This is a genomic window from Pseudomonas caspiana (genome assembly GCF_002158995.1).
GTDB lineage: Bacteria > Pseudomonadota > Gammaproteobacteria > Pseudomonadales > Pseudomonadaceae > Aquipseudomonas > Aquipseudomonas caspiana.
Genome location: NZ_LOHF01000002.1, coordinates 115,344 through 164,091 on the forward strand (window position 1 = coordinate 115,344; position 48,748 = coordinate 164,091).

46 protein-coding genes and 3 pseudogenes are annotated in these 48,748 nt (G+C 56.2%); 23 read left to right on the forward strand and 26 right to left on the reverse strand.

The features are described from left to right. Nucleotides 1–74: 74 nt before the first annotated feature. Nucleotides 75–473, forward strand: coding sequence for a hypothetical protein (locus AUC60_RS02900; RefSeq protein ID WP_144443220.1), 399 nt, complete (start codon nt 75–77; stop codon nt 471–473). Between the two features lie 293 nt (nt 474–766). Here the strand turns inward: AUC60_RS02900 and AUC60_RS02905 are convergent, their stop codons facing one another. Next, nucleotides 767–1,453 (reverse strand): glutathione S-transferase family protein, encoded by a 687-nt coding sequence (locus tag AUC60_RS02905; RefSeq protein WP_238599507.1) that lies wholly within the window; start codon nt 1,451–1,453, stop codon nt 767–769. 68 nt (nt 1,454–1,521) lie between these two features. Beyond that, complete coding sequence (locus AUC60_RS02910) at nt 1,522–2,268, reverse strand: SDR family oxidoreductase (protein ID WP_087264597.1); 747 nt, start codon at nt 2,266–2,268, stop codon at nt 1,522–1,524. A 131-nt stretch (nt 2,269–2,399) separates the two neighbouring features. Between AUC60_RS02910 and AUC60_RS02915 the strand changes: the two genes are divergently transcribed. Continuing rightward, the gene (locus AUC60_RS02915) at nt 2,400–3,287 is read left to right on the forward strand and encodes a LysR family transcriptional regulator (RefSeq protein WP_087264598.1); all 888 of its coding nucleotides are present in this window, start codon (nt 2,400–2,402) and stop codon (nt 3,285–3,287) included. Between the two features lie 780 nt (nt 3,288–4,067). Then, entirely contained in the window at nt 4,068–4,310 is a 243-nt protein-coding gene (locus AUC60_RS02925) for a hypothetical protein (protein ID WP_238599508.1), read from the forward strand. Nucleotides 4,311–4,529: 219 nt separating this feature from the next. Here AUC60_RS02925 and AUC60_RS28410 read toward each other — a convergent pair whose 3' ends face one another. The 3 genes and pseudogenes from AUC60_RS28410 to AUC60_RS27810 form a co-directional block, all read right to left on the reverse strand. Beyond that, complete coding sequence (locus AUC60_RS28410) at nt 4,530–4,985, reverse strand: methyl-accepting chemotaxis protein (protein ID WP_372489459.1); 456 nt, start codon at nt 4,983–4,985, stop codon at nt 4,530–4,532. 84 nt (nt 4,986–5,069) lie between these two features. Next, a pseudogene (locus tag AUC60_RS28415) lies at nt 5,070–5,849 on the reverse strand (PAS domain-containing protein); the annotation flags it as partial. Between the two features lie 303 nt (nt 5,850–6,152). Then, complete coding sequence (locus tag AUC60_RS27810) at nt 6,153–6,323, reverse strand: hypothetical protein (RefSeq protein ID WP_158099094.1); 171 nt, start codon at nt 6,321–6,323, stop codon at nt 6,153–6,155. A gap of 265 nt (nt 6,324–6,588) precedes the next feature. Between AUC60_RS27810 and AUC60_RS02935 the strand changes: the two genes are divergently transcribed. After that, the gene (locus tag AUC60_RS02935) at nt 6,589–7,473 is read left to right on the forward strand and encodes a manganese catalase family protein (RefSeq protein ID WP_087264600.1); all 885 of its coding nucleotides are present in this window, start codon (nt 6,589–6,591) and stop codon (nt 7,471–7,473) included. Nucleotides 7,474–7,523: 50 nt separating this feature from the next. Beyond that, nucleotides 7,524–7,763, forward strand: a complete 240-nt coding sequence (locus AUC60_RS27550) for a hypothetical protein (protein ID WP_144443222.1) — start codon at nt 7,524–7,526, stop codon at nt 7,761–7,763. A gap of 78 nt (nt 7,764–7,841) precedes the next feature. Here AUC60_RS27550 and AUC60_RS02940 read toward each other — a convergent pair whose 3' ends face one another. Further along, on the reverse strand, nt 7,842–8,456 hold the full coding sequence (locus AUC60_RS02940; protein ID WP_087264601.1) for a YitT family protein: 615 nt from the start codon (nt 8,454–8,456) through the stop codon (nt 7,842–7,844). A gap of 326 nt (nt 8,457–8,782) precedes the next feature. On the opposite strand from AUC60_RS02940, the gene AUC60_RS02945 reads away from it, so the two are divergent. From AUC60_RS02945 to AUC60_RS28425, 4 genes and pseudogenes are all read left to right on the forward strand, one after another. Next, nucleotides 8,783–9,571 carry a transporter substrate-binding domain-containing protein gene (locus AUC60_RS02945; RefSeq protein ID WP_087264602.1) on the forward strand — a complete coding sequence of 263 codons (789 nt, stop codon included), beginning with the start codon at nt 8,783–8,785 and terminating at the stop codon, nt 9,569–9,571. 189 nt (nt 9,572–9,760) lie between these two features. Continuing rightward, nucleotides 9,761–10,549: a transporter substrate-binding domain-containing protein gene (locus AUC60_RS02950; protein WP_087264603.1), complete on the forward strand. Its 789-nt coding sequence runs from the start codon at nt 9,761–9,763 to the stop codon at nt 10,547–10,549. A 158-nt stretch (nt 10,550–10,707) separates the two neighbouring features. After that, a pseudogene (locus AUC60_RS28420) lies at nt 10,708–11,098 on the forward strand (ATPase); the annotation flags it as partial. A gap of 92 nt (nt 11,099–11,190) precedes the next feature. Then, nucleotides 11,191–11,685 (forward strand): annotated as a pseudogene (locus tag AUC60_RS28425) (ATPase); the annotation flags it as partial. Between the two features lie 90 nt (nt 11,686–11,775). Here the strand turns inward: AUC60_RS28425 and AUC60_RS02960 are convergent. Together AUC60_RS02960 and AUC60_RS02965 are read right to left on the reverse strand one after the other, a co-directional pair. After that, on the reverse strand, nt 11,776–12,795 hold the full coding sequence (locus tag AUC60_RS02960) for a branched-chain amino acid aminotransferase (protein WP_087264605.1): 1,020 nt from the start codon (nt 12,793–12,795) through the stop codon (nt 11,776–11,778). 109 nt (nt 12,796–12,904) lie between these two features. After that, nucleotides 12,905–13,789: a LysR family transcriptional regulator gene (locus tag AUC60_RS02965; protein WP_087264606.1), complete on the reverse strand. Its 885-nt coding sequence runs from the start codon at nt 13,787–13,789 to the stop codon at nt 12,905–12,907. Nucleotides 13,790–13,914: 125 nt separating this feature from the next. On the opposite strand from AUC60_RS02965, the gene AUC60_RS02970 reads away from it, so the two are divergent. Together AUC60_RS02970 and AUC60_RS02975 are read left to right on the forward strand one after the other, a co-directional pair. Next, complete coding sequence (locus AUC60_RS02970; RefSeq protein ID WP_087264607.1) at nt 13,915–14,340, forward strand: VOC family protein; 426 nt, start codon at nt 13,915–13,917, stop codon at nt 14,338–14,340. A gap of 200 nt (nt 14,341–14,540) precedes the next feature. Next, entirely contained in the window at nt 14,541–16,046 is a 1,506-nt protein-coding gene (locus AUC60_RS02975) for a hypothetical protein (RefSeq protein ID WP_087264608.1), read from the forward strand. An 84-nt stretch (nt 16,047–16,130) separates the two neighbouring features. On the opposite strand, the gene cyoE is transcribed toward AUC60_RS02975, so the two are convergent. From cyoE to hmpA, 7 genes are all read right to left on the reverse strand, one after another. Continuing rightward, a complete protein-coding gene (cyoE, locus tag AUC60_RS02980; protein ID WP_087264609.1) occupies nt 16,131–17,018 on the reverse strand; it encodes a heme o synthase in 888 nt (295 codons plus the stop codon). An 11-nt stretch (nt 17,019–17,029) separates the two neighbouring features. Continuing rightward, nucleotides 17,030–17,365: a cytochrome o ubiquinol oxidase subunit IV gene (gene cyoD / locus AUC60_RS02985; RefSeq protein ID WP_087264610.1), complete on the reverse strand. Its 336-nt coding sequence runs from the start codon at nt 17,363–17,365 to the stop codon at nt 17,030–17,032. Then, nucleotides 17,366–17,989 carry a cytochrome o ubiquinol oxidase subunit III gene (locus AUC60_RS02990; RefSeq protein WP_087264611.1) on the reverse strand — a complete coding sequence of 208 codons (624 nt, stop codon included), beginning with the start codon at nt 17,987–17,989 and terminating at the stop codon, nt 17,366–17,368. It lies immediately after the preceding gene. A 2-nt stretch (nt 17,990–17,991) separates the two neighbouring features. Then, nucleotides 17,992–20,010 (reverse strand): cytochrome o ubiquinol oxidase subunit I, encoded by a 2,019-nt coding sequence (cyoB, locus tag AUC60_RS02995; RefSeq protein WP_087264612.1) that lies wholly within the window; start codon nt 20,008–20,010, stop codon nt 17,992–17,994. Nucleotides 20,011–20,013: 3 nt separating this feature from the next. Continuing rightward, entirely contained in the window at nt 20,014–20,973 is a 960-nt protein-coding gene (gene cyoA, locus AUC60_RS03000) for a ubiquinol oxidase subunit II (protein ID WP_087264948.1), read from the reverse strand. Nucleotides 20,974–21,427: 454 nt separating this feature from the next. Then, nucleotides 21,428–21,952, reverse strand: a complete 525-nt coding sequence (locus AUC60_RS03005) for a disulfide bond formation protein B (RefSeq protein ID WP_087264613.1) — start codon at nt 21,950–21,952, stop codon at nt 21,428–21,430. Nucleotides 21,953–22,369: 417 nt separating this feature from the next. Continuing rightward, nucleotides 22,370–23,551: an NO-inducible flavohemoprotein gene (gene hmpA / locus AUC60_RS03010; protein WP_087264614.1), complete on the reverse strand. Its 1,182-nt coding sequence runs from the start codon at nt 23,549–23,551 to the stop codon at nt 22,370–22,372. A 324-nt stretch (nt 23,552–23,875) separates the two neighbouring features. On the opposite strand from hmpA, the gene AUC60_RS03015 reads away from it, so the two are divergent. The 4 genes from AUC60_RS03015 to AUC60_RS03030 all read left to right on the forward strand — a co-directional run bounded on the left by AUC60_RS03015 (nt 23,876) and on the right by AUC60_RS03030 (nt 26,501). Then, nucleotides 23,876–24,775 (forward strand): chemotaxis protein, encoded by a 900-nt coding sequence (locus AUC60_RS03015; protein ID WP_087264615.1) that lies wholly within the window; start codon nt 23,876–23,878, stop codon nt 24,773–24,775. After that, complete coding sequence (locus AUC60_RS03020) at nt 24,772–25,278, forward strand: GNAT family N-acetyltransferase (RefSeq protein ID WP_238599509.1); 507 nt, start codon at nt 24,772–24,774, stop codon at nt 25,276–25,278. Before AUC60_RS03015 ends, AUC60_RS03020 begins: the two co-directional genes overlap by 4 nt. A 43-nt stretch (nt 25,279–25,321) precedes the next feature. Further along, entirely contained in the window at nt 25,322–25,642 is a 321-nt protein-coding gene (locus AUC60_RS03025; protein WP_087264616.1) for a hypothetical protein, read from the forward strand. Between the two features lie 106 nt (nt 25,643–25,748). Next, nucleotides 25,749–26,501, forward strand: coding sequence for a YkgJ family cysteine cluster protein (locus AUC60_RS03030; protein WP_087264617.1), 753 nt, complete (start codon nt 25,749–25,751; stop codon nt 26,499–26,501). A 114-nt stretch (nt 26,502–26,615) separates the two neighbouring features. On the opposite strand, the gene AUC60_RS03035 is transcribed toward AUC60_RS03030, so the two are convergent. The 7 genes from AUC60_RS03035 to AUC60_RS03065 form a co-directional block, all read right to left on the reverse strand. After that, nucleotides 26,616–26,840, reverse strand: a complete 225-nt coding sequence (locus AUC60_RS03035) for a hypothetical protein (protein WP_087264950.1) — start codon at nt 26,838–26,840, stop codon at nt 26,616–26,618. Nucleotides 26,841–26,942: 102 nt separating this feature from the next. After that, nucleotides 26,943–27,899, reverse strand: coding sequence for a fimbrial protein (locus AUC60_RS03040; RefSeq protein ID WP_087264618.1), 957 nt, complete (start codon nt 27,897–27,899; stop codon nt 26,943–26,945). Between the two features lie 108 nt (nt 27,900–28,007). Further along, nucleotides 28,008–28,739, reverse strand: coding sequence for a fimbrial biogenesis chaperone (locus tag AUC60_RS03045; RefSeq protein ID WP_087264619.1), 732 nt, complete (start codon nt 28,737–28,739; stop codon nt 28,008–28,010). Beyond that, nucleotides 28,736–31,291 carry a fimbria/pilus outer membrane usher protein gene (locus tag AUC60_RS03050; RefSeq protein ID WP_087264951.1) on the reverse strand — a complete coding sequence of 852 codons (2,556 nt, stop codon included), beginning with the start codon at nt 31,289–31,291 and terminating at the stop codon, nt 28,736–28,738. The genes AUC60_RS03045 and AUC60_RS03050 overlap by 4 nt, the downstream gene beginning before the upstream one ends. A 133-nt stretch (nt 31,292–31,424) precedes the next feature. Then, nucleotides 31,425–32,174, reverse strand: a complete 750-nt coding sequence (locus AUC60_RS03055; RefSeq protein WP_087264620.1) for a fimbrial biogenesis chaperone — start codon at nt 32,172–32,174, stop codon at nt 31,425–31,427. Nucleotides 32,175–32,352: 178 nt separating this feature from the next. After that, complete coding sequence (locus AUC60_RS03060) at nt 32,353–32,937, reverse strand: fimbrial protein (RefSeq protein ID WP_087264621.1); 585 nt, start codon at nt 32,935–32,937, stop codon at nt 32,353–32,355. Nucleotides 32,938–33,361: 424 nt separating this feature from the next. After that, on the reverse strand, nt 33,362–33,901 hold the full coding sequence (locus AUC60_RS03065) for a type 1 fimbrial protein (RefSeq protein ID WP_087264622.1): 540 nt from the start codon (nt 33,899–33,901) through the stop codon (nt 33,362–33,364). Between the two features lie 81 nt (nt 33,902–33,982). Here AUC60_RS03065 and AUC60_RS03070 point away from each other — a divergent pair, with 81 nt between their 5' ends. From AUC60_RS03070 to AUC60_RS03090, 5 genes are all read left to right on the forward strand, one after another. Next, on the forward strand, nt 33,983–35,143 hold the full coding sequence (locus AUC60_RS03070; protein WP_087264623.1) for an efflux RND transporter periplasmic adaptor subunit: 1,161 nt from the start codon (nt 33,983–33,985) through the stop codon (nt 35,141–35,143). After that, nucleotides 35,140–38,274, forward strand: coding sequence for a multidrug efflux RND transporter permease subunit (locus tag AUC60_RS03075; protein WP_238599510.1), 3,135 nt, complete (start codon nt 35,140–35,142; stop codon nt 38,272–38,274). Before AUC60_RS03070 ends, AUC60_RS03075 begins: the two co-directional genes overlap by 4 nt. Nucleotides 38,275–38,382: 108 nt before the next feature. Further along, nucleotides 38,383–39,072, forward strand: coding sequence for a heavy metal response regulator transcription factor (locus tag AUC60_RS03080; protein WP_087264624.1), 690 nt, complete (start codon nt 38,383–38,385; stop codon nt 39,070–39,072). Then, entirely contained in the window at nt 39,062–40,426 is a 1,365-nt protein-coding gene (locus AUC60_RS03085) for a heavy metal sensor histidine kinase (protein ID WP_087264625.1), read from the forward strand. The genes AUC60_RS03080 and AUC60_RS03085 overlap by 11 nt, the downstream gene beginning before the upstream one ends. 373 nt (nt 40,427–40,799) lie before the next feature. Continuing rightward, nucleotides 40,800–42,302 carry a GGDEF domain-containing protein gene (locus tag AUC60_RS03090; RefSeq protein WP_087264626.1) on the forward strand — a complete coding sequence of 501 codons (1,503 nt, stop codon included), beginning with the start codon at nt 40,800–40,802 and terminating at the stop codon, nt 42,300–42,302. Nucleotides 42,303–42,383: 81 nt separating this feature from the next. On the opposite strand, the gene AUC60_RS03095 is transcribed toward AUC60_RS03090, so the two are convergent. Next, the gene (locus AUC60_RS03095) at nt 42,384–42,863 is read right to left on the reverse strand and encodes a PA2169 family four-helix-bundle protein (RefSeq protein WP_087264627.1); all 480 of its coding nucleotides are present in this window, start codon (nt 42,861–42,863) and stop codon (nt 42,384–42,386) included. Nucleotides 42,864–43,082: 219 nt separating this feature from the next. On the opposite strand from AUC60_RS03095, the gene AUC60_RS03100 reads away from it, so the two are divergent. Together AUC60_RS03100 and AUC60_RS03105 are read left to right on the forward strand one after the other, a co-directional pair. Further along, complete coding sequence (locus tag AUC60_RS03100; protein WP_087264628.1) at nt 43,083–43,319, forward strand: DUF3820 family protein; 237 nt, start codon at nt 43,083–43,085, stop codon at nt 43,317–43,319. A 177-nt stretch (nt 43,320–43,496) separates the two neighbouring features. Further along, nucleotides 43,497–44,672 carry an aminotransferase class V-fold PLP-dependent enzyme gene (locus AUC60_RS03105; protein ID WP_087264629.1) on the forward strand — a complete coding sequence of 392 codons (1,176 nt, stop codon included), beginning with the start codon at nt 43,497–43,499 and terminating at the stop codon, nt 44,670–44,672. Nucleotides 44,673–44,778: 106 nt separating this feature from the next. Here the strand turns inward: AUC60_RS03105 and AUC60_RS03110 are convergent, their stop codons facing one another. From AUC60_RS03110 to zwf, 3 genes are read right to left on the reverse strand one after another with little or no spacing between them, the layout of a single operon-like run. Next, the gene (locus AUC60_RS03110; RefSeq protein ID WP_087264630.1) at nt 44,779–45,453 is read right to left on the reverse strand and encodes a bifunctional 4-hydroxy-2-oxoglutarate aldolase/2-dehydro-3-deoxy-phosphogluconate aldolase; all 675 of its coding nucleotides are present in this window, start codon (nt 45,451–45,453) and stop codon (nt 44,779–44,781) included. 17 nt (nt 45,454–45,470) lie between these two features. Further along, nucleotides 45,471–46,184, reverse strand: a complete 714-nt coding sequence (gene pgl / locus AUC60_RS03115) for a 6-phosphogluconolactonase (protein ID WP_087264631.1) — start codon at nt 46,182–46,184, stop codon at nt 45,471–45,473. Continuing rightward, nucleotides 46,171–47,640: a glucose-6-phosphate dehydrogenase gene (gene zwf / locus AUC60_RS03120; RefSeq protein ID WP_087264632.1), complete on the reverse strand. Its 1,470-nt coding sequence runs from the start codon at nt 47,638–47,640 to the stop codon at nt 46,171–46,173. The genes pgl and zwf overlap by 14 nt, the downstream gene beginning before the upstream one ends. A gap of 218 nt (nt 47,641–47,858) precedes the next feature. Here zwf and AUC60_RS03125 point away from each other — a divergent pair, with 218 nt between their 5' ends. After that, nucleotides 47,859–48,725, forward strand: a complete 867-nt coding sequence (locus AUC60_RS03125) for a MurR/RpiR family transcriptional regulator (protein ID WP_087264633.1) — start codon at nt 47,859–47,861, stop codon at nt 48,723–48,725. Nucleotides 48,726–48,748 lie beyond the last annotated feature (23 nt).

Here is a 48,748-nt window from a genome sequence, read left to right on the forward strand (position 1 = left end):
GCTGCGGATCCATAGCGAATGTCAGATCCTTTTCAACGCCCTACAGCCTGCCAGCGAGTGATCAGACAGCACGCTTGCGAGTCTTCAGCGACGGCATGGTCAGGGCCATACCCAAATCCGCTTGTATCGATTTCCGCCTGCCCGGCGCCGGGGTGCTAGTGGCGCCGCGCAAAGGCTACGCTGACCGCAATAACGAAAGCGTGGACATGCCAGTCATCGACGCGCAGCCACCTGGCACAGTCAAGAGCGAATTCAAGATACCCGCAGGCGAACCCGTGGCTTTTGTCTACAACCGCGATGGTTGCTACAACAGGTTCACCTTCGTACCCAAGCCGGGGGCAGACTACGAACTTAACGCGTCGGGGAGTTCCGATTGTACGGTGTCGGCCAGGCAACTTTCGCACGGGTCGGAGCCGAGCAAACCTGTGCCTTTGGGCGAAAGCGAAATGTGTCGATTCGCCGACAATTACTAGTCGGCGTTCCGGACAGGTCAAGGTATGTGGGAACTCAGCGCCATAATATCCGGGCAGTTTGAGCGGACCGGCTTTTTCAACATAATCGGTCGAATACAGTCATTCGCGCATGTCCGCCATCGACCACCAGCTGACATAGAGCACTAACGAAAGCTCAGATCACTATCCGTTGTATTGGCACGTTCCTGCACAACAGGAAAGCGGGCCTACTGCAAATTCGCAAAGGAGACCCGGCTCCACTGTCGCACCAGGCTCAGTCACGCCATACTAAATACTGGACTGATATTTATGACTCATCTGACTAAAATGGCCCTCCCCTCCAGCAGATGTTTGCGGAACCGGTCTACATAATCCTCGGCGACAGCAGCCTGAACGCTGGCGCGATTAGCCAGTGCATGACGCCACTCGGCAATACGACCAAGTCCATCAAACAATGAATGACTTGGTTCGAACCCCAGTATGTCGAAGTAGCGAAAAACCGGGGCGACAGCAATATCCACCATACTGAACGTTTCGCCAGCGAAGTACGGTCCCTCCATCTTTTCACCGCCCAGTCGCTCTAGCTTTCCCCTCAGCGTTGAAGACTTACCAAGCGCTGTCTGCTGATCCGTTGCGTTCAAATATCCCCACGCATCAGCGAGCATACCCGTCGCGAACTCAATCCAGGCACGGTGTTGAGCGCAGGAAATTGCATCTTTCGGGTGCAAAGCGGGCTCCGGATACACCTGTTCAATGTACTCGCAGATAGCCACGCTTTCGAAGAGTACGGTCGCTTCCTCATCGCCCTTTTGCACCATTAGAAGCGGGACTTTGCCCGTTGGCGACATGACCTGAAACCAGTCGGGCCCGTCCTTCAAATCCACATCGACCCGTTGAAATGGAACCTCTTTTTCGAGGAGTAAAATGGCCACTCGCTGAACAAACGGACAAAGCCCGTGGCTAACAAGCGTGAGCCTTGATTGCGACATTTGAATACCCACTGTGGTTTCAACAACTCCGCCTCCAGACAGGAAGCGGGATGTACTGACTCGCAGGCGCGACTACCTCGTTAAAGCGAGCGACCACCATCAACAATGATTTCCGTTCCCACCGTCCAACGAGACTCGTCCGACGCAAGGTACAACACTGCCTTAGCGACTTCTTCAGGCGTGCCAAAACGGCCAAATGGGATGGTCGCCGCAATCTCTTTATTGACCTGTTCGCGGTAGGCGTCGGGTATACCCGCCTTGTCGTACAGCGGCGTGTCGACCGGACCAGGGCTGACCGCATTTACTCGAACACCACGCGGTAGAAGCTCGCTGGAGAGCGTTTTCGACATGTTCAGAAAGGCAGCCTTTGTCGCGGCATAAATGGATGAACGCGCGGAGCCCAGGTGGGCACTTACCGAGGTGTTAAGCACCACCGATGCAGGATTAGAGAAGACCGGCAATAGTGCTTGCAGAAGGAAGTAAGGGCCTTTGACATTGATGTCGAAGGAGCGATCAAACATCTCCTCGTTCCAGTCTTCGATTGGCTTCCATACGGATACGCCAGCATTGAGGAAGGCAACATCGAGATGCCCGTAATGAGACTGAACAGCCTGCGCCAGCTCCTTCTGGGCTGCGACACTGGCTGAATCGGCTCGCAGCACAAGGACTTCGCTACCTAAAATAGCTTGAGCATTTGCCATGGACTCAGGATTAACGCCTGTGACGATCACGCGTGCGCCTTCGGCGAGAAATTGCTTGGCGGTTTCCAGACCGATGCCGCTCGTACCGCCAGTGATGAGGGTACGCTTGCCTTGCAAACGGGACATGTAAATTTCCTCTCTTTGGGCGGCCAGCCGGACGACTGACCATCTGAGAGCAACTATGTATTCATGTCAGCGCGCTGATAAGATGGGCAAATAGAATAGATCTCATGCTGAATCCGCATGAATGAGGCGCGATGGACCGGTTGTTACTGATGAGCTGTTTTGTACGCGCTGTCGAGACAGGTAGTTTTTCTGCTGCGGGGCGTGATTTAGGACTAGGGCAACCAAACGTCAGTCGTTACGTTGCTGCCCTTGAAAACCATTTGCAAACCAGGCTCCTGCACCGATCCACGCGAAAGCTGATGCTCACGCCCGAGGGTGAACGGTACTACGCAGATGCGCGGCGTATTCTGGACTCAGTGGAACAGTCAGAGTCCTCACTGAGAGGGAACGTAACGCCGTCCGGGTTACTGCGCGTCGCGTGCCCGACTGCATTGGCCCACACCTTCATCGTACCGCACGTCGCGAGCTTTCTGGGCCGCTATCCCGAACTGTCGCTCGATCTTCAAATCAATGATCGCTACGTCAATTTAGTCGACGAGGGCGCAGAACTCGCGATTCGTATTGGGCATCTGGAGGACAGTGCAATGCGAGCCCGACCACTGGCGTGGTTCGAGCGTGTCTGCGTTGCCAGCCGTGCATACCTGGAAAAACGTGGCGCTCCCTCTTCGCCTGATGACCTGAAGGAACACGACTGCCTCATTTATACCCTCCTATCCACTGGACCCAACTGGCGGTTTAAGGATACTGATGTCCCGATCTCCGGACGACTGCGTGTCAACTCGCCTGAGGCGATACGTGAGTACGTCAATGCAGGATTGGGAATCGCGCAGGGGCCTCAATGGCTTTATGAGGACGGGCTGAAAAGTGGCAATCTGCAATTGCTGCTTGGCGAATATGTGGCGCCACCCGTCCCGATCCAAATCGTATATTTGGCGAATCGGCTGCTGCCCCAGCGAGCCATCGTCTTCATGGATTTTATGGCGGATATTTTTGCTGCATTCCATGAGCGCCCTAAATAGCCTCCTTGCCAATGGCCAGGGTGCGAACGGAAAACCACAGCATGTCGGCCCCTTGGAAAAAAATCGCTATTCACGCCATTCTTGCTCGTCAACGTGGCTCAACTTAAGTAGTCATCCCGGATGCGGGGCCTGACTCTCAAAGGTTTCCTGATTTACTGCCTGAGCCGTTTTGATACATCTCTAAATCAAGGTGCAACGCTCACCTGATGCGGTTACGAAAACGGGCCTGGTTTATTCATTTGGATCATCGTCAAGAAGTGCTCGAAGCTGCGAGCGCGGAGTACGGGATAGTTCCAGGAGATTGGTGGGACTTTCAGGAGATGAAATCAGCGAAATCGGAGCGCAGATTCGTTGAGGCCTCAGTCTCGCTTTGATTGGAAGAATGCAAATTAGCTTTTCCCGACTGTAAAACCTTGTCCTTGCTCACCTGCATATTCATCTGATCCGTATTTTTCTCTCGCATCTGAATCTGTATTGCAAACACCCTCCCCCCGATAATAAAGCCACCCCGACAGCCGTAAGTCTTCAACTGATCGGGTCGTTCCCAGTGTGATTCTGGACGTGGTACATCACCCATCCTCGGGAGGCTTTATGGGCAAGCTTACGATTTACATGGCGATCTTTTTAGTGGCAGCAATCGGCGTCGGTTTGCTGGGTACTATTCCTCCGGGTTGAGGCAGCCTTGGGGTCAGCTGAAAAGCCTGGACACACAGTAGCCGTTTGATCTGCCTGACTCCTTTGAGGTCCCATCTACACTTTCCTTTTTATGGAGGAAAGACCATGTCAGTGCCTGATGACCCAACCCCTGCCTTGCTTGCCAGCCTCGACCAAAATATCAACGCGCTGCGTGCGGCCATGGAAGAGGTTCGAATCTGGCTCGATGAGCGCGGTGCAGTAGACGCCGCCGATAGCATCGCCAGCCATTTACAGATCATCGAAGACAACACCGATGGCATTACCGCCGGGATGGCTGATCTGGTGGCACGCTGGAAGCCGGAGAGTGAGGTTGATCCTGAGGATTGATTGAGAGCGATGCGACCCGTGCGTTTGCATGAGACTCGCTTTAGCCGAAAGGAAACTGCTGTGTTGCCATTGAGGCCGCTCTCCCGGCTAAAGCCAGTCCTACAAGTTCTGCTCAACCTGTAGGAGCGAATTCATTCGCGAAAGCGGTTTTCCAACCTACGGATGTGCAATAGGGTCACCGGACCTGTGGCTTTACTGCGCAGCTAAGAGCTCAACGCCTCACCCCGAAACCTGATTCGCAAACTGCCCCACTGCGCTCACCACCTGCTTGGCCCCGTCCTGAATTTCGACGATGACTTTGCCGGCCTGACCTGACAGTTCCAGGCCTTGTTCGGCCTGTTTTTTACCGTGCTCGATAACGCCCACGGCTTGCTCTGCAAGCTTCTGGTTTTTCTGCACAACATCGATGATTTCGGCGGTGGCGGCGCTGGTGCGGGAGGCGAGTTGGCGGACTTCGTCAGCAACGACGGCGAAGCCTCGGCCTTGCTCACCGGCGCGGGCGGCTTCGATGGCGGCGTTGAGGGCCAGCAGATTGGTTTGATCGGCAATGCTGCTGATGGCGGTGATGATCGAGCCGATGATTTGCGATTGCTTGTCGAGTGCGCCGATACCTTCTACCGCCAACTCCATTTGCGACGCCAGGGCGCGCATGACGTCGACGGTTTCCTGGACCACGACGCTGCCTTTGCGCGCAGTTTCGTCGGTGTGTTTCGAAATCGTGAAGGCAATTTTTGCTGCTTCGGAAACAGCTTCTTCGCGCTCAACTTGCTCGGTAATGACCGTCGCGAACTTCACGACTTTATAGAGACGATTGTGCGCGTCCGAAATCGGGTTGTAGGACGCTTCCAGCCAGACGGAATGACCACGGCTGTCGATACGTTTGAAGCGATTGACGACGAACTCGCCACGGCGCAGCTTTTCCCAGAACGCCTGGTACTCGGAGGAGTTCGCCTCGTGCGGTTCACAGAACATGCTGTGGTGCTTGCCAGCAACCTGCGCCAGCGTGTAACCCATGGAGTCGAGAAAGCGTTTGTTGGCAGCCAGCACGTGGCCACTCAGATCAAATTCGATAACGGCAGTGGAGCGTTGCAGCGCTTCGATCAGGTTTTCGTGCTCGCGGGACGCCTCGATGGTACGAGTCAGATCACTCGCGTAGAGAGAGAACTGTTTGAGCTTGCCGCCGTTGTTAGTCACGGGCTGAATAATCACCCGCAACCACGCTTCTTTCTGATCGCCACGAAAAATCTGCAGCGCGCCTGCCCAGTGTTTTCCTTGCTGGATGGCTTTGCTCATGCGCGCAAAGTGGTCAGTACTCTGAGCATATTTGGGTACGAGCTCGACCAGCGAGCGGCCGACCAACTCTTTGCTGGTATAGCCCATTTCCTGTTCGAACTTACCATTGACCGACTCGATTTTGCCGCGCTCATCAAGGTTGATGGACAGCATTTCAATTTCAAGACTATCGCGTACCTGTTCCATGGACGAAAGCTTTTCGCTTATCGTTAATAACTCCTGCCTCAATCGTTTATTGAAAATCATAAAGCAGTTACTCCGCACACATTTTTGTCAGAGACAGGCAAGCGCAATCAAAACTGATAGTTCGCCGCATCTACGTTTGATAGCGGCCGCAACGTCAAAGACTTGAGGCTCTAGAACAACGTTTTGCAGAGCAATGAGATAACTCGCGGATAACCACTGGCCATACAGTTGAACGAATTAAAAAATTAAAATTGGATCCAGAAATGCCAGTTTTTTTCTAATGAACCCTCATGGCACCTTTCTATACCTGATTATTGAAAAGGCTAATACCGAAGAAGCCTCAAACAAGCAAAGTGCGCGCAGTCATTGGCGAGTCATGCCCAACACTTTGCGCCACCAGGGATGCTCCCACGCCTGAGGCGCGGGCATGACGTCAGGCATGTCGCGCAGTTTGATCCATTGTTCGCTTTGCCATTGCAGCAGGCACAGACTTTTGCCGGGCCACTGCATCACGCTGAGGCGGGGGCTGCTCATTTTGTGGGGCTTCACGCAGAACGGGCATAACCCCGTGGGTCAGTCAGCGACGCAAGGCAATAGCTGGCATCACGCCAGCAATTCAAAAGGATCCACCGCCCCTCCCCTGTACATCCACACGAATGCAAATACCCGCCGTTTAACGAATTCCCATGCCGCTGGTCAACTTTCCGGAACGGCGCTTCTCCTCGATTGCTCTCTTTTCTGTGATCACGCAGATGACCACATAGCCGTTTTGGCCAAGATAAAGTTGAGGATTGAAATCATGTTTATGCATAACCGACGTTTGCAATACACCGTGCGTGTAGCAAGACCGGATCCGGGGTTGGCTAATCTTCTGCTTGAGCAATTTGGTGGGGCTCAAGGTGAACTGGCAGCAGCCGCGCGCTATTTCACGCAAGCCCTGGCCGAGGAAGATGCAGGCCGTAAAGACCTGTTGATGGACATCGCAACGGAAGAGCTGAGCCATCTGGAAATCATCGGCTCGATTATCTGCATGCTCAACCGTGGCGGTAAAGGCCAACTGGCCGAAGGCGTGCAGGAAGAAGGCGAACTGTATCGGGCAATCAACGGCGCCGGTAACGATTCGCACATCACCAGCCTGCTGTACGGAGGCGGCGCGCCGCTGACCAACTCGGCTGGCGTGCCATGGACTGCCGCTTACGTTGACACCATTGGCGAACCAACAGCCGATTTTCGCTCCAACATCGCTGCAGAGGCACGGGCCAAGATCGTCTACGAACGCTTGATGAACGTCACTGATGATCCAGGTATCAAAGAAGCGCTGGGCTTCTTGATGACCCGGGAAATTGCCCACCAGAAGTCGTTCGAAAAAGCGCTGCAATCCATTCAACCCAACTTCCCACAGGGCAAGCTCCCGGGCATGCCGGAATTCACCAACGTCTACTTCAACATGTCCAATGGCGGCCCTGACCTGCGCGGCCCTTGGAACGAAGGTGAAGAGTGGGAATACGTCGAGTCGCCAGAGCCAGCTGTAGACGGCGGCGATGGTAGTGCCTCGGTGGTGCTGTCATCTGACGACGAAGAAGTGCTGCTCAACCTGAAAAACCGAACCATGTCCGACCCGGACTCGAACCCGATCACCGCCGCCGATCTGGGCTCCGGTTTCGTCCAGGGCAGAGACGCTTGATCACAGCATCAACGCGATGCCCCCTTAATCAAACGTGAACGGAGGTAGCCATGGATTTATCTGAACACTCGCACCAACAGGATCTCGAATCGCTGGAGATTACACCTGCGGTATTTGATTCAACGCTCAAGCGTTTCGATCAGCAGGCGGTTGATCTCAAGCGAGGCTTTCGGGTGAATCAGGCCCTTAAAAGCCTGCGCACACTCGGGCAGTTGACCCGAGAGCTCCACTCAGGATCCGACAGTAGTTATGCGGCAATCAGCTATCGGTCAGGCCCACCGCCAGAGTAAAGACCAGTGACCCACTGCATGAACAAGAGCAGCCCCTTGACCGGAGCTGCTCTTTTTATTCGGGCATCGTTAAAAGGCTCAAGCGGTGTAGCGATGCGGCCGGTGGTTCATGGCAATAATCAGATTGAGAACTACGGCACCGGCGATGGACGCCAGCAGTATCGGCAAGCTGACAAGGTATAGCGAACCCAGTACGACGAGGACGTCTACCACCATCTGTAACTTGCCTGCACGCAGACCGAAGCGGTCCTGCAGATACAAGGCCAGAATATTGATCCCGCCAAGGCTCGCCTTGTGCCGGAACAAAACGATGAACCCCAGGCCCATCATCAAGTTGCCCAGCAAAGCCGCATAGATCGGTTGCAGTTGGTCGATGTGGATGAAGCGTGCGTGCAGCTCGGAAAATACCGATACCAGCGCGACCGCACAGAAGGTCTTGAGGGTGAACGCCCAGCCCATGCGGCGGATGGCCAGGTAATAGAACGGCAGGTTGATCAGGAAGAACGCCACGCCGAATGACAGGTGGGTTGCATAACTGATCAGGAACGCGATCCCGGCGCTGCTGCCGGTCACACCGCCCACCTGACGCAGCATCATTACGCCGAAGGACACCATCAACGTACCGATGACTATCGCGAATACGTCTTCGAAAACGGAATGCTTGACGGTTTGCGTGGCGGCGATCTGGGTCATGACGAACTCTTGGAAGGTGTACGGACGAATAGTTGGCAGGCTGAGCATCGCCAGCCAAATCGCGCATAGATTACCCAATAAAAGATCGATGTGCGCGTTAAATAGATAAATATGCGCATATCACGCGCCCGCTAGCAAAATACGCACTATTTATGCGCCGGATCGCACTGCCATGGTGCGTCACGAGACGTAAAACCGGAACCTCCGCGTTAAACGCTCTCGGCAACAAGGTACCTCCTGCCCGGCAACGCGAACGATGGAATCGCTGAACATTGTCAGGCAGGATTATCGCCGTCTCATCTCTTAACTTTCGAGTTCTGCCCGTCATGAATAATAAGAAACGTTGCATCACCGCTACCCTGCTGCTCGGCTTCTCCGGCTTAGCCATGGCGCAAGATTCAGGTTCGCATCTGGACAAGGTTTTGCAGTCAGGCGAGCTGGCCGTCTGCACCACGGGTGATTACAAGCCCTATACCTTCCTGCGTGAGGACGGTGAATATGAAGGCATCGACATCGAAATGGCGCGCACTCTGGCACAAAGCCTTGGGGTGAAAATCCAGTGGGTGCCGACCACCTGGAAAACCCTGATGCCGGACATGCTGGCCGGTAAATGCGACGTGACCATGGGCGGCGTTTCGGTGACGCTGGAGCGTCAGAAGAAGGCCTTCTTCAGTAACACGCTGGACGTGGATGGCAAGATCCCTTTGACCCGCTGTGAAGATCAGGCGCTGTATCAAACCATCGAGCAGATCAACAAGCCTTCCGTGCGCTTGATCGAGCCAGCCGGGGGTACCAATGAAGCCTTTGTGCGCGCCCACCTGCCTGCAGCGCAACTGGCCTTCCACGACAACAAGACGATTTTCCAGCAACTGCTGGATAAGAAAGCTGACGTGATGATTACCGATGCGTCCGAGGCGCTGTATCAGCAGAAGCGCATGCCGGGGCTCTGTGCGATCAACCCGACGCGTTACATGCAGTACGGCGAAAAGGCCTATCTGCTGCCGCGGGACGACACCACATGGAAGGCTTATGTCGATCAATGGCTGCACCTGAGCAAGGCGACCGGGGCGTATCAGACCGTGGTCAGTCATTGGCTGGCCGTGCCGGGGCAGTAATTTCCGCGTTTTTTTGTAGGAGCTCACGAGCACCGCGAGGCAGCGATGGCGGCGTATCAGGTAAACCGCTATCGCTGCCTCGCGGTGCTCGTTAGCTCCTACAGGGTCTGGACTTGTAAGCGTTAGCATGAACTGGCGCCGTTCTTGCTTCGTCCGCAGCATCACTCCAACCATCGAGCTTCCACTCCTATGAAAAACATGAAACACAGCGCTACTGCCGCCCTGCTTTTCGGGCTGTCGGGTTTTGCCCAGGCACAGGAACTGCCGTCGCATCTGGACAAGGTGTTGCAAGAGGGACAACTGGCAGTGTGCACCACCGGCGATTACAAGCCGTATTCATTCCTGCGCGAGGACGGTGAATACGAAGGCATTGATATCGAACTGGCCCGCTCGCTGGCGCGAAGCCTTGGGGTGAAAGTGCAATGGGTGCCGAGCACCTGGAAAACCCTGGTGCCAGACATGGTTGCCGAGAAATGCGACATTGCTGTGGGCGGGATTTCGGTAACGCTGGAACGCCAGAAGAAGGTGTTCTTCAGCAGCACGCTGGACGTCGACGGCAAAATCCCGTTGGCACGCTGTGAGGACGTGGCGCTGTATCAAACCATCGAGCAGATCAACAAGCCTTCTGTACGCCTGATCGAACCCGCCGGTGGCACCAACGAAGCGTTCGCCCGAGCCTTCTTGCCCAATGCGCAGTTGGCGTTCCACGACAACAAGACCATCTTCCAGGAGTTGCTCGACAAGAAAGCTGACGTGATGATCACCGAAGCCTCTGAAGCGCTCTACCAACAGAAACGCCTGCCGGGCCTGTGCGCGATCAACCCGACCCAGTCTCTGCAATACGGCGAGAAAGCGTACCTGCTGCCTCGTGGCGATGTGGCCTGGAAAAGCTATGTCGACCAGTGGCTGCATTTGAGCAAAGCGACTGGCGCGTATCAGAAAGCAGTGGGTAACTGGCTGGCAGTGCCGGGGCAGTAAAACCCGCGCTTTTTTGTAGGCGCTCACGAGCACCGCGAGGCAGCGATAGCGGTGCTCGTGAGCTACAGACCTGTGGCGCCAACAAAACCAATGTCTATTGCAGGACACAGTTATGTCAAAGACACTACGGCGTGCCTCTGACCTGTCGGACCTGCCAGATGAAAACCAATAAAACCATCACCCGTGCGTTCTGTGTCGAGCTCCAGGAGGAGTTGTCGATCAGTGCTGCGCGACGGGAATACTTTTCCCAGGAAGAGCCGCGACAGCGTTTTGAGTTTCTCTGTTCGACCGAGGCCTGCCGCAGACTCGGGGCGAAGATTACGGGTGTACGTTATGACGTGAAGCCGCAGGACAACCCGACGTTTGTGTCGGCCCACTTTCGCGCCAATCCGCACTCTGATCATCACCCGGATTGCGAGTGGATAGACGAGCAGGCTGAAGAAAACCAGCCACCTGCTGACATCGAGGAAACCGAACCGCAGACGCGCATCCGCAAGGCCAAACGCAAGCTGGATGACTACATCGACGTCTTTGACCCAGCCATAAAAACACCGGGCGCAGCAAAAACCAAAGAGGCCAAACCGACTGCTGTTACCGTACAGGTCGCGGACGAACCTGTGCCCGTGAAGGCTCCGACGGCCAAACCACCTCGCGACAGCGAGACCCGCACCAACAACCTCGAACGTCTGGTCGACAGCTATCGCCAGGCCAAAGCGCAATTATCCGCCGATGACTTCAAGCTGCTGACCCTGAAGATTCCTGGCCAGGGCGAACTGACGCTGCGCTCCTACTTCCGGCATATCAAGTACGCGAAGTTGGGCGATAACGGTCGGGTGCTGTACGGCGGCGGTCTGGTAGAGCGCTACGGACTGGGGTTCAAGTTCAAGTTCTTCGACCGGCTTGAGGGCAAACTGGTGACGCTGTATGTGTCGCCTGCGCAGATGAAAGCCTACCGCTCCAGCCGATACATCAGCGAACTGCTGAGCCATGCCGAAGAGGTGAAGTTCTTTACGGTGTATGCGCTGGGTGAAGTGAGCGAGAGCCCATCGGGCAAGAGCATCAGTTTGAGTGTGGAAGACTTGCGGCACCTGGTGATTGTGCTGGGGCCGGCGAAGGAGGCAGATTCCACAAAATAACGGAGATCTGTAGGAGCTGCCGAAGGCTGCGAAAGCGGTCTGTCTGACACAGCCTCGTTCGCAGCCTTCAGCAGCTCCTACAGGTTTACATCAAACCTTGACGATCCAGCCTGCTGGCGCTTCAACGTCCCCCGACTGTACGCCGGTCAGTTCCGCGTAGAGCTTGCGGGTTACCGGGCCAACTTCGGTTTCGCTGTAGAACACGTGCAGCTTGTCCTTGTAGGAAATTCCGCCGATTGGCGTAATCACCGCAGCAGTGCCGCAAGCGCCGGCTTCTTTGAAGTCAGCGATCTTGTCGATGAACACATCACCTTCAACCACTTTCAGGCCCAGACGGCTCTGCGCCAGCTCGATCAGCGACAGGCGAGTGATACCCGGCAGCACCGAAGGCGATTTGGGCGTGACGAATACGTCGTCGTGAGTGATCGCGAAAAAGTTGGCCGAGCCGACTTCTTCGATCTTGGTGTGGGTTTGCGGATCCAGATAAATGGCATCAGCAAAGCTCAGCTTCTTGGCTTCCGAACCAGGCATCAGGCTGGCTGCGTAGTTACCGCCAACTTTGGCTGCGCCTGTACCTTGCGGTGCCGCGCGGTCATAACCGGAGATCACGAAGTTGTTCGGCTTCAGGCCACCTTTGAAATAGGCACCTACCGGGATACAGAAAATCGAGAAGATGAACTCAGGTGCAGTGCGCACGCCGATGTTGTCGCCTACGCCGATCACGAATGGGCGCAGATAAAGCGCGCCGCCAGAACCGTAAGGCGGGATGAAGCGCTCGTTGGCAGCAACCACTTTTTTGCAGGCTTCGATAAACACATCAGTCGGCACTTGCGGCATCAACAGACGACCACAGCTGCGCTGCATACGCAGGGCGTTCTGGTCAGGGCGGAACAGGTTGATCGAGCCGTCCTTGCAGCGATAAGCCTTCAGGCCTTCGAAACACTGCTGGCCGTAGTGCAGCGCGGTAGAACCTTCGCTGATGTGCAGCACATTGTCTTCAGTCAGCGTGCCTTCGTCCCATGCGCCGTCGCGCCAGTGAGAGAGGTAGCGCATATCAGTTTTGATGTAGTCGAAACCCAGAGTGTCCCAATTGATGCTGTCGTGACTCATAACGCCCTCTTTCATTTAGCGGCTGCCTGGACGAATCAGGCCATGGCCGTATTCTGCCAGATCATCTGCGGCTTGCGGCCTGAAAAACGCATAAAGCTTGATACACCGTTCAATCTGCCTGTTTTGCTGACTCCGCATCTGGCGCCAGGCAGTCTGTGAACAGCTTGTGCAATGGCAAGTCACGCTGGCTGCGACGCATCATCAGCACTACCTCGCGATGGAACGTCAGGTCGCCCAGGCTGATCACCCGCACCCTGGCATCGCGCTCCAGCCAGAGCCCTGCCTGAGGTATCAGCGAAATGCCCAACCCGCTTTCGACAAACTTGACGATGGCGTCCAGCTCATCCAGCTCCAGCGCCACATGCGCGTCAATCTGCTGTTCACGCAGAAACCGGGTGACCTGCCGCCCACCGAACGAAGCGCGGTCGTAGCGCACATGTGGCTGTTCGGCCAACAGCTTGAGCGGATCGGACTCGTCGACATCCAGCGGCACAATCAGCACAAAGGGTTCGGTTTCCAGCACCTGCACATGTAGCTCTTTAGGCAGCTCGAAGGGCGGCTTGATCAGAATGGCTACGTCCAGCTCACCGGCATCCAGCTGGCTAAGCAGGTTGAGCGACACGCCTGGCACCAGTTTGGCTTCCACAGCCGGGGCGCGACGTCTCAGGCGCAACAGAGCCTGAGGCAGGAACCCGGTTTGCGCACTGGCAATCGCGCCAATCTTCATCTCGCCGCGGTACTCGTCCGGGTCCACCGGCGTCGACATGCGATTGAACAGCTCAAACATTTCCTGCGCCATGGGCAACGCACGAACGCCAGCGGCATTGAGGATCGCCTGTCGCCCGGTACGATCAAACAACCGCACGCCCAGCGCCTGTTCAAGATTCTTGATCTGCGAGCTGACGGCTGACTGGGTCAAACCGATGTGCATGCCCGCCGCCGCGAACGTGCCGTAGCGGGCCACCGCAATAAAGGTCTTCAATTCACGCAGCATGAGCCATCCGATTGATCGATTTTATTTGAGCTGAGCAGTCAATATATCCGCTTTGTATAAATTTATTCTTATCTAAAATAGGTCGTCTTCCATAGCCTTTGCTACACAGAAAAAGGACTACTACCGTGAGCCTCGCCCCTTTCCATCTAGCTATTCCCGTTTATGACCTGGCAGCCGCACGCCACTTCTACACTGAAGTGTTCGGTTTCACCGAAGGTCGCTCCAGCGATCATTGGGTTGATTACGATTTCTACGGTCACCAATTGGTAATCCACGAACACCCCAAAACCGCCTCGCAAGAATCGGCATCCACCAATGTCGTGGACGGCCACGATGTGCCAGTGCCGCATTTTGGCGTGGTGCTGAGCTGGGAAGATTGGGAAATACTGGCTGAGCGCTTGCGCTCACAGGGCATCAAGTTCGTGATCGAACCTTATGTGCGCTTCAAGGGCGAAGTGGGCGAGCAAGCCACCATGTTCTTCTTCGACCCGTGCGGTAACGCGCTGGAGTTCAAGGCTTTCAAGGACATCGGTCAGTTGTTCGCCAAGTAACTGGATTGATGACGCTGGCTGCCGGTCGCACGCTTACCAGCAGCCTCGCCACACCTCAAGTTGTTATTTTGACGCGTGATAAACACCGCATTAACGAGATGCGATTGAGGCCATTAATTTGACATCAAGTGGGGCTGGGTTAGGCTGATCCTGTGTAAGACAAACAGGACTCCTTCGCCTTTTTTGATGAGCAGATCGCCATGGATACAGGCATCAACGCAGCAACCTGCTCCATCGCTACCGCACCTGATCGCCGCCTGATGCTGTTGCTGTTTTGTCTCCCTGTCACGCTGCTGTTGCTGGTCGTACTGGTAATCAACGGCGGTACGTTGATGTATACCCTGGACGATCCGTACATCCATATCGATCTGGCCAGGCGCATCTTCAGCGGTCATTACGGCATCAATCCCGGCGAATACTCCGCTCCGTCGTCGAGCATCCTCTGGCCCTTTGTACTCGCGCCGTTTACCCCTCTGGGCGGCTTGGTGCTGTGGGTGCCGCTGCTACTGAACATTGGTTTCTCTTTTCTCACCTGCTCACTTTTCAACCGATTGCTGCCGGACGCCAGCTTCGCCCATCGATTTTTCATTCTGGGCGGCTGGTTTCTGGCGACCAACTTTTACGGACTGATCTTCAACGGCATGGAGCATTGCCTGCAGATTTATCTGGTGGCGTTGATCGCAACGGGCGTGCTGTGCAAAGAGTTTTATGGCGAACGTGTCACTAGCAAGGGCGTCTATCTGGCCATCCTGCTATTGCCACTGGTGCGTTACGAAGGGCTGGCGGTGTCTCTTCCGGTGTTGCTCTATTTGCTGTGCAAGGGTGAGCGTCTGAGGCCGCTGGTCTGCGGGGTGGCACTGGTGAGTGCCGTGGCACTGTTTTCTCTGTTTCTGGCGCGCCTGGGGGTTGGCTATCTGCCCTCCTCGGTCATCGCCAAATCGGACACGACAGGACTGTCGTCCATCGCGATGAATGCCATCGGGCAGTTCGAGAAGTATGGCTGGGTCATTCTGGCGATGCTGGTCATGTGTGCGTTCATGCCAAAGCGCAAGCTGTTGATCATGCTGCTGATCACGGTGACCGCCCTGCACGCTCTGTTCGGCAAGAATGGCTGGTTCGGTCGCTATGAAATTTACTGGCTGACATTCCTCGGGGTATTTTTCCTGCACATGTGCATTACCCACTTCAGGGGACGCACCACGGCGATCATCTTCGGGTTGCTCCCGCTGGCCTTCGCGCAACTGGTGTACACCACGCTGAGCACGCCGCTGGCATCAGCAGCGGTCTACAACCAGCAATATCCGATGTCGCAGATAGCCCAGCGGCTAAACGCGCCAGTGGCGGTCAACGATCTGGGGCTGGTAGCGCTGAACTCCAGGCAATACGTGCTGGACCTTTGGGGCCTTGGCAACCTGGAAGCGCTAAAGCTGCGTAAATACGAAAGCGGTCCGCAATGGATCAAGGATTTGATGGATCGCAAGAACGTCCACTATGCATTTGTTTACGAAGAGTGGTTCCCCGAGCGCCCGGACAACTGGATCAAGGTCGGCGAACTGCAGATGCACATTCCCAAGATCGCTACTGCGTTCAACCACGTAGCGTTTTACGCGACCGACGAGCCGTCGGCGCAAACGCTCAGGGAGGTGATGCAGGCTTATGCGCTGGAGCAGCCGACGGGCAAGTATGAGTTTCGGTTTGGAAATTAGGTGACAGGCGAAAACACCGGAAAATAAAAAACCCCGCAGCTCAGCCGAGCAACGGGGTTTTCTGTTTCCAGGTTAACCGGGGGATCAGAAGGCGTATGTCACCAACAGATCTTTGGTCACCTGAAAGTCCACCGACATCATGAAGCTCAGAGCGCTGATGGTGAAGATGGAGAATACGAACAGCTTACGGGCCCAGACAGTGTCATCCACTGCCTTGTAGCCTTTCCAGGCCATATACAGCCAGTACATACCCATGCCCGCAGCAACCGCCAGATAGTTGAGCCCGGCGTAACCGCCGAAGGTCAACATCAATGTGGCTACCAGGAACGCCAGAATGTAAAGCAGGATATGACGCTTGGCGACCTTGATGCCGCGCTCAACCGGCAGTACCGGAATCTTCGCAGCCAGATAGTCGTTGAAACGGAAAATCGCGATGGCATAGGAATGCGGCATCTGCCAGAGGCTGAACATCACCAGCAGGGTCAATGCCGCAAAGTCGAAGCTGTTGCTCACTGCGCAGTAGCCAATTACCGGAGGCATGGCCCCCGACAAGCTACCGATCAGCGTGCCGTGGACCGACTTGCGTTTGAAATACAGGCTGTAGAAGCCGACGTAAATCACGAAGCCAATCACTGCAAGCAAAGCCGCGAGCGGGTTGGTTTTGGTGTACAGCAAACCAACCCCGCCAACACCTAGAATCGTCGCGTAGAGCAAGGCCAGTCTCAATGAGACAAGGCCCTGCACCAGCACACGGTTCCTGGTGCGCTCCATCTTCTGGTCAATGTCACGATCAATGCAGTTGTTGAATACACAACCGGACGCCACGACCAATGAGGTGCCAATGACGGCGGCCAGAAACATGCCGAAGTCAATTTGCCCTTTGGAGGCCAGAAAAAAGCCACCCGCCACCGAAAGCACGTTACCGAAAATGATCCCCGGCTTGGTGATTTGGATAAAGTGCTTAAGGGACATCAGGGGTTACCTCATTTAGCCATCATGACGGTGTGGATGCTGAACATGATCCACAACGAGAGGCCGACCAGCAGAACGATGACCATCGCCGTGAACGCAAATGCGAACACGTTATTGCGTTGAGCCTCCGAACGATCCAGGTGCAGGAAGTAGCGCAGGTGAACCAGAACCTGAACTACAGCGAACAACAGGATAGTCACAAGCGTAGCTGACTTGGACATGATCGGGTACATCACCACGCCGAACGGGATAGCAGTGAGAATCACGGACAGGACGAAGCCAATCACGTAGTCCTTCACGCCGTGGCTGTGATCTTCAGCAGAGATATGCGCGTGTGCGTTAGCCATTTACAGAGTCCCCATCAGATAAACAACGGTGAAGACGCAAATCCACACTACGTCCAGGAAGTGCCAGAACAGGCTCAGGCAGCTCAGACGGGTAGCGTTGGTCGACGTCAGGCCGCGAGTCTTGACCTGATACATCATGATGCCCATCCAGATCAGACCACTGGTCACGTGCAGGCCGTGCAGGCCTACCAGTGCGAAGAAGCCAGACAGGAAGCCGCTGCGGCTAGGGCCGTAGCCTTCGACGATCAGGTGATGGAATTCGTAGATTTCCATCGCGATGAAGCCGGCACCGAACAGGAAAGTGAGGGCCAACCAGCCCAGCACCTGACTCTGCTTGCCCTTGTGGACCGCCAGCATGGCGAAGCCGTAGGTGATACTACTGAACAACAGGAACGCGGTTTCGACGGCCACGAATGGCAGTTCGAAGATGTCGTGCCCCGAAGGGCCGCCTGCGACGTTGTTCACCAGCACCGCGTAGATCGCGAAGAAGGATGCGAACAACACGCAGTCGGTCATCAGATAAAGCCAGAAACCGTAGACGGTCATTGGCCCCGCGTCGTGGTGATCATGCCCGTGGTCGTCGTGACCGTGGGCATCTCCTGGATTCAATACTAAGTTCGACATGTTTAAACCTGTTCCAGTGTGGATTTGCCAGGAGTGTATGCACCCTGAGCCACGAGGACCTTGTGCTGCTCACCTTCGATACGCGCCACTTCTTCAGCGGGCACCATGTAGCCTTGATCGTCACGTGCGGCGTGGATGACGAACGAAACAACCGTCGCCGCCAGGCTGGCGATAGCCAACCACCAGATGTGCCAGATCATGGCAAAACCGAACACCGTCAACAGCAGACCCATCACCAGACCGGTCGCAGTGTTGTTCGGCATGTGAATAGCCGAATAGTGAGCCGGTACGCTGTAAGCAGTGCCGTTGCGCTTGGCTGCAGTGAAAGCATCCAGATCGTCTGCTTTAGGCAGTTCAGCGAAGTTGTAGAACGGTGGTGGCGAAGAAGTCGACCATTCCAGAGTGTGGCCATTCCATGGGTCGCCAGTCAGATCACGATTCTCTGGCTTGTTGCGGTCACGGATACTGACGAAGATCTGGATGAGCTGGCATGCGATACCAACGGCAATCACCATTGCACCAACCCAGGCGATGTCCAGGTACAGGTTCCAGGCCGGGTTATCAGTGGTGTTCAGACGACGAGTCATACCCAGGAAGCCCAGGAAGTACAGCGGCATGAACGCAATGAAGAAACCGAAGAACCAGCAGTAGAACGCAGACTTGCCCCATGTTTCATTCAGCTTGAAGCCGAACGCTTTAGGGAACCAGAACGCGAAGCCAGCAATGTAACCGAATACCGCACCGCCGATGATGACGTTGTGGAAGTGAGCGATTACGAACAGGCTGTTGTGCAGTACGAAGTCAGCACCAGGGATCGCCAACAGAACGCCGGTCATACCGCCGATCGAGAAGGTGATCATGAAGCCCAGGGTCCAGAGTACTGGCGCGGTGAAGCGCAGACGGCCCTGGTAAATGGTGAACAGCCAGTTGAAGAGCTTCACACCCGTCGGTAGCGCAATCAACATTGTCGCCAGACCGAAGAAGGCGTTAACGCTGGCACCGGAGCCCATAGTGAAGAAGTGGTGCAGCCATACCATGAAGCCCAGCACGCAGATCCCGCCGCTGGCGTAGATCATCGACTTGTGGCCGAACAGGCGCTTGCCGGTAAAGGTAGAGATGACTTCCGAGAACACACCGAACGCCGGCAGTACCAGGATGTATACCTCAGGGTGACCCCAAGCCCAGAACAGGTTCACGTACATCATTGGGTTACCGCCCAACTCGTTCGTGAAAATGTGGAAGTCCAGGTAACGGTCAAGCGTCAGCGCTGCCAGGGTAGCGGTCAGGATCGGGAACGAAGCCACGATCAGAACGTTTGCCCAGGTGCAGGTCCAGGTGAAGATCGGCATTTCCATCAACTTCATGCCAGGCGCGCGCATTTTCAGCACGGTGACGAGGAAGTTGACACCCGTGAGCGTTGTCCCGAGTCCGGATAGCTGTAGCGCCCAGATGTAGTAGTCGACCCCCACTCCAGGACTGTAAGCCAGACCGGACAGAGGCGGGTAAGCAACCCAACCGGTTTTGGCGAACTCGCCGACACCCAGGGAGATGTTGACCAACAGTACGCCGGACACCAGGAGCCAGAAGCTCAGGGAGTTCAGGAACGGGAAGGCAACGTCACGGGCACCGATCTGCAACGGCACGACGATGTTCATCAGGCCGGTGAAGAATGGCATCGCCATGAAGATGATCATGATCACACCGTGAGCGGTGAAGATCTGGTCATAGTGCTCAGGCGGCAGATAGCCTTCCGAGCCGTTCTGGGCCAAAGCCAGCTGGGTACGCATCATCACGGCGTCGGCGAAACCGCGCAACAGCATGACCATGGCAACGATGATGTACATCACACCGATCTTCTTGTGGTCGACTGACGTTAGCCATTCGGTCCACAAGTAGGTCCACTTTTTGAAATAGCTGATCGCCGCGACCAACGCAATGCCACCCAGCGCGATCATCGCGAGGGTGATCATGACTATCGGCTCGTGATACGGGATCGCGTCCAGACTTAATTTACCAAACATCGTTTACTCCTCTGCCCCAGCAGCTACATGCTTACCCATGTCCATCCCGACCTGACCGGCTTGAGCCGACTCTTCAGCAGTACCTTCCTGCTCGTGAGGGTTTTTCTTGCCTGGTTTCATGCCTTCATACTTGTCGATGACGGTCTGGAACAGGTTCGGGGTGACCTCGGAGAACAGCTCGACCGGGTTACGCTCGCTCGGTTTGAGCAAAGCAGCGTATTCCGAAGCTTCAAGCTTTTTAGGTGAACTCTTGACTTCGCTGACCCAGGCGTCGAAATCAGCCTTGGAGGTTGCGATCGCCTTGAACTTCATACCGGTGAAACCTGCGCCACTGTAGTTGGCGGAGATACCGTTGAACTCGTGGTTCTCGTTAGCGATCAGGTGCAGCTTGGTCAGCATGCCAGCCATGGCGTAAACCTGGCCGCCCAGACCCGGAATGAAGAACGAGTTCATCACCGAATCGGAAGTAATCTTGAAATTAACCGGAGTGTTGGCAGGGAAGACGATCTTGTTGACCGTAGCGATGCCCTGTTCCGGATAGATGAACACCCATTTCCAGTCCAGCGAAATCACTTCGATGGTGACCGGCGGTACGTCGGATTCAATTGGACGATACGGGTCCAGCGCGTGGGTGGACTTGTAGGTGATGTAGAAGAGGACCAGCAGCAGCACCATCGGGATGCCCCAGACGGCGGCTTCGATCTTGGTGGAGTGCGACCAGTCAGGCGTGTAGGTAGCAGCCTTGTTCGAAGCGCGGTATTTCCAGGCGAAAATGATCGTCAGGAAAATCACCGGGATTACCACGATCAACATCAACAGCGTTGCGGTGATAATCAGGTTGCGCTCGTCGAGCCCTATTTGCCCTTTAGGATCGAGCAGAGGCACGCCCTCGCAACCACTGAGCAAAAGCATGCTGAAAAGGGCCAAGAAGCCAAAAAACCTGGGGTACCTTTTTTTACTCATCTCACGACCTCTAAAAGCAAAAGCAGCTTGCGGGTGCAATTGGTTTTCGAACGCCAACACCGAAACCTGCCTGTGTTGGCATATTTTTTGGATTGAACAAAGCCTGTCACGACGCATGCAAAGCGTAACTACAAATCCATATTTATCTTTAATTTCTTATTCGAATGTATGGCATCAAGCCCGGAAACGGGCCAATTCCCTTTGGTGCGGACATTCATGGTGCTTTCAGAGACCGACTGGCGCTACCGGCACAGCCTGCGCAAAAGGCGCTTTTTGACCTCGAAAATGCTCATCGCGGGATGACCCTGCGCGGCAAGTGCGGGGATTGTAGATATCTAGAAATTTAATGACTATGTTTTTTTTAGCAACAGTTTGTATCAGGATCTGTAAAAATCGCGAAATAGCTCACGAATTTTTCACAAAAAATGCCCCTTTTTGTAGGGGCATTTTTTCATCACAAGCCCTGTAGTCCGCGGTACTTGCGACGGTTGCGGATGATCCCGATCGGCACCAGCACAACGGTCAATACGAACGCGACCAGGGCCCACTGTGCGAGGGACAATCCGAGGACTGGCGGATAAGGGGTCGTGCAAAAGCCGCTTACCTGAAATCCGATCGGGAACATCGAGGCCAATGGCAGGCCGTCGACGATCGGTTGCAGGACGTCGATGCCACAGCTTTCGGTAGGATGCGAGAGGATGTAGACGTGGCGGCCAGCCGCAACGATTCCGCCAACCGCACTCAGCACGACCAGCGTTTCAAGCGCAGTGATACTGCGACGGCCAGGCATGGCAGCGCCGATGAAAGCGAAGATTGCGATGAACAGCAATGCATAACGTTGCAGGATACACAGCGGGCACGGTGCCTCGCCCAGTACGATCTGCATGTACAGCGCTCCGCCTATCAACGCCAGGCAGATAACGCCCAGCAGGACCAGGAAGCGCTTTTCGCGTTTTAGGTACAACATGTTGTCGCTCATTCACATACCTTTCGAAAGGATGTCCATTCGGACCGTTCGATCACTACGCCCCTAAGGGCAGACACCGGATTGTAAAGGCACAGCGCCCTGATCGCTCGCGATAATCGTGGCCCATGAGGGACAACTCAAGTCTCTAGCCGCCATATGGGCATATTTGGCGGCCGGGTGGTGTTTGTCTCAATGATTCGGCGCCAGAGCCAATGCACACCACGCAAAAAACCGCATCCTTCTATATATAGAAGGATGCGGCTATTTGTCGCAGGCCGTCAGCTTCCAGAGTCAATGACTCCGCAGCGCCTACAGAAAATGAATTTTCATGCAAAGAACTACATGTTGGCCGCTACGCGACAGCACCTCTCGAGAGGCATGGCTGGCAATCTCTTCTATATATAGAAGGGCGCGGCTATTTGTCGCACCTCACTCAAGGGCAGAGGCCGGACCGAAAAACTCGAAGCGGCTTTGCTTCTCCGGAACTCCAGCCGCCTTGAGCTGGCGCTTGACGACCTGCATGAAGGATTTAGGGCCAAGGAAATACACATCCAGATCCCGCTCCCTGGGCAGCCACTGCTCCAAACGTGCCTGATCAAGAAGGCCGACCGCGTCACCGGCGGGGCTGACACCGTCATCTTCGGCATAGCAATAGAAACGTTTGAGCTGCGGATGCCGAGCCACCAGGCCATCAACCCAGTCACGGAACGCATGTACGCCGCCATTGCGGGCACAGTGGATGAAGTGTATCGGGCGGGATGTTGCAAGTGCCGCCTCGAGCATCGCCAGAGTTGGCGTAATGCCCACTCCGCCACTGATCAGCACCAGTGGCTTGTCACTGGCGGTCAGGGTGAACTCGCCGGATGGCGGGAACAGCTGCAAACTGTCGCCTACCTGAAACTGAGCATGCAGATAGTTCGACACCTTGCCATGGAGCTCGCGCTTTACGCTGATCCGGTATTGGTTATCACCCGCCACTGCCGACAAGGAGTAATTGCGGCGCATCTCCTCGTTGCCGATGTGTAATTGCAGACCGATGTACTGGCCCGGGGCGAACTCCAGCAACTTTCCGCCGTCTGCTGGCTGCAGGTAGAACGACGTGATTTCCGAGCTTTCGGCGACTTTAGCCACCAGCTTGAATTCCCGAGTACCGCGCCAGCCGCCAGGGGCCTGAGCTTTTTGCTCGTAGATGGCGCTCTCGGCACCGATCAGCACATCCGCGAGTTGCTGATACGCACACCCCCAGGCCTGCAAGACTTCGTCGGTCGCAATTTCGTCACCGAGCACCTCTGAGATAGCGCTCAGCAAGCAACTGCCTACAATCGGGTAGTGCTCGGGGAGAATTTGCAGGGCCACATGCTTGTTGATGATTTTCGCCAGTAAGTCTCCCAATTGCTCAAGCTGGTCGATGTGTCGAGCGTACATCAGCAAACCATTGGCCAATGCTCTGGGCTGATCGCCACTGGCCTGATGTGCAGGATTGAACAGCGGCCTGACTTGCGGGTACTCGTTGAGCATTTTTTTGTAAAAGTGAGTAGTCAGTGTCTCACCACCACTTTCCAACAGTGGCACGGTGGCTTTAACGATGGCACGATCCGAGGCGCTTAACATGATGTACTCCAGGCACACAGGCTTTGTAGAATGTACCTAGGCCATTTCAGAAACCGTGCCAGAATTAAAAACCATTAAAATCAGTGAGTTAAGAAACTACAGTCAAATAGACACAGCTGATTTCATGGTCATTACGACTACAACGAGTCTTAATGACTCGGCGTCGTAAATGTCATCCAGCCCCCTATCGACCTTTCGACTGGTCAGGGAAAGCCCGGCTCGCGCACAAAAAACCTCAAGAGCGCCAGTGCCGGGTCGATAACCTCTCCAGAGAAGGCTGTTTGCTGCTTACTGCGGCAAAACACTTATTGCCAGAAGGTTCATATGTCCACCAAGAACGTCCGAGCAGATTCACTTTCTCTGCTGCTGTTCACGTTACGCAGCGGTAAGTTGATGGCTATCAACCTGCTCAAGGTCAGCGAGATCATCCCCTGCCCTGCCCTCACGCGACTTCCCGAATCGCACCCGCACGTCAAAGGCGTTGCCACACTGCGAGGCGCCTCGTTGTCAGTCATCGACCTGAGTCGGGCCATTGGCGAAAAACCTTTGGTCGACCCGGACGGCGGCTGCCTGATCGTCACTGATGTAAGCCGGTCGAAACAAGGTCTGCACGTTCAGGCCGTGAGCAAGATTGTCCATTGCCTGACAACCGACATCCGCCCACCCCCCTTTGGCGCCAATGGTCGATCGTTCATTACCGGCGTGACTCAAGTCGACGGCACACTGGTACAAGTGCTGGACATCGAAAAAGTCATCCATGGCATCGCACCGGCGCAGATCGTTGCGCAGCCGGACGAACTGACCATGGAGGAAGCCGAGCTCCTGGCGGCGACGCGAATTCTGGTGGTCGATGACAGCCAGGTGGCGTTGCAGCAATCGCTGCTCACCCTGCGCAATCTCGGTCTGGATTGCCATACAGCACGCAGTGCCAAGGAAGCCATTGACGTATTGCTTGAACTACAAGGTTCTCCGGCGCAGATCAACGTGGTGGTTTCGGACATCGAAATGTCTGAGATGGACGGTTATGCGCTGACCCGAACACTGCGCGAGACGCCTGATTTTCAAGACTTGTACATCCTGCTGCACACGTCGCTGGACAGTGCAATGAACAGTGAAAAAGCCAAGATAGCAGGTGCCAACGCGGTTCTGACCAAGTTCTCTTCACCCGAGCTAACCCGCTGCCTGATTGTCGCCGCGCGAGCGGTTCAGGCCCAGGGCGCATGAACGTGATGGACCGCCTCGGCGGTTCAGACCGGCATTGCTGGCTGATGCGCCGCGACCTGGACAACCTGGCCCCGGCACAGACGTGGCCAGGTCATATCCGCCTCTCGGCGTTCACCCTTGAAGACGCGCCAGAGGCTTATGCCTTGTTGCAGCAGGGTTACGCCGATGATATCCATCTGCCTGTTTACTTCGATTGGGTGAGTAATTGGCAGACAGATCCTGAATACGATCCGGCTTTGTGCTTCGCCCTTTGGGACGATCAGGGCATGGTCGGCCTGATTCAGGGTTGGACGAGCGCCTTTATCAAAGACCTGGTGATACACCCCCGCGCCAGAAACCAGGGTCTGGCGCTGCAGTTGCTCGACCATGTTTTCCACATTTTCCACCAACGGGGCGAAGGTTGGGCAGACCTCAAGGTCATGGAGAACAACCTCGCCGCTCGCTGCCTGTACGAGAAAGCAAACATGCGGTACGTCCAGCGTCTGGAAACCGATCAGGTTTGATCTGGCATACTCCAGCATCAATCGATGCCCATGGAGAACGACGATGAAAGCATCCACCTTCCTGCTGATGGCCTCGGCGGCACTTGCCAGCCAGGCCAACGCTTCCAGCCCAGATGCCTGGAAAGCCCTGGACAAGGCTGTGATCGACAGCTGTATGAAAGCCAGCCAGCTCAAGGAAGTACGTGCTGTCGGCAAGGCCGGGTTCGACGACAACGTCGGCTATGAAGCGCTGATGCTCCGAGGCCGTTATCCACAGCCGCACATGAAAAATCAGCCAGGCGCGGAATTGTGCCTTTACAACCGGCAGAGTAAAAAAGCCACGGTCAGTGAGTGGACCGAGCTACCCGCCACGCTGAAAAAGTAGCAGCCCTGGCCGCTGGCTCACAATTTGCTTCGAACACCGTCTCAGTCGCGCAAGCAGGCCTGCTCCCTGCTGCGTCCGGCGCCTGTCAAGACGGACCCTTATCGCAATGAATACCCGATTTTCCTGCGTCGGCTGCGGCCGTTGCTGCACCGACCACCACGTGCCTCTCACTCTCGGGGAAGCCTTGCAGTGGGCGGCCGACGGCGGTTCGCTGATCATCCTGACCGAGGCGTTTCTGACAAATGGGTATGGCGTACCAGAGGCCCAACTGGGACACGCCACGCGTCGCTCGACACCCGTCCAGAGTGGTTCAACCCAGGCACAGGTGGCGATCACCTTCGCCGCTTATAACGTCGGGCCTTGCCGGAATCTTGACGCTGACAAGCTCTGCCGCATCTATGACCGCAGACCTCTGGTCTGCAGGATCTACCCGATGGAGATTAACCCGCACATTCCACTGCGCCCGGAAGCCAAGGACTGTCCGCCTGAATCATGGGAGCAAGGACCGGATTTGATCGTCGGCGGCCAATTGGCCGACAGTGAACTCGGCCGCCTGATTGAACAGTCTCGTCAGGCTGACCGGGAGGACATAGCTGCCAAAGAGGCGATTTGCCAGCGACTGGGAATCAGTGCCACGGCGCTGAAAGGCAACGGCTTTGTGGCGTACTTACCGGATATGGAAGCTTTTGCAACCGCGGTCATGGATCTGGTGGACGGCACCGACGTAGCGCCGGTCAATAACGGCTGGACCTTTCACGTGGCCGGCGACACGGTTATCGAAACACTCAATCTTGCGGGTGCTCAGCTGGCAACTGGCGAGCCTGCGGGCTACATGTTCATACCGCTTCAGGCGAGTTGAGAGTTACAAGAGGAACGCTTGCGTCAATGAAAGACCTGCAAGAGCTGCCAAGGGCGGTAAATCAGGAAACCTGATCGCGGCCTTCGGCAGCGCCTACACAATCCCGGTCATTGCTTAGCGTTTGCCCATCGACTTGCGGGTGCCGTGCGGCGCAGCGCCTGGGATTTTGTTGTGCCCGTGCTTGTTCGACTTCTGATACCAGGGATCATCTTTTTTTGCCTGCGCAAAATCGGCTGGCTTGAAAGGAAAGCTGAACGCGGGGATGGCGACTTTTTTGTCAGTGGCCGAATCCTCGGCGACGACGGTTTCAGGAGCCGATGTCGAGTCAGTAGAAGTCATGAAAAGCTCCAGAAAATGGCAATCAGTCATCGAAAGGCCGCGCAGCATACCTGAATCGTTTGCCCGCCGCCTGCACTGCCCCAAACCTCTCATCGGCTGAGCCTATTTGTAGAACAGGTCAACCATGACTTCGGCCGCGAACGGCCCGGCTTTAGGGCTGTTCTTCTGCCAGACGAGTTCGGCATTGAAGTCGACGCTGGCGGCCTGAACGTCGTTGAGCAAATCAGCCAGATGAAAGGGTTCGTTGTACTTCAACACCGCATCATCACGAGCGCTCAGAATGCGGATACCGACACCGTCATTGGCGGCAGGAATCAGATAGCTGCCCGAAAGACTGCCACTGACGGGTCTGAAACGTGCGCCCAGACTGAACGGCGAATCACAGCTGCGTCGGGTAACAAGTGAAAAAGGCCGACGCTCGATCACCCTGCCCACTGCGACGTTCTGAATGCCGACGTTGCCGAACTCAATACTTTCCGGCACGACCCGCAACTGTGCATCACAGGCCACAAAGCGCAGGGCGTTGAGGTTATTGATCCGATAGTCGAGGCTCTGACCCGGCAATGGATTTGCCCCTCTGGCGCTGTCGAGCTGGAACACTCTGTAATCGAGCAAATCACTGGCAACACCTGAGTGAGGGGTTGGACCAGACTTCTGAATGAAGACGGAAAACGCGAGGTTGAATCTGGCCGTTGGGCAGGCACCGATATCCCCACTTCCTTCAAGACACGCAGGCAAATAATGGCCCGTGCTGATTCGCCCGCTGCTCTGCTGATAATCAACCCCAGAGAGGGTCACGCCAGCCCGAATACCCTGACCGACGTTCAAATTGTCCGGATTGACGATAAGGAAAATCTCTTCCGCCCCAGACTGCGCGCCGTCCTTGATGCATTCGACCTGAAGATCTTGCCGTTCTGAACGCCAGACGATCTCGCCATCGGGAGCACTCGCCGGGATGGCCACGCTGCTGTCCAGGTTGGCACGTATCACCGTTTCGCCTGCCCCTTGGGTTTTGCACACCATCGCGAAGCCAGTGGCGGGGGTCAGTAAAAACATCATGAGCCAGAAAGCCCTGCGGGAGGGGGCAAGCCTCGCTACAACATATCCTCGGCATAAGGCACTAACGTTCAGAAAATTGCGTGCAACTCGTAGAGAGGTATTCATCGTTCAGCAGTCCTTTTGCCGATGTTCAGTGTTGTCAAAGCCGTTGCTATTGCCCGCAGCGCAGTAAACATCTGCCCCGCCATAATCGTTCAGCGCCCTGAACGACAGACTCCGAGCGCCCGCAGCAACGGGAACCGGCATCTCATGACTGGCGCCGGGTGCCAGCATCAGATAATCGCTGGCAACCGCCTCACCCAGCCGCACATCCTGAAGAGCGGTATGATAGGGGGTCGGGTTATTCACTCGTAACGACGTTGAAGCCAGTGTCCAGCGCAGTCGATGGGCGGTTGCAGCCGGATCGTCGCCAAGACCAGCCGGGCGATAGAACACGTTGATGCGCTGGCGGATGGCAATGTTCAACGCGTTGCTGCCTGCTGTCCGGCGTGGAATTTCCAGGACGTACAGATGCAGCAACGACTCTTGGGTCAGCGGCATGCCCTGCCCCTGATACAAGACCCTGAGCGTTTGCTTGCCGTGCGCGTCCAGGCGCGCCAGGTGCGGGCTGAGCACAAACGGCAGTTCAACCGCAGCGCTTTCAAGGCTGCCGTCGATGTTGGTCGGGTCACTCAGCCAGGCTTGAATCAACACCTCGTGATCACTGCGATTGACGACCTCAAGACTCGCCTCGGGAAAGCGACCGTCAAAGATCAACCGAGTCCCGTTCAGCGACACTGTCGCCTGCACATTGAAACTGCACAGCAAGGCCGCGAGACCGATACAAATAAGCTTCGTCATTGGCACGTCACCCGGATGCGTTCGTAGGCACGTAGCGGATCACGGGTTGGCAAGGTGAACGCTGCGCGACAGGTTTGATTGGCCCATCTGACGCGCAACTCGCCGCTGTCCTGCTCACTGAGGATAAGGGCACGCCCGGTCGGGTCGACTACCCCCAAAGCCTTGCCTTCAGGTGTTTCAACACTTGCCCCCAAGGGGATTTTGCTGCCGTCATACTGAACAAGCTCGAACTGCACACGACGCCCGGTTGAAGCCTTGAAACGCACCACCGGCATCGCGCCGCGGCGTGGAACGATCTGGTTAACCGCGTTATCCAGCTCCACATCCGCCCCAAGCTGTCGGGTATCCAGACTGACCCAGTTACTTCGATAGGGCTGCGCATAAGGCAGCACCGCATAACCATTGGCAGCTGTCTCGATGTTGCTGAAGCTGGACAGCCTGGCCCCGCCGACCTTCGGCACTTCTACCAAAGCAAAGGTTTCGCCCAGCGACTGCCCCAGGTTGATGCCGCCGCCATGAACCAACACTGACCCCGAAGCCCCGAGGCTTAACGCATCGTAATCACGTCCCTGGCTGTAGCCTGCCTCAAAGCGGCCATACGGCAGGGTGGTGTTGATTTTCCCAGACCCAAAACTGCCGGAGCTGCTGTCGTGTCCGGCCTGCACCGAGTAAAAAGCATGGCGCTTATCCAGCACCTGACCACTGAGACCGGTTTGCGCGTTGTAACCACCCGAGCTGTCTCGTACAGCATTGAATGACAGTCTTGCAGAGCTTGGGTTTTCACCCAGTGGCAGGGTCAGGCTGACTGCGATTCGATTGTCACTTTCACCCTGCCCTTGATTGCCGAACTCACGGTTATTTTCCAGCGACAAACTGTAGCTAAGCGTGCGCCAGGCGGCGTTGTAAGCGAGGTAAAACTGCCGGGTTTTACCATCATTGCCCCAGTACCGCTGTTCGGATGCAGTCAGACTCAGGCTGCCCAATTGCGCAGGCAAGGATTGCGTAACAGTCAACTCCATCCGGTCCTTGGGACGGCCGGTCATGTCACGCCGAAAACGCATGCGGCTCGTTTCGACATGCTCGTTGAGGGATCGATAAAGTTCGGTGGAATAACGATAACCAGCAACGGCAAAAGTAGTGTTTGTTACATCCAGTGCGTTGGCGTATCGCAAGCGCACACTGTGTCCTGCCTGGCGCTGTTGACCTGTCTCGCTGATGGAATGAGTCAGGTCGGCGGAGAGTGCGCCGTACCCGGTATTGAGACCGGTACCGATATTGGTTGCCTGATAATCCTCAGCCATTTGCAGGCCACCAAAACCAGTGACGTGCTCGGTCAAACCGTAGATCAGGGCGAGACTGGCAAACGTCGGCGTTGCACCGTCATCCATACCGCTGTCGACCTGCCCCGCCGCGAGGCTGTAGCGAAAGGCACCTTCGGGCACCATGATTGGTAGCGAAGCATAGGCTTGCGTGAAGGTACGTCGACGGCCATCCGCCTCGATGATGGTGACTTGCAGATCACCATTGGAGCCGCTCGGATAAATATCACTGATCTCGAACGGCCCCGGCGACACATTGCCGCTGTAAAGCAAAAAGCCGTTTTGCCGGATTTCCACTGACGCATTGGTTTCGGCTGTACCCCGGATCACCGGCGTGTAATTGCGCTCGCTGTCGGGCAGCATGGCATCGTCGGAACTGACCCCGACACCACGAAAACGCACACTGTCGAACACTTGTGAATCGGTGAAGGTTTCACCAAGCGTCAATTGACTGCGCAGCGCACCAAGATCGCGTTGCAGATAGGTCCGATTACTGCTGAAGCGATAAGACTGCCCGTCGCTGTAAACGAGCGATGACTCGTTGCGTAAGCGCCATGCCCCAAGGTTCAGGCCATTGCGCAGCCCTACGTAATATTGCTCGGTGCTCTCACGCTGATTACTGCGGCGCACCGCATTGAATGAATAATTGGCAAACCCCACTGGCTCGCCCTCATCCCACAATTCGGGTGGTACGTAGCCTCTGGCACTGCGTTGCATGGACGCTTGCGGCACGCTGATGTTCAGGCGCAGCGCATTGGGTTGATAGTCGACCTTGGCGAACTCGATGTTCGCTGGTAAATCAAAGCACGCGTGCGGGTTCTGCGGCGTCTGCTCAGCGCCCAAGCGATCCAGATCCAACCCGAAAGCCTGAAGCATCTGGAGTGTCAGACACGGTTCGATGCGGCCGGACAGTGCGTTGTTGGCGAACACGATATCGCGCCTGCCGCTGAGAGCCCGATTGACATAGATGTCCACCCGGTAAGTGCCAGGCAATACCGTATTAGCCTGTAAAAACTCGCTCAGTTCCGGGGGCTGGTCGCTGCCCTGGATGAATGCGGTATTGAACTTCACGCCAGCAACCGGAGCGCTCTGGGCAGCCCAGCTCTGCATGGATAGCAATTGCACAACACCCAACGCCAGACTGACCTTTACCGGTTTGGACTTGACCCCCTTTGCTAACTGCAGGATGGATCCCGGGGTTAACTCCCCAATGTTTTTGTAAAGCCATTCCATTAGCTGTTTCCACTCGATCTGGAGGCCTTGAGCCATGCCCGAATCCCTTTCAGGCAGACACACGACTTGTGAGCCAGCGCACGTGGCGTGGCTCAAATAGGTAAATAACAAGGTGACGATAGAGAGGTAGCCGCTACTGTGGCTCCACTTTGACGGCCTGTGTAACTTCGCCGGTTTTCAACCCCGCGCGATAAACAACCTGACCGCCAAAGTCATTAATGCTGATAAAGCTCAACGTCGCGCCATTACCAGACGCTTTCAACGGTAATTGCAGTTGCTGGCCCGGAGCGATCATCTGGCTGTCCTTGTCGAGCAACTCGCTGTCGCCGCGCTGCGCTGTAATCCTGACCATCGAAACGTGAAATGACCCGGGATTTTCAACGTGCAGCGTATTATCCGCGTGCAGCTTCCATCGCAGATGCTCGGGCGCCTCGGCGACATCACCCACCAGTCCCTTGGGCCGGAAGAACAGTTTCATGCGCTGCCGAATGGCGATCTGCAATGTATTTTGCGCGGCAACCTGAGGGATTTCCTGAACGTTGAGCCAGAGTACTGACTCGCGATCCTGGGGCATGCCCATCCCCGCATAGATAATCCGCACTAACTGCCTGCCATCACTGGGTAAACGTGCAATTGCCGGAGTGATGACAAACGGTAACTTGTCCGGATCTGTTTGCTCGGTGCCTGTCTCCAGCCAACTTTGAACAAGGATCTCTTTATTGCCGACGTTATGTACGCCGAAACTGACCTCCTTGTCTGCGGCCGGATAGATGATGCGCGTGGTGTTGATCACGATGCTCGCCTGCGCGCTTGTGTTAAGTAGCAATAGCCACAAAACCAGTGAAGCCAACAGCACGATGCGGCGATGTAAGAACAGAAACATACTGGCATTCGCCTTGTGCTTGGTATGAACGCCCCAGTGTCTTCCACAAGACACTATTCGCAGTGCCGGATTAAAACCGTTAGCGGCTAAAACCGGCCCTGCGATCGTCCATGCCCTTCTATTTTATGGAGTGCATTACCAAGAGACGGAGCGAGATGAACTCGCTCCGTACGACGCATTACTCGTAATCGAGCGTAAAAGGCAGGTCGCCCATGGCGGTACCTGGTCGGGTTGACGTGCCGTTGAGCATGTACACGCCTGCGAGGTTGAGCTCAGCCGTCGCGCCACCAGCGCCATCCTTGACCAGTGGTTTATCGATGGTTTGATTGCCGGACAAATCCATAAGCTGGTTCGTAGCATTGAGCACACCGATGGCAACACCGCCTGCCGAGCCGGTTACACGAAGCAATTTGCTGTCATTGTCATCTGTGCCGTGGCCCATACCGGCCTTGAAGCGCATCTTCACCAGGTTGTATTGATCGGCACCCGCCGTGCAGTTGACCAACAACTGGATAGGGGTCGCAGTCTCCAGCTTGTTTTCACCAGAGGTACCAATTTCAGAGAACGATACGTTGCCCAGGTCAACGGCAATGTCACCAGGCGAGGTGCCTGGACCGGTACCTGCGCCGGGCGCAACGCTGCAGGAAATATTGGTCAGCGTGCCGGAAAATTTCAGTACGCCGTTGTTCGCAGCATTAGCGGTACTGGAAAGGCCCAACGCCAAGGCGCCACTAATGGCCAGTACAGAAGTAATTTTTTTCATTAACGACATTCCTTGTGTTATTTCGTGTATGCCCTGAATCGGACGCCACGCACTATAAGGTTCGATCTTTTAGATCGATGTCGGCTTTATTACTTTAACAACAGGGAATAACCCATGAAACTTGCAGGAACTTTCCGTAGGAGTAACCGTAACTCTTTTGCAGCCCACGTAATACGTAGCCTCGCGACAATACCTGATTACAAAGGTCAGGCAATACTTCACGCAAAGATGACAGCACTACTACAAGCTGCCGCTTATTTTGCTACCAGACCTGTCACTTGCTTATCGAGTAACAGCTTGGCCAAGGGGTTGCGTTGAGGGGCCACGGTGCTATAGCGCAGCAAACACGGTCGTGGGGCAGCCAACTTGGCTGACTGCAACAGAGCCGTGTTCAAACCATGTTTGATGTTATCTGCGACGCAGACTACTGATAGGTCAGGGTCAAAACCCCGGCACCTGAGCGGTTACTCGTCGACAGCGAAACTGGCAGCGGCTGGTACTGTGTCGAGAATGGAATAACTGATGCTGCACAGGCGTTTTGCGACGTATCAACCACGATGGACATGTGCGCCGAAACGTTGATCCGTTGGGTATGAGCACCTGCGACTGAGCCCGTCGCTGGCAGCACTGCGCAACTTGCCTCGGTGATTTGCCCGCTGAAGCTGATTCGCCCTTCAGTTGCGGAGGCTGAAAAAGCACTCAGACATAAGGGGGCGACAATCATCAAGGCGACCACCTTGCGCACCTCATGAACGACTTCGTAACAACGGTTCCAATTTGAGACGCTGCGTTTCATGAGCTTGCTCCGACTGAGTGCATTTCGATTGGTACAAAAACCAAACGGAACAAGCAGGTAAATTTCTGCGAATTCCTTTCTATGGATATCGTCGCGGGCCAGGGTTTCTTGATAACGTTCGCTCGCAGTGCGCTTTTCTTGCTGACAATTCTGACAGGCGGCCGTCATTCTGCTGACCCGGTTGGGGGGGTATAAGAGAGGAGCCAACAACCACGACCTTCCCTCTCCCGACTTCCCGGCGCCTCTCGAATGCGTAAACAGACCAGAACCGTCCTCGCCGTTGCCGTCATTCTCGGCTTGATCGGTGTTTCCAGCTGGAGCCTGACGCGTCCCGCGACGGCCAAGGTAAGCGCACCTGCGGCGGTGCCGGTCAAAGTCGTCAAAGTGACCGAGGAAGATGTACCGCGTTTTGTGACGGGGATTGGTTCCGTGCTTTCACTGCACAGCGTGACCATCCGCCCGCAAGTGGATGGCATCCTCACCAAAGTGCTGGTCAAGGAAGGGCAAACGGTGAAAGCCGGAGATTTGCTGGCGACCATTGATGACCGAGCGATTCGCGCCTCGCTGGAGCAAGCCAGGGCGCAACTGGCGCAAAGCAAAGCACAACTGGACATGGCTCAGGTCGATCTCAAGCGCTACCGGCTGCTCAGTGAAGACAACGGTATCTCCAAACAGACTTTCGACCAGCAGCAGGCGACGGTTCATCAACTGAAAGCCACTGCGATGGGTAACGAAGCAGCGATCAACGCCGCTCAAGTGCAGTTGTCGTACACACAGATTCGCTCTCCGGTGACAGGTCGGGTCGGGATTCGCAATGTCGATGAAGGCAACTTCCTGCGAGTCAGCGATGCTCAGGGCCTGTTTTCCGTTACGCAGATTGATCCGGTCTCAGTCGAATTTTCGCTGCCGCAACAGATGCTGCCGACGCTGCAAGGCTTGATCGCCTCAAATACGCCAGCGGGGGTCAAAGCATTCCTCGGTGACGGCGACAACGGCACCCTGCTCGGCGACGGCAAACTGACCTTGATCGACAACCAGGTCTCGGCCACCACCGGGACGATTCGCGCCAAGGCCGAGTTCAATAATCCGAAACAGCTCTTGTGGCCAGGTCAATTGGTCACGGTAAAAATCCAGACGGCAATTGACCGCGATGCATTGCGAGTGCCGCCGCAGGTGGTGCAGCGCGGTATCGATCAACACTTCGCGTTCCGGGTCAATGGCGACAAGGTCGAGGTGGTCCCGGTGCAGGTGCTGTATCAGGACAGCAGCCTGATGCTGATTTCCGGTCCCAAGGCTGGCGACGTGCTGGTCAGCGATGGTCAGTCACGACTCAAGGCGGGATCGAAAATCGAAGTGCTGCGTAACACGACAGAGACTAGCCAGACGGCAGAGCTGGACGGCACACGATGAAGGGCCGTGGATCGATTTCAGCCTGGTGCGTAGACCATCCGGTCGCCACATTATTACTGACGTTTGCCATCGTTCTGCTGGGGGCGATTGCGTTCCCTCGGCTGCCCGTGGCGCCGCTGCCTGAAGCCGAATTCCCGACGATTCAAGTCACTGCGCAACTGCCCGGAGCCAGCCCGGAAACCATGGCTTCGTCAGTGGCGACACCGCTGGAGGTGCAATTCAGCGCCATCCCCGGCATGACGCAAATGACCTCCAGCAGCGCCTTGGGCTCAACCAACCTGACGCTGCAATTTACCCTCAACAAAAGCATCGACACCGCCGCGCAGGAAGTTCAGGCCGCGATCAATACCGCAGCAGGCCGACTTCCCGCTGACATGCCCAATTTGCCGACCTGGCGCAAGGTCAACCCGGCGGACAGCCCGGTGCTGATTCTCAGCGTCAGTTCCAACCTGATGCCGCCTACCGAACTGAGCGACGTGACGGAGTCGTTGTTGGCGCGGCAACTGAGCCAGATCGATGGCGTCGGGCAGGTGTTCATTACCGGCCAGCAGCGTCCGGCGATTCGCGTACAGGCTGCACCGGAGAAGCTCGCCGCATTGGGCCTGACCCTTGCCGATATTCGTGTGGCGGTGCAACAGACCAGTCTCAACCTCGCCAAAGGCGCGCTGTATGGCAAGGACAGCGTGTCCACTATTGCCTCCAACGATCAGTTATTCCGGCCTCAGGACTACGCGCAACTGATCGTCTCTTACAAGGATGGCGCGCCCGTACACCTGAAAGACGTGGCGCGGGTCATCAACGGTTCGGAAAACGCGTACGTGCAGGCCTGGTCGGGGGATCAGCAAGGCGTCAACGTAACGATCTTCCGCCAGCCCGGCGCCAATATCGTGGAAACCGTAGACCGCATTCAGCGCGAGTTGCCGCGCTTGCTGGAAATGCTCCCGGCCTCGGTAGACGTCTCGGTGCTCAACGACCGCACCCGAACCATTCGCGCTTCGCTGCACGAAGTGGAAATCACCCTGGTGATCGCAATCTTGCTAGTGGTCGCGGTGATGGCCCTGTTCCTGCGCCAGCTGTCGGCCACCCTGATCGTCAGCGCTGTGCTGGGCGTGTCGCTGGTTGCCAGTTTTGCGATGATGTACGTGTTTGGGTTTAGCCTGAACAACCTGACGCTGGTGGCAATTGTGGTGGCGGTCGGGTTCGTGGTGGACGATGCGATCGTGGTAGTGGAGAACATCCATCGACACCTTGAAGCCGGTGACGGCATGCGCGAGGCGGCCATCAAGGGCTCCGGCGAAATTGGTTTCACGGTGGTGTCGATCAGCTTCTCGCTGGTTGCGGCGTTCATTCCACTGCTGTTTATGGGCGGTGTGGTCGGGCGTCTGTTCAAGGAGTTTGCACTCACCGCCACCGCCACCATCCTGATTTCGGTTGTCGTTTCACTGACGCTGGCACCAACCCTGGCGGCGCTGTTCATGCGCGCGCCGAAACATGACCCGCATGCAAAACCGGGTTTCAGCGAACGTCTGTTGGCGCTCTATGAGCGCGGATTGAACAAGGCGCTGGCTCATCAACGAATCATGCTCGGGATTTTCGGGCTGACATTGGTGCTGGCTGGCGTTGGCTACGTGCTGATTCCGAAAGGGTTCTTTCCGGTCCAGGACACTGCATTCGCCCTTGGCACCAGCGAGGCTGCGGCCGATATTTCCTATCCCGACATGGTGGAAAAACACCTGCAACTGGCAAAAATCGTCGGTGCCGATCCTGCAGTCCAGGCGTTCTCCCATTCGGTGGGCGTCAGCGGTAGCAACCAGACCATCGCCAACGGGCGGTTCTGGATATCCCTTAAACCCCGCGGTGAGCGCGACGTTTCGGTGAGTGAGTTCATCGACCGGATACGCCCGAAGCTGGCGAAGATTCCCGGCATCGTGCTGTACCTGCGCGCCGGACAAGATATCAACCTGAGTCCTGGTCCGAGCCGAAGTCAGTATCAATACGTGCTCAAGAGTAATGACGGTCCGCTGCTCAATACCTGGACCCAGCGCCTGACGGAAAAACTGCGCACCAACCCGGCATTCCGCGACTTGTCCAACGACCTGCAACTGGGCGGTAGCGTCACTCATATCAATATCGACCGCAGTGCTGCAGCGCGCTTCGGGTTAACCACCAATGATGTCGATCAGGCCCTGTACGACGCTTTTGGCCAGCGACAAATCAGCGAATTCCAGACCGAAATCAATCAGTACAAAGTGATTCTGGAGCTGGACGCCAAGCAGCGCGGCAAAGCCGAAAGCCTGGCGTACTTCTATCTGCGATCGCCGCTGACCAACGAAATGGTACCGCTATCAGCGCTGGCCAAGGTCGGCGCGCCGACCATGGGGCCATTGTCCATCGCCCACGACGGCATGTTCCCGGCCGCCAACCTGTCGTTCAACCTGTCACCCGGCGTGGCTTTGGGCGATGCAGTGCGCATGCTCGATCAAGCCAAAAACGAAATCGGCATGCCGGCATCGATCATCGGTAACTTCCAGGGTGCGGCGCAGGCCTTTCAGAGTTCGCTGGCCAATCAGCCATGGTTGATTCTTGCGGCGCTGGTGGCGGTGTACATCATCCTGGGTGTGCTTTATGAAAGCTTTGTCCATCCACTGACGATTATTTCCACTCTTCCCTCAGCCGGTATCGGCGCGCTGTTACTGCTGTGGTTGATGGGACAGGATTTCTCCATCATGGCCCTGATCGGTGTGGTGCTGCTGATCGGCATCGTCAAGAAGAACGGTATTTTGCTGGTGGACTTCGCCCTGGAGGCGCAACGTGATCGGGGCATGAGCCCGCTGGACGCGATTCACGAAGCCTGCCTCACCCGTTTCCGTCCAATCATCATGACCACTCTGGCGGCATTGCTTGGCGCCCTGCCCTTGATGCTCGGTTATGGTGTCGGTGCCGAACTCCGTCAGCCGCTGGGGATTGCCGTGGTTGGCGGTTTGCTGGTCAGCCAGATGCTGACGCTGTTCACCACACCGGTGATCTACCTTCAGCTGGAGCGGGTGTTTCATAAGCCAAAAGGATCTCAACCTGTGGGAGCGGCCGGGGTGGCGCTCCACCTTGCTCGCGATAAGAACACCGCGATCTAAACTGAACCGCGTCCAGTCTTATCGTCGGAATGCCGCCCAGACCAAGCACCGCTCCCACAGGTATGCATTCCACTCAAGATCATCTGTTGCCCATAGAGACTCTGCCCCATGCGTGTCCTGATCATCGAAGACGAAGAGAAGACCGCCGATTACCTGCATCGCGGCCTGACCGAACAAGGCTTCACCGTGGACCTCGCCCGCGATGGCATCGAGGGGCTGCACCTTGCGCTTGAGAGCGATTACGACGTGATTATTCTCGACGTGATGCTGCCCGGCCTGGATGGCTTTGGCGTATTGCGCACGTTGCGCGCTCGCAAGCAGACGCCGGTGATCATGCTCACCGCCCGAGAGCAAGTGGATGACCGTATTCGCGGGCTGCGTGAAGGCGCCGATGACTATCTGGGCAAGCCGTTTTCATTTCTTGAACTGGTCGCTCGCCTGCAAGCCCTGACCCGCCGCAGCAGCGGCCACGAGCCAGTGCAAATCAGCATTGCCGACCTGTGGATCGACCTGATCAGCCGCAAGGCCACCCGCGCCGGGTTGCGTCTGGACCTGACGGCGAAAGAGTTTTCGTTGCTTAGCGTACTTGCCCGCCGCCAAGGAGAGATCCTTTCGAAAACGTCGATTGCCGAAATGGTCTGGGACATCAATTTCGACAGCGACGCCAATGTCGTCGAGGTGGCGATCAAACGGCTGCGGGCAAAACTGGATGGGCCGTTCGAACAGAAACTGCTGCACACCATTCGAGGCATGGGCTACGTGCTGGAAAGCCGTGCTGGAGAACGCAGTGAAGACTGACTCCATCGCCCTGCGTCTGAGCGGCCTGTTCGCTCTGGTTGCGCTCCTGGTCTTCACGTTGATTGGCTGGGCGTTGTATTTGCAGGTCGACAAAAGCATGGCGCTGCTGCCGGAAGCCGAGGCTGAAGCGCGCTACAGCGTGCTGGAATCCGCGGTCAACCGCCACAGTGACGTCGAGCACTGGGGCAGGATCAAAAGCAAACTCAGACTGCTCAGCGAAGAGGACAAGCGCCTGCGTTTCTGGGTGGTCAGCGACAATCCGGTGTATGAGTTCGGCAACCCGGACCCTCACATTCGCAGCTTCGCCAACGGCCCGCTGGGCATGCGTGACCTGCGAATTTCCGGACATCAATCCCCGTTCAAAGTGTTGGTCAGCCAGTTCGAAGCCAAAGAACAACGTCCTCCGTTACGTTTCCTGATTGCTGTCGACACTGAGACATTCCTGCAAACCCAGCACTCGCTGATGATTGCCCTGATCGGCTTTGCGGCGCTGGGCATCCTGCTCGCTTCAATGCTGGGCTACTGGGTCGCGCGTATCGGTTTGCGGCCATTGACGAGTCTCTCGCTGGAGGCGCGCAAACTCGCCCCGCCGCGCCTCTCGGGGCGCCTGCAAATGACGCCGCTGCCGCCGGAGTTGAACCAGTTCGTGACCTCCTTCAACTCGACACTGGAGCGAGTCGAGCAGGCCTATGCGCGGCTCGAATCCTTCAATGCAGATGTCGCCCATGAACTGCGCTCGCCGTTGACCAACCTGATTGGCCAGACTCAGGTGGCCTTGACCCGGGGCCGCTCGGCAGAACATTACTTCGAAGTGCTGCAATCGAATCTGGAAGAGCTTGAACGGCTGCGCTCGATCATCAACGACATGCTGTTTCTGGCCAGTGCCGACCAGGGTAGCAAGGTCACGGAACTGACCTGCGCCTCTCTGGCCCAGGAAGTGGCAACCACACTGGATTATCTGGATTTCATTCTTGAGGATGCGCAGGTAAGGGTCGAAGTCCATGGTGATGCGCTTGTGCCAATGGAAAAGACTCACTTGCGCAGAGCGCTGATCAACCTGCTGCATAACGCCGTGCAGCACACACAAGCAGGGCAATTGATCCGCGTCGACATTAGCAAACAGGTCGATCATGTCAGTGTCGGCGTAGCCAATCCCGGCACACAGATTGCCAACGAGCACCTGCCCAAACTCTTCGAGCGTTTTTATCGGGTCGACGCCTCACGCGCCAACAGCGGCGGCAACCATGGCCTTGGGCTGGCTATCGTCAAAGCCATTGCCCTGATGCATGGCGGCAGCGTGTTCGTGCACAGCCGCGAGGGTATCAACACCTTTGGGATCAACCTGCCGTTGTGATGGTTGGCTCAGTCTCCGAGCACCGCCCCGCAGGATCGGCTTTAGCCGGGAGGTCATGGAAATGCTCGCTAAATGTCCCTCGCCAGAAACACCGCTCTCCCTGATAAAGCCGGCCCTCCAGGATCAAGATCACGCTTGCGGCAAACATAGTTCTCGCCCAAGCGCGGCGTTACAACGCCGTATCGGTTAACCCGAATAATTGCTCACGAAATAAAACGCATTCACGCGTGCGATAAAACACCGCTGTTTCGGCGCGTCCCATTTGAGTTATAAATACCGGGTCGACAAAGACGCTAAATATATAAAACTCTTAAAACTCTTTTAAAACAAAGAGTTGAAGAAGCATTGAACATTTACCGAGCTCCTCCGCGCAATGATTGCTCATCACGCCATGCAGGCACCGCATAAAAAATGGACTCGGCCAGAAGTTTTCCTGGTGTGCGGCAGTGTGCTGGCGATTGCCGCTATAGCGGTCATTGTCGTCTCGCTATTGATGCGCGAGCGCCGGGACGCCCATGAAGCTGCCGCACGAGCTTCTTCCAACATCGTGCGGTTGATAGACGCCGATGTAATGCGTAACGCTGAGCTTTACGACACCTCGCTGCAAGGCATGATCAACGCGTGGCGAATGCCCGAGTTGCAAAATATTCCTTCCAATTTACGCCAACTGGTTTTATTCGATCGCTCTACCGTCGCACGTTACAAGGGCGATCTGCTGTTGCTGGACAAGAACGGCTTCATCCTCGCCGACTCGACCTCGACGCGTCCCCGCCCCTACAGTCTCGCAGACCGCCCGCATTTTCAGGAGCACGTGAACAATCCGTCGCTGGAGATGATGGTGGGTGCCCCCTTCAAGGCGCATTGGGGCTTCAAAGACTGGTGCATCAGCTTCAGCCGGCGGATATCAGGTGTTGACGGTTCATTCCAGGGCGTCGCCAGCGCTGCGATGCGCCTGGTTTACTTCAAGCAGTTGTTTCGAACGCTGGATATCGGCCCGGACAGCAATGTCACGCTGCTCAACACTGACGGCGTGATGCTCGCCCGACACCCGGAAATACCCGGTAGAGACGTCATCGGAGAGAGCTTTGCCAACAGCCCCAACTTCAAGCGCATCCTGCGCGAAGGTAACGGCAGCTTTATCAGCGTTTCATCCATAGACGGTAAAGAACGCCTGTACACCTTTTCCCATGTTGGCAACCTTCCGTTGATTGTGGTGGCAGGCCTGTCAGTGAAAGAGGTCTATGCCATCTGGAACCGCAATGTGCTGCTGGTCGGCGTTGCGACCACGGTGTTGTGCTTCGGTATCCTGTGGTTAAGCCTGCTGCTGCGCCGTGAGTTAAGGCTGCGTCATCAAGCTGAGAAAGAACTCAATGCCCGCGCATCCACCGATGCCTTGACCGGACTTGCCAACAGACGACGTCTCGATGAAGTGATGAAAAGCGAATGGATGCGCAGCATGCGCACAGGCAAGCCTGTTTCATTGCTGGTGATCGATGTTGACCACTTCAAGGCATTCAACGATCGCCACGGTCACTACGGCGGAGATGGAGCGCTACGCAACGTTGCGACGACCATTGCCAATAGCATCAGAAGACCGGGTGATTTTGTCGCCCGTTATGGTGGCGAAGAATTTGTGGCGGTGCTGGGCGAAACCGGGCTGGAAGGTGCAAAGGTCATCGCAGAAACCATTAGAAGTGCGATAGAAAACCTCGCCCCTTATGCCGGTGATACACAGCCGATCACGGTCAGCATCGGCATCGCCTGCGCGCAGGCACAACTCGAAGAAACCATCGAAAACCTGTTCAGTGCTGCGGACAAGGCGCTGTATACGGCCAAACACAATGGGCGTAACAGGGTTGAGTCCGCTCACGCCTGATCGCACTCACAAGTCCTTCGCCAACGAATCGCGGGCATAAAAAAACGCCAGACTGGCTGGCGTTTTTCAGACATTCAAGTCTTAGTGTGCAGCTTTCTCTGCACGAGCAGCATTGCGCAGGTCACGAACTTTGTCGTGGTTGGCCTGTACGCCGACCAGCTGCTTGTCGATCAACGAGGTAACGGAAGCTGGCAGGTTCTTCTCAACTGCTTTCTGACGGGCTTCTTTGTAAGCCTTCAGCGCTACGTCTTCGCCACGCTCTACTTCTTCCAGGATCGCTTTGTCGTCTTTGCCGGTCAGCGCCGACTTAAGGTCAACCCATGCGCGATGCAGAGTGCCGCTGACGCTGGAAGAGGTCTCTGGATCGCCGCCCAGTGAGCGTACTTCAGCCTGCAATTCAGCGACCGACGTTTTGATTTCTGCGGAACGGCTCAGGAAGTAAGCTTTGATCGCAGGGTTCTTGATGTCTTCTGCGCTGGTCTGAAAACCCTTTTCGCCATCTTTGCTGGTTTCGATCAGGTCGTTCAGAAGGGAGATCGATTCTTTATTGATGTCAGTCATTTTCAAGTTCCTTATGGGCAGGTTTATACAAAATGATTTGCATGCTTAGGTAATTGCAGGGCGCATGCCAGTTTTTTGAATATATTTAATCCTTTAAAATCAGTTAGTTAATACAATCACCAGACAGATGGGTCGTGATTTCTGCATGATCTGTCCTTTGGCCTGCATGCAGAATGCACGTATCGTTAGGGCGTATTGAAATCGGGTGACGCGAATCTCATGGATCCGGAAAAACTTTTGCTACTGGTGACTCGCGAGATGCCATTTGGCAAATATAAAGGCCGCCTGCTCGCTGACTTGCCGGGCCAATACCTGAACTGGTTTGCGCGGGAAGGCTTCCCGAAAAGCGAGCTGGGCAGTTTGCTGGCGTTGATGCAGGAGATCGACCACAACGGTCTTTCGGAGCTGCTTGATCCGCTGCGTACGCAGCCACGGAAGAAGTACAACGACCGCTAATCGCAACAGACTTCTGGAGCTTATGTGCACGTTGACCCTGTAGGAGCTCACCGAGGTTACGAGGCCAGCGATAGCGGTTTGTCTGGTACACCGCCATCGCTGGCCTCGTAACCTCGGTGAGCTCCTACAGCATTGGATTCCACAGAATGAGTCATTCAGTCACAAAGAGAGGACGCAATGCTCGAGCAACATGCAAGGGATGAACAGTTCTGGCAGGCCATCGCCGGGCGCTATGACGTCGAGCCAGGGCCGATCAATCTGGAGAACGGTTACTTCGGGCGCATGACGCGTGAAGTCATGGAAGACTATCGGCGCAACATCGATTACGTGAACCGGAGCAACTCGGTGTATGTGCGTCGTCAGTTCGATACCCACGACAGCGGCATGATCCACGCTCAACTGGCGCAGTTGCTACAGGTGAGCACGCAGGAGATTGCTATCACCCGCTGCGCCTCCGAATCATTGCAGTCGCTGATCCGCAACTATAACCAGCTGCAACCCGGCGATCAGGTACTGATCTGCGATCTGGACTACATCAGTGTGCAATCCGCCATGCGCTGGCTGGCCAAAAGCCGTGGCGTTGAAGTTATCGAAATCTCTCACGACCACCCGGCGACTTACGAAAGTCTGCTCAGCAGCTATCAGCAAGCCTTCGAGCAGTATCCCCGACTCAAGCTGATGGCGTTGACGCATGTTACCCACCGCACAGGGCTAGTGATGCCGGTTCAGGCCATTGCCGGTCTGGCGAAAGAGCACGGCGTGGATGTCATCCTCGACGGTGCCCACGCGCTGGGACAGCTGGACTTTAAGCTCGATGAACTGGGTGTGGCATTCGCTGGCTACAACCTGCAGAAATGGATTGGCGCGCCATTGAGCCTGGGTTTTATCTACGTGGCACGGGACAGGATTTCAGCTATCGACCCGGACATGGGTGACACCCGCTACGCCAGCGATGACATCCTGTCTCTGGTGCCCTACGGCACGCCGAATATTCCAGCCTGGATGACCTTGCCCAAAGTGTTCGAAGAACACGCGGCGATGGGTGGCTCAGCCAGCAAAGGCGCACGCCTGAGTTACCTGCGCGACCTGTGGGTCAAGCCGGCAAGAGATATGGAGCACATCGAAGTTCTAACCCCGGACGATCCGCGTCTGTATTGCGGGATCACCGCGCTGCGCTTCACTCATCACGCGGATCAGCAGAAAATGGTCGAACGCTTGCTGCAGGACTACAACCTGTTCACCGTCGCCCGCCAGGGCGCGGCGTGCGGGCCGTGTATCCGGATTACGCCGGGGTTCAATACCTCGGCGGCGGATATGGGGTTGTTGGTGGAGGCGTTGCAGCAGTTGAAGTGACCTGTAGGAGTGAGCTTGCTCGCGATAGCGGTGTATCAGCAGCAAATATCTCGCTTGTTAAATCCAATCGCGAGCAAGCTCACTCCTACAGTGGTAAGCGTTCAGGTCAATCAAACAAAGCCATTGCCTGTGCGGTGGCTTCCTGGATACGACCCCAGTCGCCGTTCTTGACCCATGCGTTGTCGATCATCCACGTGCCGCCGACGCACATGACGTTAGGCTGCCCCATGTAGCTCTTGAGGTTGTCGGCGTTGACGCCACCGGTTGGGCAGAAACGCACTTCATTGAAGGGACCGCCAAGGGCTTTGATCGCTGCGACGCCGCCGCTGATCTCAGCCGGGAACAGCTTGAAGCGGCGATAACCCATCGCATAGCCAATCATGATTTCCGAAGCACTGCTGATGCCGGGCAGCAGCGGCAGCGGACTGTCGAGCGCAGCTTGCAGCAAGTCCTGCGTGCTGCCTGGCGTGACAATGAACTGCGAACCGGCTGCCTCGGCGTCGGCCAGCATGTGCCGGTCGAGAATAGTGCCAGCGCCAACGCAAAGCTCAGGGCGCTGCTCACGAAGAATACGGATTGCGCTCAGGCCAAAGGCCGAGCGCAAGGTGACTTCCAGCGCCGTCATGCCACCGGCGGCCAAGGCGTCTGCCAGCGGCAGGACGTCTTCGTCACGCAGGATGGTGATGACCGGCAAAATTTTTGCCTTGGCGCAGAGTTCGTCAATCTGCTTGATCTTGTTCGCCATGCTGTTCAGCGGCTGAGTGTTATCGACGGTGTTCATGGCGGCGGATCCTTTTGTTATGGGCACCAGTAAATCTCAAGTGAAGAGTCAAGGAAGGCGCGGATTGGCATTTCAGCGAGGTCATCGCCCGCCAATGCGGCCCGCAGTGTGTCAAGTTTGGCCTGACCGGAAACCGACAGGATCGGCAGACGGGCCGAAGCCAGCAGTTGACGGGTCATGGTCAAGCGCTGATGGGGAACAGCAGGCGCAAGCATTGGCAAGCAGCGACGTGTACTGTCCAGCTGCAACGCTTCGTTCAGGTTCGGGCTGTTCGGGAACAGCGAGGCGGTGTGCCCGTCATCGCCCATGCCCAGCACCAGCACGTCAATCGGCGGCAGCTCAGCCAGTGCCTGATCAGCCGCCTCGGCAGCCTCTTCAAGGCTCGGCGCGACGGTGTATAGACCGAAGAAACGCGCCTTGGCTGCTGGGCCTTGCAGCAGGAAACGCTGCAGCAGGCCGGCATTGCTGTCGGCGTGCTCAACCGGCACCCAGCGCTCGTCAGCCAGGCTGATGACCACTTTCGACCAGTCCAGCGGCTGCTGCGCCAGGCTCTGGAAAAACGCCACCGGGCTACGACCACCGGATACCACCAAAGTCGCTACGCCCTTGGCCGTGATTGCCGTTTTGAGCTGTTCGGCTACGTTGGCCGCCAGCGTCTCGGCCAACTGCTGCGGATTATCGAATTCCCGGGCCACAAGGCCTTGGGGAAATTCAAGTTCACATATCGCCATACCACGATCTCCCATCACGAGTAATCAGGGCAATGGAGCTCATCGGCCCCCACGATCCGGCGGCATAAGGCTTGGGCGCATCGCCCGCCTTTTTCCAACCGGCGATCAACTGATCGCACCATTGCCAGGCGTACTCAATTTCATCTTTGCGAACAAACAGGTTCTGATTGCCCCGCATGACTTCCAGCAGCAAACGCTCATAGGCATCAGGGACGCGCGCGCTGCGGTAAGTGTCGGAAAAATTCAGTTGCAACGGGCCGCTACGCAACTGCATGCCTTTGTCCAGGCCCTGATCCTTGGTCATCACCTGCAAGGAAATACCTTCGTCAGGCTGCAAACGAATGATCAGACGGTTGCTGATCTGCATGCGCTGCTCGGGGGCGAAGATGTAGTGCGGCGGCTCTTTGAAATGGATCACGATCTGCGACAGCTTTTGCGGCATGCGCTTGCCGGTACGCAGATAGAACGGTGTACCTGACCAGCGCCAGTTACGGATATCGGCACGCAGGGCGACGAAGGTTTCGGTGTCGCTCTGGGTGTTGGAATTCTCTTCTTCCAAATAGCCCGGCACGGCTTTGCCTTCGCTGTAACCCGCGGTGTATTGACCACGAACAACCTGAGTGGCCAGACGCTCCGGCGTGAACGGTGCGAGGGCTTTGAGCACCTTCACCTTCTCATCGCGAATACTGTCGGCGGACAGATCACTTGGCGGGTCCATTGCAATCAGACACAGCAGTTGCAGCAAGTGGTTCTGGATCATGTCGCGCAGCTGCCCGGCCTGATCGAAGTAACCCCAACGGCCTTCGATACCGACCTTTTCCGCAACCGTAATTTCCACATGGGAAATGTGGTTCTGGTTCCACTGGGTTTCAAACAGGCTGTTGGCAAAACGCAGGGCAATCAGGTTCTGAACGGTGTCTTTGCCCAGATAGTGGTCGATGCGGTAGACGCGGCTTTCCGGCAGGAACTGCGCTACGGCATCATTGACCCGACGCGAGGAAGCAAGGTCATGACCGATGGGCTTTTCCAGCACGGCACGGGTGCGATCGGTCAGGTTGACCGACGCCAGGTTTTCACAGATCGCGCCATACACCGAAGCAGGTGTGGCGAAATAAGCGATCAGAGTTTCTGCGTCGCCCACCCGCTCCGCCAGCGCGACATAATCCTCAGCCTTGAGAAAGTCGACGTGCAGGTAACTCAGGCGCGCCTGAAAACGCTCTACGTGTTCCGTTTCAAGCTGTGCTTCGGGAACGAAGCGGCGTAACGATTCTTCGATGTGTGCCAAATGCTGCTGTGCATCGCCAGGCTCACGCGCCAACGCGAGAATTCGCGTGTCGGCATGCAGCAATCCAGCGCGGTCGAGCTGATAAAGCGCCGGGAACAGTTTGCGCACTGCCAGGTCGCCCAAGGCGCCAAACAAGGCAAAAGTGCACGGTTCAACCGTAATCGAGAGCATAATGTTGGTTCTTTTATCAAGTTAAGCTACAAATACCTTTTTTAAAGGCGTTACTCAAGGCCATATGTAGTAATAACCACAACATTGCATCTAAAAGCATATTCCAGTGGTGATCAACACAGGCCCTGAGTACGATAGGCCACCTTTGCTACAGGCTAAAGGGCCTATGTGCCTGCCCTGAAAAAAACCTGCGCAAATCTGCCTGATTAGGACTTTGAATGGACCACTCAAGAAATCTTCTGGAGCAGATCCAGAGCCGCCTCGAAGAGCTCAACAAGGCTGAGCGCAAGGTAGCTGAAGCGATTCTTCTTAACCCACAACAAGCAACTCGGTTCAGTATCGCGGCATTGGCACAGGCCGCCAAAGTCAGCGAGCCGACGGTCAACCGCTTTTGCCGCTCGTTTGCCGTGAGCGGTTATCCAGAACTCAAATTGCAGCTCGCGCAAAGTCTGGCCAGCGGTGCGGCGTACGTCAGCCGGGCCGTAGAAGCCGACGATGATCCCGAGGCCTATACCAAGAAGATTTTTGGCAGCGCGATTGCTTCGCTGGACAGTGCCGTTCAGCAACTGGACCCCGCCCTGATCAGCAAGTCTGTGGACATGCTGATTCAGGCCCGGCAGATCCACTTCTTCGGCCTCGGTGCTTCAGCGCCTGTTGCGCTGGACGCCCAGCACAAGTTCTTCCGCTTCAATCTGGCGGTGACCGCCCACGCCGACGTGCTCATGCAGCGCATGATTGCCTCGGTAGCACACACCGGCGAGCTGTTTGTGATCATTTCCTACACAGGCCGTACGCGTGAACTGGTGGAAGTAGCACGCATTGCCCGGGCCAATGGTGCCTCGGTATTGGGCCTGACCGCTGCCGGTTCACCCCTGGCCCAGGCCAGCACCGTGAGCCTGAATATCCCGCTGCCGGAAGACACCGATATCTACATGCCGATGACCTCGCGGATCATCCAGCTCACCGTGCTCGACGTGCTGGCTACCGGCATGACCTTGCGCCGCGGCGTGGATTTCCAGCCGCACCTGCGCAAGATCAAGGAGAGCTTGAATGACAGCCGGTATCCGATTGAGGATCAGGGGTAACGCTTAGGCGTTTTGTAGGAGCT

Coding starts and splice junctions, on each gene's coding strand:
- AUC60_RS02940 (WP_087264601.1), bottom strand. CDS start 8,456: ATGACCCAGATCGCCGCCACGCAAACCGTCAAGCATTCCGTTTTCGAA.
- AUC60_RS02965 (WP_087264606.1), bottom strand. CDS start 13,789: ATGCTGCGTGAATTGAAGACCTTTATTGCGGTGGCCCGCTACGGCACG.
- AUC60_RS02990 (WP_087264611.1), bottom strand. CDS start 17,989: ATGTCGAACTTAGTATTGAATCCAGGAGATGCCCACGGTCACGACGAC.
- AUC60_RS03025 (WP_087264616.1), top strand. CDS start 25,322: ATGAAAGCATCCACCTTCCTGCTGATGGCCTCGGCGGCACTTGCCAGC.
- AUC60_RS03020 (WP_238599509.1), top strand. CDS start 24,772: ATGAACGTGATGGACCGCCTCGGCGGTTCAGACCGGCATTGCTGGCTG.
- AUC60_RS03050 (WP_087264951.1), bottom strand. CDS start 31,291: ATGGAATGGCTTTACAAAAACATTGGGGAGTTAACCCCGGGATCCATC.
- cyoA (WP_087264948.1), bottom strand. CDS start 20,973: ATGAGTAAAAAAAGGTACCCCAGGTTTTTTGGCTTCTTGGCCCTTTTC.
- AUC60_RS03080 (WP_087264624.1), top strand. CDS start 38,383: ATGCGTGTCCTGATCATCGAAGACGAAGAGAAGACCGCCGATTACCTG.
- pgl (WP_087264631.1), bottom strand. CDS start 46,184: ATGGCGATATGTGAACTTGAATTTCCCCAAGGCCTTGTGGCCCGGGAA.
- AUC60_RS02915 (WP_087264598.1), top strand. CDS start 2,400: ATGGACCGGTTGTTACTGATGAGCTGTTTTGTACGCGCTGTCGAGACA.
- AUC60_RS03015 (WP_087264615.1), top strand. CDS start 23,876: ATGTCCACCAAGAACGTCCGAGCAGATTCACTTTCTCTGCTGCTGTTC.
- AUC60_RS02935 (WP_087264600.1), top strand. CDS start 6,589: ATGTTTATGCATAACCGACGTTTGCAATACACCGTGCGTGTAGCAAGA.
- AUC60_RS02925 (WP_238599508.1), top strand. CDS start 4,068: ATGTCAGTGCCTGATGACCCAACCCCTGCCTTGCTTGCCAGCCTCGAC.
- hmpA (WP_087264614.1), bottom strand. CDS start 23,551: ATGTTAAGCGCCTCGGATCGTGCCATCGTTAAAGCCACCGTGCCACTG.
- AUC60_RS03095 (WP_087264627.1), bottom strand. CDS start 42,863: ATGACTGACATCAATAAAGAATCGATCTCCCTTCTGAACGACCTGATC.
- AUC60_RS03030 (WP_087264617.1), top strand. CDS start 25,749: ATGAATACCCGATTTTCCTGCGTCGGCTGCGGCCGTTGCTGCACCGAC.
- AUC60_RS03040 (WP_087264618.1), bottom strand. CDS start 27,899: ATGATGTTTTTACTGACCCCCGCCACTGGCTTCGCGATGGTGTGCAAA.
- AUC60_RS03005 (WP_087264613.1), bottom strand. CDS start 21,952: ATGAGCGACAACATGTTGTACCTAAAACGCGAAAAGCGCTTCCTGGTC.
- AUC60_RS03065 (WP_087264622.1), bottom strand. CDS start 33,901: ATGACGGCCGCCTGTCAGAATTGTCAGCAAGAAAAGCGCACTGCGAGC.
- cyoB (WP_087264612.1), bottom strand. CDS start 20,010: ATGTTTGGTAAATTAAGTCTGGACGCGATCCCGTATCACGAGCCGATA.
- cyoE (WP_087264609.1), bottom strand. CDS start 17,018: ATGTCCCTTAAGCACTTTATCCAAATCACCAAGCCGGGGATCATTTTC.
- AUC60_RS27550 (WP_144443222.1), top strand. CDS start 7,524: ATGGATTTATCTGAACACTCGCACCAACAGGATCTCGAATCGCTGGAG.
- AUC60_RS02910 (WP_087264597.1), bottom strand. CDS start 2,268: ATGTCCCGTTTGCAAGGCAAGCGTACCCTCATCACTGGCGGTACGAGC.
- AUC60_RS03045 (WP_087264619.1), bottom strand. CDS start 28,739: ATGACGAAGCTTATTTGTATCGGTCTCGCGGCCTTGCTGTGCAGTTTC.
- AUC60_RS03035 (WP_087264950.1), bottom strand. CDS start 26,840: ATGACTTCTACTGACTCGACATCGGCTCCTGAAACCGTCGTCGCCGAG.
- AUC60_RS03075 (WP_238599510.1), top strand. CDS start 35,140: ATGAAGGGCCGTGGATCGATTTCAGCCTGGTGCGTAGACCATCCGGTC.
- AUC60_RS03070 (WP_087264623.1), top strand. CDS start 33,983: ATGCGTAAACAGACCAGAACCGTCCTCGCCGTTGCCGTCATTCTCGGC.
- AUC60_RS03100 (WP_087264628.1), top strand. CDS start 43,083: ATGGATCCGGAAAAACTTTTGCTACTGGTGACTCGCGAGATGCCATTT.
- AUC60_RS03060 (WP_087264621.1), bottom strand. CDS start 32,937: ATGAAAAAAATTACTTCTGTACTGGCCATTAGTGGCGCCTTGGCGTTG.
- AUC60_RS03125 (WP_087264633.1), top strand. CDS start 47,859: ATGGACCACTCAAGAAATCTTCTGGAGCAGATCCAGAGCCGCCTCGAA.
- zwf (WP_087264632.1), bottom strand. CDS start 47,640: ATGCTCTCGATTACGGTTGAACCGTGCACTTTTGCCTTGTTTGGCGCC.
- AUC60_RS02945 (WP_087264602.1), top strand. CDS start 8,783: ATGAATAATAAGAAACGTTGCATCACCGCTACCCTGCTGCTCGGCTTC.
- AUC60_RS02975 (WP_087264608.1), top strand. CDS start 14,541: ATGGATACAGGCATCAACGCAGCAACCTGCTCCATCGCTACCGCACCT.
- AUC60_RS02960 (WP_087264605.1), bottom strand. CDS start 12,795: ATGAGTCACGACAGCATCAATTGGGACACTCTGGGTTTCGACTACATC.
- AUC60_RS03090 (WP_087264626.1), top strand. CDS start 40,800: ATGATTGCTCATCACGCCATGCAGGCACCGCATAAAAAATGGACTCGG.
- AUC60_RS03110 (WP_087264630.1), bottom strand. CDS start 45,453: ATGAACACCGTCGATAACACTCAGCCGCTGAACAGCATGGCGAACAAG.
- AUC60_RS03105 (WP_087264629.1), top strand. CDS start 43,497: ATGCTCGAGCAACATGCAAGGGATGAACAGTTCTGGCAGGCCATCGCC.
- AUC60_RS27810 (WP_158099094.1), bottom strand. CDS start 6,323: ATGAGCAGCCCCCGCCTCAGCGTGATGCAGTGGCCCGGCAAAAGTCTG.
- AUC60_RS03055 (WP_087264620.1), bottom strand. CDS start 32,174: ATGTTTCTGTTCTTACATCGCCGCATCGTGCTGTTGGCTTCACTGGTT.
- AUC60_RS02950 (WP_087264603.1), top strand. CDS start 9,761: ATGAAAAACATGAAACACAGCGCTACTGCCGCCCTGCTTTTCGGGCTG.
- cyoD (WP_087264610.1), bottom strand. CDS start 17,365: ATGGCTAACGCACACGCGCATATCTCTGCTGAAGATCACAGCCACGGC.